This window comes from Haloarcula pellucida (assembly GCF_014647235.1).
Classification (GTDB): domain Archaea; phylum Halobacteriota; class Halobacteria; order Halobacteriales; family Haloarculaceae; genus Haloarcula; species Haloarcula pellucida.
This window is the reverse complement of sequence record NZ_BMOU01000002.1, coordinates 555,664-613,021: the sequence shown is the minus strand read 5'-3', so window position 1 is coordinate 613,021 and position 57,358 is coordinate 555,664. Positions and strand designations below refer to the sequence as shown.

At 65.8% G+C, this 57,358-nt stretch carries 51 protein-coding genes, 1 tRNA gene and 2 pseudogenes (2 of these 54 running past the window's edge); 31 read left to right on the top strand and 23 right to left on the bottom strand.

Annotation, left to right across the window (positions count from 1 at the left end; genetic code table 11):
* Positions 1-120, bottom strand: partial view of a hypothetical protein gene (locus IEY28_RS09785; protein WP_188996796.1) — the 5' end (the start) only. 321 nt of this gene lie to the left of the window's left edge; only the first 120 of its 441 coding nucleotides appear in the window; its start codon is at positions 118-120; its stop codon lies off the left edge, out of view.
* A gap of 253 nt (positions 121-373) precedes the next feature.
* On the opposite strand from IEY28_RS09785, the pseudogene IEY28_RS20935 reads away from it, so the two are divergent.
* Positions 374-500: pseudogene (locus IEY28_RS20935) on the top strand (zinc ribbon domain-containing protein); the annotation flags it as partial.
* A gap of 76 nt (positions 501-576) precedes the next feature.
* Here IEY28_RS20935 and IEY28_RS09780 read toward each other — a convergent pair.
* Positions 577-1,542, bottom strand: coding sequence for a beta-ribofuranosylaminobenzene 5'-phosphate synthase family protein (locus IEY28_RS09780; protein WP_188996794.1), 966 nt, complete (start codon positions 1,540-1,542; stop codon positions 577-579).
* 122 nt (positions 1,543-1,664) lie between these two features.
* Here IEY28_RS09780 and ilvD point away from each other — a divergent pair, with 122 nt between their 5' ends.
* A complete protein-coding gene (gene ilvD / locus IEY28_RS09775; RefSeq protein ID WP_188996792.1) occupies positions 1,665-3,404 on the top strand; it encodes a dihydroxy-acid dehydratase in 1,740 nt (579 codons plus the stop codon).
* 172 nt (positions 3,405-3,576) lie between these two features.
* Here ilvD and IEY28_RS09770 read toward each other — a convergent pair whose 3' ends face one another.
* Positions 3,577-4,503 (bottom strand): mechanosensitive ion channel family protein, encoded by a 927-nt coding sequence (locus IEY28_RS09770; protein ID WP_188996790.1) that lies wholly within the window; start codon positions 4,501-4,503, stop codon positions 3,577-3,579.
* 218 nt (positions 4,504-4,721) lie between these two features.
* On the opposite strand from IEY28_RS09770, the gene IEY28_RS09765 reads away from it, so the two are divergent.
* Positions 4,722-4,964: a hypothetical protein gene (locus IEY28_RS09765; RefSeq protein ID WP_166971990.1), complete on the top strand. Its 243-nt coding sequence runs from the start codon at positions 4,722-4,724 to the stop codon at positions 4,962-4,964.
* Positions 4,965-5,425: 461 nt separating this feature from the next.
* Positions 5,426-5,755, top strand: coding sequence for a DUF7344 domain-containing protein (locus IEY28_RS09760; protein WP_188996789.1), 330 nt, complete (start codon positions 5,426-5,428; stop codon positions 5,753-5,755).
* 66 nt (positions 5,756-5,821) lie between these two features.
* On the opposite strand, the gene IEY28_RS09755 is transcribed toward IEY28_RS09760, so the two are convergent.
* From IEY28_RS09755 to IEY28_RS09725, 7 genes and pseudogenes are all read right to left on the bottom strand, one after another.
* Positions 5,822-5,892, bottom strand: a tRNA-Pro gene (locus IEY28_RS09755).
* A 71-nt stretch (positions 5,893-5,963) separates the two neighbouring features.
* Complete coding sequence (locus tag IEY28_RS09750; protein ID WP_220639392.1) at positions 5,964-7,154, bottom strand: carboxylate--amine ligase; 1,191 nt, start codon at positions 7,152-7,154, stop codon at positions 5,964-5,966.
* A 102-nt stretch (positions 7,155-7,256) separates the two neighbouring features.
* Positions 7,257-8,147, bottom strand: a complete 891-nt coding sequence (locus tag IEY28_RS09745; protein WP_188996785.1) for an RNA-guided pseudouridylation complex pseudouridine synthase subunit Cbf5 — start codon at positions 8,145-8,147, stop codon at positions 7,257-7,259.
* A gap of 4 nt (positions 8,148-8,151) precedes the next feature.
* Entirely contained in the window at positions 8,152-8,730 is a 579-nt protein-coding gene (cmk, locus tag IEY28_RS09740) for a (d)CMP kinase (protein WP_166971999.1), read from the bottom strand.
* A gap of 1,326 nt (positions 8,731-10,056) precedes the next feature.
* Positions 10,057-10,349, bottom strand: a pseudogene (locus IEY28_RS09735) (IS5/IS1182 family transposase); the annotation flags it as partial.
* A 260-nt stretch (positions 10,350-10,609) separates the two neighbouring features.
* Entirely contained in the window at positions 10,610-11,503 is an 894-nt protein-coding gene (locus IEY28_RS09730; RefSeq protein WP_188996783.1) for a DUF106 domain-containing protein, read from the bottom strand.
* Positions 11,504-11,537: 34 nt separating this feature from the next.
* A complete protein-coding gene (locus IEY28_RS09725; RefSeq protein WP_188996781.1) occupies positions 11,538-12,188 on the bottom strand; it encodes an adenylate kinase in 651 nt (216 codons plus the stop codon).
* 140 nt (positions 12,189-12,328) lie between these two features.
* Between IEY28_RS09725 and IEY28_RS09720 the strand changes: the two genes are divergently transcribed.
* Positions 12,329-12,781, top strand: a complete 453-nt coding sequence (locus tag IEY28_RS09720) for a peroxiredoxin (RefSeq protein ID WP_188996779.1) — start codon at positions 12,329-12,331, stop codon at positions 12,779-12,781.
* A gap of 9 nt (positions 12,782-12,790) precedes the next feature.
* Here IEY28_RS09720 and IEY28_RS09715 read toward each other — a convergent pair whose 3' ends face one another.
* Positions 12,791-13,762 carry a C-terminal binding protein gene (locus tag IEY28_RS09715; RefSeq protein ID WP_188996777.1) on the bottom strand — a complete coding sequence of 324 codons (972 nt, stop codon included), beginning with the start codon at positions 13,760-13,762 and terminating at the stop codon, positions 12,791-12,793.
* A 53-nt stretch (positions 13,763-13,815) separates the two neighbouring features.
* Entirely contained in the window at positions 13,816-14,640 is an 825-nt protein-coding gene (locus IEY28_RS09710; RefSeq protein WP_188996775.1) for an NAD-dependent epimerase/dehydratase family protein, read from the bottom strand.
* A gap of 117 nt (positions 14,641-14,757) precedes the next feature.
* Here IEY28_RS09710 and IEY28_RS09705 point away from each other — a divergent pair, with 117 nt between their 5' ends.
* On the top strand, positions 14,758-14,970 hold the full coding sequence (locus IEY28_RS09705) for a hypothetical protein (RefSeq protein WP_166972009.1): 213 nt from the start codon (positions 14,758-14,760) through the stop codon (positions 14,968-14,970).
* A 1-nt stretch (position 14,971) separates the two neighbouring features.
* On the opposite strand, the gene IEY28_RS09700 is transcribed toward IEY28_RS09705, so the two are convergent.
* Positions 14,972-15,847: a homoserine kinase gene (locus tag IEY28_RS09700; RefSeq protein WP_188996773.1), complete on the bottom strand. Its 876-nt coding sequence runs from the start codon at positions 15,845-15,847 to the stop codon at positions 14,972-14,974.
* Positions 15,848-15,977: 130 nt separating this feature from the next.
* Between IEY28_RS09700 and IEY28_RS09695 the strand changes: the two genes are divergently transcribed.
* A complete protein-coding gene (locus IEY28_RS09695; protein WP_188996771.1) occupies positions 15,978-18,212 on the top strand; it encodes a sensor histidine kinase in 2,235 nt (744 codons plus the stop codon).
* A gap of 11 nt (positions 18,213-18,223) precedes the next feature.
* Positions 18,224-19,573: an NAD(P)/FAD-dependent oxidoreductase gene (locus IEY28_RS09690; protein ID WP_188996769.1), complete on the top strand. Its 1,350-nt coding sequence runs from the start codon at positions 18,224-18,226 to the stop codon at positions 19,571-19,573.
* A 127-nt stretch (positions 19,574-19,700) separates the two neighbouring features.
* Here the strand turns inward: IEY28_RS09690 and IEY28_RS09685 are convergent, their stop codons facing one another.
* Positions 19,701-20,291, bottom strand: a complete 591-nt coding sequence (locus IEY28_RS09685; RefSeq protein WP_188996767.1) for a DUF6149 family protein — start codon at positions 20,289-20,291, stop codon at positions 19,701-19,703.
* A 129-nt stretch (positions 20,292-20,420) separates the two neighbouring features.
* Between IEY28_RS09685 and IEY28_RS09680 the strand changes: the two genes are divergently transcribed.
* The 8 genes from IEY28_RS09680 (at position 20,421) to IEY28_RS09645 (ending at position 29,283) form a co-directional block, all read left to right on the top strand.
* Positions 20,421-21,671: an NAD(P)/FAD-dependent oxidoreductase gene (locus IEY28_RS09680; RefSeq protein ID WP_188996765.1), complete on the top strand. Its 1,251-nt coding sequence runs from the start codon at positions 20,421-20,423 to the stop codon at positions 21,669-21,671.
* A 148-nt stretch (positions 21,672-21,819) separates the two neighbouring features.
* Entirely contained in the window at positions 21,820-22,236 is a 417-nt protein-coding gene (locus IEY28_RS09675) for a DUF7124 domain-containing protein (protein WP_188996763.1), read from the top strand.
* 70 nt (positions 22,237-22,306) lie between these two features.
* The gene (locus tag IEY28_RS09670; protein WP_188996761.1) at positions 22,307-23,134 is read left to right on the top strand and encodes a DUF7847 domain-containing protein; all 828 of its coding nucleotides are present in this window, start codon (positions 22,307-22,309) and stop codon (positions 23,132-23,134) included.
* Between the two features lie 51 nt (positions 23,135-23,185).
* Positions 23,186-23,722, top strand: a complete 537-nt coding sequence (locus IEY28_RS09665; protein WP_166972025.1) for a DUF5815 family protein — start codon at positions 23,186-23,188, stop codon at positions 23,720-23,722.
* 37 nt (positions 23,723-23,759) lie between these two features.
* A complete protein-coding gene (locus IEY28_RS09660) occupies positions 23,760-24,524 on the top strand; it encodes a hypothetical protein (protein ID WP_188996759.1) in 765 nt (254 codons plus the stop codon).
* Positions 24,525-24,620: 96 nt separating this feature from the next.
* A complete protein-coding gene (locus tag IEY28_RS09655; RefSeq protein WP_166972029.1) occupies positions 24,621-24,839 on the top strand; it encodes a hypothetical protein in 219 nt (72 codons plus the stop codon).
* Positions 24,840-24,971: 132 nt separating this feature from the next.
* Positions 24,972-28,220, top strand: a complete 3,249-nt coding sequence (gene carB, locus IEY28_RS09650; RefSeq protein WP_188996757.1) for a carbamoyl-phosphate synthase large subunit — start codon at positions 24,972-24,974, stop codon at positions 28,218-28,220.
* Between the two features lie 136 nt (positions 28,221-28,356).
* Positions 28,357-29,283, top strand: coding sequence for a 2-dehydropantoate 2-reductase (locus IEY28_RS09645; protein WP_188996755.1), 927 nt, complete (start codon positions 28,357-28,359; stop codon positions 29,281-29,283).
* A 180-nt stretch (positions 29,284-29,463) separates the two neighbouring features.
* On the opposite strand, the gene carA is transcribed toward IEY28_RS09645, so the two are convergent.
* Complete coding sequence (gene carA / locus IEY28_RS09640; RefSeq protein ID WP_188996753.1) at positions 29,464-30,510, bottom strand: glutamine-hydrolyzing carbamoyl-phosphate synthase small subunit; 1,047 nt, start codon at positions 30,508-30,510, stop codon at positions 29,464-29,466.
* Between the two features lie 102 nt (positions 30,511-30,612).
* Here carA and IEY28_RS09635 point away from each other — a divergent pair, with 102 nt between their 5' ends.
* A complete protein-coding gene (locus IEY28_RS09635) occupies positions 30,613-31,026 on the top strand; it encodes an Lrp/AsnC family transcriptional regulator (protein WP_166972037.1) in 414 nt (137 codons plus the stop codon).
* Between the two features lie 93 nt (positions 31,027-31,119).
* Here IEY28_RS09635 and IEY28_RS09630 read toward each other — a convergent pair whose 3' ends face one another.
* Positions 31,120-31,818, bottom strand: a complete 699-nt coding sequence (locus tag IEY28_RS09630; protein WP_188996751.1) for a cupin domain-containing protein — start codon at positions 31,816-31,818, stop codon at positions 31,120-31,122.
* Positions 31,819-32,105: 287 nt separating this feature from the next.
* Between IEY28_RS09630 and IEY28_RS09625 the strand changes: the two genes are divergently transcribed.
* Both IEY28_RS09625 and IEY28_RS09620 read left to right on the top strand, forming a co-directional pair.
* Positions 32,106-32,306, top strand: coding sequence for a hypothetical protein (locus tag IEY28_RS09625; protein WP_220639393.1), 201 nt, complete (start codon positions 32,106-32,108; stop codon positions 32,304-32,306).
* A 62-nt stretch (positions 32,307-32,368) separates the two neighbouring features.
* Positions 32,369-33,232, top strand: coding sequence for a mechanosensitive ion channel family protein (locus IEY28_RS09620; protein WP_188996749.1), 864 nt, complete (start codon positions 32,369-32,371; stop codon positions 33,230-33,232).
* A gap of 1 nt (position 33,233) precedes the next feature.
* Here IEY28_RS09620 and IEY28_RS09615 read toward each other — a convergent pair whose 3' ends face one another.
* From IEY28_RS09615 to btuC, 3 genes are read right to left on the bottom strand one after another with little or no spacing between them, the layout of a single operon-like run.
* Positions 33,234-35,570, bottom strand: a complete 2,337-nt coding sequence (locus IEY28_RS09615) for a DEAD/DEAH box helicase (protein WP_188996747.1) — start codon at positions 35,568-35,570, stop codon at positions 33,234-33,236.
* Positions 35,571-35,589: 19 nt separating this feature from the next.
* On the bottom strand, positions 35,590-36,813 hold the full coding sequence (locus tag IEY28_RS09610; RefSeq protein ID WP_188996903.1) for a heme ABC transporter ATP-binding protein: 1,224 nt from the start codon (positions 36,811-36,813) through the stop codon (positions 35,590-35,592).
* Positions 36,814-36,851: 38 nt separating this feature from the next.
* Positions 36,852-37,922, bottom strand: coding sequence for a vitamin B12 ABC transporter permease BtuC (gene btuC / locus IEY28_RS09605; protein ID WP_188996745.1), 1,071 nt, complete (start codon positions 37,920-37,922; stop codon positions 36,852-36,854).
* A gap of 59 nt (positions 37,923-37,981) precedes the next feature.
* Here btuC and IEY28_RS09600 point away from each other — a divergent pair, with 59 nt between their 5' ends.
* The 11 genes from IEY28_RS09600 to IEY28_RS09550 all read left to right on the top strand — a co-directional run bounded on the left by IEY28_RS09600 (position 37,982) and on the right by IEY28_RS09550 (position 50,147).
* Positions 37,982-39,076 carry a PGF-CTERM-anchored ABC transporter substrate-binding protein gene (locus IEY28_RS09600; protein WP_188996743.1) on the top strand — a complete coding sequence of 365 codons (1,095 nt, stop codon included), beginning with the start codon at positions 37,982-37,984 and terminating at the stop codon, positions 39,074-39,076.
* Positions 39,077-39,326: 250 nt separating this feature from the next.
* Positions 39,327-41,270 carry an ABC transporter substrate-binding protein gene (locus tag IEY28_RS09595; protein WP_188996741.1) on the top strand — a complete coding sequence of 648 codons (1,944 nt, stop codon included), beginning with the start codon at positions 39,327-39,329 and terminating at the stop codon, positions 41,268-41,270.
* Between the two features lie 12 nt (positions 41,271-41,282).
* Positions 41,283-42,242: an ABC transporter permease gene (locus IEY28_RS09590; protein WP_166972047.1), complete on the top strand. Its 960-nt coding sequence runs from the start codon at positions 41,283-41,285 to the stop codon at positions 42,240-42,242.
* 2 nt (positions 42,243-42,244) lie between these two features.
* Entirely contained in the window at positions 42,245-43,285 is a 1,041-nt protein-coding gene (locus IEY28_RS09585; RefSeq protein ID WP_188996739.1) for an ABC transporter permease, read from the top strand.
* Entirely contained in the window at positions 43,282-44,346 is a 1,065-nt protein-coding gene (locus IEY28_RS09580) for an ABC transporter ATP-binding protein (RefSeq protein WP_188996737.1), read from the top strand. The genes IEY28_RS09585 and IEY28_RS09580 overlap by 4 nt, the downstream gene beginning before the upstream one ends.
* On the top strand, positions 44,336-45,670 hold the full coding sequence (locus tag IEY28_RS09575; RefSeq protein ID WP_188996735.1) for an ABC transporter ATP-binding protein: 1,335 nt from the start codon (positions 44,336-44,338) through the stop codon (positions 45,668-45,670). Before IEY28_RS09580 ends, IEY28_RS09575 begins: the two co-directional genes overlap by 11 nt.
* Positions 45,671-45,711: 41 nt before the next feature.
* Positions 45,712-46,248 carry a DUF7974 family protein gene (locus tag IEY28_RS09570; RefSeq protein ID WP_188996733.1) on the top strand — a complete coding sequence of 179 codons (537 nt, stop codon included), beginning with the start codon at positions 45,712-45,714 and terminating at the stop codon, positions 46,246-46,248.
* Between the two features lie 70 nt (positions 46,249-46,318).
* Complete coding sequence (locus IEY28_RS09565; protein WP_188996731.1) at positions 46,319-47,167, top strand: DUF8054 domain-containing protein; 849 nt, start codon at positions 46,319-46,321, stop codon at positions 47,165-47,167.
* Between the two features lie 39 nt (positions 47,168-47,206).
* Positions 47,207-47,953 (top strand): 5-formyltetrahydrofolate cyclo-ligase, encoded by a 747-nt coding sequence (locus tag IEY28_RS09560; protein ID WP_188996729.1) that lies wholly within the window; start codon positions 47,207-47,209, stop codon positions 47,951-47,953.
* 47 nt (positions 47,954-48,000) lie between these two features.
* Positions 48,001-49,917: a hybrid sensor histidine kinase/response regulator gene (locus IEY28_RS09555; RefSeq protein ID WP_188996727.1), complete on the top strand. Its 1,917-nt coding sequence runs from the start codon at positions 48,001-48,003 to the stop codon at positions 49,915-49,917.
* Between the two features lie 53 nt (positions 49,918-49,970).
* Positions 49,971-50,147, top strand: coding sequence for a hypothetical protein (locus IEY28_RS09550; RefSeq protein WP_188996725.1), 177 nt, complete (start codon positions 49,971-49,973; stop codon positions 50,145-50,147).
* On the opposite strand, the gene IEY28_RS09545 is transcribed toward IEY28_RS09550, so the two are convergent.
* From IEY28_RS09545 to IEY28_RS09535, 3 genes are all read right to left on the bottom strand, one after another.
* Entirely contained in the window at positions 50,144-51,550 is a 1,407-nt protein-coding gene (locus IEY28_RS09545; protein WP_188996723.1) for a dihydrolipoyl dehydrogenase family protein, read from the bottom strand. The two genes, IEY28_RS09550 and IEY28_RS09545, sit on opposite strands and share 4 nt — an antisense overlap.
* A 73-nt stretch (positions 51,551-51,623) precedes the next feature.
* The gene (locus IEY28_RS09540) at positions 51,624-54,143 is read right to left on the bottom strand and encodes an efflux RND transporter permease subunit (RefSeq protein ID WP_188996721.1); all 2,520 of its coding nucleotides are present in this window, start codon (positions 54,141-54,143) and stop codon (positions 51,624-51,626) included.
* Position 54,144: 1 nt separating this feature from the next.
* Entirely contained in the window at positions 54,145-56,070 is a 1,926-nt protein-coding gene (locus IEY28_RS09535; RefSeq protein ID WP_188996719.1) for a COG1361 S-layer family protein, read from the bottom strand.
* A gap of 205 nt (positions 56,071-56,275) precedes the next feature.
* Here IEY28_RS09535 and IEY28_RS09530 point away from each other — a divergent pair, with 205 nt between their 5' ends.
* Positions 56,276-56,908, top strand: a complete 633-nt coding sequence (locus tag IEY28_RS09530) for a TetR/AcrR family transcriptional regulator (protein WP_188996717.1) — start codon at positions 56,276-56,278, stop codon at positions 56,906-56,908.
* A 128-nt stretch (positions 56,909-57,036) separates the two neighbouring features.
* On the opposite strand, the gene IEY28_RS09525 is transcribed toward IEY28_RS09530, so the two are convergent.
* Positions 57,037-57,358 carry the 3' portion of a HalX domain-containing protein gene (locus IEY28_RS09525; RefSeq protein WP_166972074.1) on the bottom strand. It continues 257 nt past the right edge of the window, so only the last 322 of its 579 coding nucleotides appear in the window; its start codon lies beyond the right edge, outside the window — the gene reads right to left on this strand; it ends in the stop codon at positions 57,037-57,039.

Below are 57,358 nucleotides of genomic sequence, written 5' to 3'. Positions count from 1 at the left end.
GACTGTCTCTTCACTTGTGTTATCACCTAAATCATCATCACTGTCGTTGGAACTGAAGCAACCGGCAAGCGACAGTGGGACCATGGAACAGAGCGTTAGCGCTAACTTTCGGCGTTTCATTACAGTACAGTATTTAGTAGAAATATATGATTTCTGTGGAATGACTGTTCGTGTTCTGCTCTGTTTGAAAGTTTGGCTTTGTAGTTTGGGCACACGACAGTCGATTTCATGGATGAGACGCTCTTCGGAAGTAGATCGTTGGTCGGGGAGAGTTGTCGCTGTTTGAGTGTAGCGGGCAAGAGTGGCGCTGTCGAGTCATCCAAATGTAATGTTCCCGTTTGAGTTGCTGAGTTCGGAGGCGAGCGCCGCGAACCTGCTTGCATACAAGGCTGAGGAACACGGTATCCCCTTGACCGTGTGAGTGAGACACGAGCAAGACGAGTTCGTGCTGTGGTCGGAAGCGTGACGCAAACCGTGTGCGGCCAAACCGCAGGTTTTGCACCGAGCGAACAGGCGGGTCGCGTACCTCACTATCCCAACGCTCAGAAATCCTCGCCCGTCAGGGAGGAGAAAATGTCACTCGTCCAGTGTTGCGCCCGTATTCCGTGGAGCGACCACGTGGACGTCGCCGCCGACGCCAGCGGCGTCGAGGGCGGTCCGGCCCGCTTCTCGGGCCGCGTCGACGCCGTCGGTGTCGGTCAGGCCCCACACCGTCGGCCCCCACGATGACTGGCCAGCGCCGGTCACGGCCGGTTCGTCCGAGAGACGCTCGACGATGGTGCCCGCTGGCGGTCGGTAGACGCCGCCTTGCTCGTCGGCGTACCACGCGCCGTTGAGTCGCCCGAGTCGGGCCGCGGCCTGTCCGAACTGCCGGCGGTCACGGGTCCCGATGGCCGGGAGGAGTCGCCGGGTGAGGAGTGTGGCTATCTCGTCTGCGATGCCGGGGTCGGCCCGTTCGACGGCCTGTCGCATGCTCTGGTCCTCCTCGCTCCCGTGCTGGCCGGGGTCGGTGTCGGGGACGACGAGGACGAACCGCCAGTGGGCGGGCACGTCGTGGCGGGCCAGAATCGGCGGCACCTCCCAGTCGCCCTCGGCCGGCGGTTCGGCGGTGAACCGCTCGGTCGGGTGGCCGCCGTCGACGACGAACCCGCCCCGTTCGAACGTGGCGACGCCGATACCGCTCCGGCCACCCCGACCCAGTCTCGGCGCGTACGTACGGGCGTCTGCCGTCGTGTCGTGGGCGCGAGCGACGGCGACGAGGGTGGCGAGCGCGAGTTGCGTGCCGCTCCCGAGGCCGACGTGTCGCGGGAACCGCTCTTCGATCTGAACGCACACACCCGAGACACCCAGCGCGTCGACGGCCCGTCGGACGTACGGTTCGGCGGCCGCGTCGTTGCAGTCGACCACGTCCGCCGGGTGGGCCTCGACGACCAGTCGTGGCTCGTCGAGCGCCAGTCCGACCCCGCCGTACAGTCGTTCGTGTGCGAGCGAGAGGTTCTGGAAGCCGAAGTGGAGTCGCGCCGCCGTGGTGACCGTCGCCATGTCGCGGGGTTGGAGACGCCACGGAAAGAAGCTACTGCCAGCGGCCGGATTCACCACGGGGACGTGAGGAACGCTATCATTAGTACAAGGCGCTTAAGATGCCCCGTTGCCATGCTCGAAGTATGAGCCAGCAGGAACACGACGACGCGGCAGAGCCCGGGGAGAAGGACCCGGACCTCCGGAGTAACGAAGTCACCGAGGGCATCGAGAAAGCCCCCCACCGGGCGATGTTCCGCGCGATGGGCTACGACGACGAGGACCTCGCTTCGCCGATGGTCGGCGTCGCCAACCCCGCCGCCGACATCACGCCGTGTAACGTCCACTTAGACGACGTCGCCGACGCCGCCTACGAAGGTATCGACGACGCCGGCGGGATGCCCATCGAGTTCGGGACCATCACCATCTCCGACGCCATCTCGATGGGGACCGAAGGGATGAAGGCCTCGCTCATCTCCCGGGAGGTCATCGCCGACTCCGTCGAACTCGTCTCGTTCGGCGAGCGCATGGACGGCCTCGTCACCATCGGTGGCTGTGATAAGAACATGCCCGGGATGATGATGGCCTCCATCCGCACGGACCTCCCGAGCGTCTTCCTCTACGGCGGTTCTATCATGCCCGGCGAGCACGGCGGCCGTGAGATAACCATCCAGAACGTCTTCGAGGGCGTCGGTGCCGTCGCCGACGGCGACATGTCCGAGGACGAACTCGACGAGATGGAGCGCAACGCCTGTCCCGGGGCCGGGTCCTGTGGCGGGATGTTCACCGCGAACACGATGGCCTCCATCTCCGAAGCACTCGGGTTCGCACCGCTGGGCAGTGCCTCCCCGCCGGCCGAACACGAGTCGCGCTACGACGTGGCCCGCGAGAGCGGCGAACTCGTCCTCGACGTCGTCGAGAACGACCGACGCCCCTCCGACTTCCTCACCATCGAGAGCTTCGAGAACGCCATCGCGCTACAGGTGGCCGTCGGCGGGTCGACCAACGCCGTCCTCCACCTGCTGGCGCTGGCCGCCGAGGCCGGCGTCGACCTCGACATCGAGCGGTTCAACGAGATCAGCGCCCGCACCCCCAAGATTGCGGATCTCCAGCCCGGCGGCGAGCGCGTGATGAACGACCTCCACGAGGTCGGCGGCGTTCCCGTGGTGCTGAAGGCCCTGCTCGATGCCGACCTCCTCCACGGCGACGCGCTGACGGTGACCGGCAACACGATGGCCGAGGAACTCGAAGCCGTCGACCCGCCGCGCATCGACGAACTGGACGTCGACTACCTCTACCCCGTCGACGACCCCATCCACGAGCGCGGGGCCATCCGCATCCTCTCGGGCAACCTCGCGCCCGACGGCGCGGTCATCAAGATTACCGGCGAGGACCACCTCCACCACGAGGGGCCGGTCCGCGTCTTCGAGGAGGAGTCGAGCGCCATGCAGTACGTACAGGAGGGGAACATCGAGACCGGTGACGCCATCGTCATCCGCAACGAGGGGCCCCGCGGCGGCCCCGGTATGCGCGAGATGCTGGGCGTCACCTCCGCCGTCGCCGGACAGGGCCACTCCGATGACGTGGCGCTACTGACCGACGGGCGCTTCTCCGGCGCGACGCGTGGCTTCTCGATCGGTCACGTCGCCCCCGAAGCCTTCGTCGGCGGCCCCATCGCCGCCCTCGAAGACGGCGACACCATCACCATCGACATCGACGACCACGAACTGTCGATCGACCTCTCCGACGAGGAAATCGAACAGCGACTTGCCGACCGCGACGACCCCGAACCGACCTACACGAACGGCGTGCTGGCGAAGTACCACCGCGACTTCGGCTCTGCGGCCAACGGCGCCGTGACGAACCCCGGCGCGAAGTGGGACTGAGTCGGCGAGCGAAACCGAGCCTCGTTTTTCCGGCGCTTCGTCGGGCGTCGACAGCGTGACCGACGCGGTCACGAACGCGGTGCTCTCGGTCGGTCTATCGAGAAGACTGCAAGAACGGTGGTCGGCGCCGGTCGAATCGACGGCCGAACCGGCCGTCCTCGAAGGCAGCGCCTTACTCCGCGGCTTCGTCGGTGCCGAGGTACTGCTCGACGTAGTCCTGCCCGCCGTAGCCCACCGAGAGGCCAAAGGCCAGCGCGAACGCCAGTCCAACAGGGAGCACGACCGCGAGCAACAGCAGTCCCAGAAGGGTCGCGTCGACGCCCGCGACGTCCAGTGCGATGACGACGGTGAACAGGTAGACGACGGCCTGCACACCGCCGGTGACGAGGGACTCGAACGGCGAGTCCGCGACTTCGTCGACGCCGCGGACCACGGTCCCGACGTAGTCGGCGACGATGGCCCCCAGCAGGAGCAACACCAGCGCACCGAGCAGTGTCGGGACGTAACTGACGGCGGCACCGAGTACCCCGGCGACCGACCCGATTGCCAGCGTGGCCGCGACGACGTACAGCGTCACGAGATAGACGTAGTACTCGACGGCGATGCCGGCGAGTCGACCGACGGTTCCCCCATCGGCGTCGACGACGCGGCCGAAGTGCGTCGTCGGGAACGAGTCGCCGAGGGCTGTCCGGTCGACGAGTCCCGGCACCAGCGACCGGACGATGCGCCCCACACCGAACCCGACGACCAGTAACACGGCCGCCGCGACGACGTTCGGCACGTAGCCGATGACGATGTCGAGCAGTTCCTGCAGTTCAGAGAGATTCAGGACGCGAATCGCGGCCACGACGGCCACCACCAGCACCAGATACCGAACCAACTGCCCGGCGGCGGTGGCGACGCCGTCCTCGTCCGCGACCACTGCGCTCGCCGGTGTGTCACCGGCCTTTCCGTCGACGTCGTTTTCGAGGGCCCACTCGAAGACGAACGTGTCGAGACGGTCGGCGACGACGTATCCCACGCCGAGGACGAGCAGCGCCAGCAACACCGTCGGCAAGACCTGCGCGGCGAAGTTCACGATTCCGAGTACGATACTCACGAACAGACCGATGATCGCATCTATCGGTCCGATTCCAGTCTGCAACAGCAGGGATCTTACCCCCGTACCAGAGATCATCTGTGGTAACCCCAGCGTCTCAATCAGGCCGGGGTTATAAATGAGTTCTGACATCTGCTTGGTGGAATCAAACGTGTGAGCACCGGACGACCCGCCCGCGAGTCACAACACACGAATGGGTGGAGGTACAATCCCGTCTCGTGTCCGAGACGTACGTCTGTTCGAACTGCCAAACGACGGTCGAGCGCCCGTTCGAAATCCGGTCCATCATCCGGACCTGTGACGAGTGCGGCCGGAACGGCCGCTTTCTCCATCGCTCGCTCGTCGACTCCCTGAACTCGCTTCCCGACGACGAACTTCCCGAAGACTGGGAGTCGATGCGCTTAGACGAGCGGTTCGAGGACGCGATACAGCGCGGCCTCATCGAAATCACGCGGCGATAGCTCGGCTCCCACGTCCCGATTCGGCCGCCGTCGACACACACGAACTGACAGCTGCCGCTCGCAGACTACAGCGGGCGAGTGCCGCACGACGTTTTCGGGCTACCGACGACGACTTGCCTGTCAGGTACCTCGGCAACGACGCGTCTCTCGTCGGGGACTGACGCCGCTCCGGAGTTCGGCGTCGAACACGACCCCCGAGATCGGCATCGTCGACCCGTACCGCTGCCGTATTGCTCTCCGAGCGTATCGGCCAGATGGAGCCCCGCTCCAGCCTCGAACTGCGACGGCTTCGCCCTCGAACGGACTGCGTCGGGCGCGACATCGGATTCCCGATGTCCCACTCGAATGAAACCGCAGCAGGCGGAGAGGTGAGATATGCGGGTCCTATAACAGAGTACAATCGTGTTACTAGTTAACGGTCGGAGCGTTTATCACCGTGGTTGTAAAATCACGCCATCCAGATGTCGCTTCAGGACTGCTATCCGAACAAGGCCCCCGCGATAAACGACCTCTTAGACACCTTGAGCCATCACGTTCGGCGCGAAATAATCCACTATTTCGAGGACTGTCTCGAAGAGGATACTGCGGAAGTAGCCGAACTGGTGACCTATATCGAGAATCGAGTTCCAGACCAATGCCGCAAGCAGGTACGGGTACAACTCCATCACACCCATCTACCGAAACTCACCAGCAGAGGCTGGGTCGACTACGATAGAGAAACTGAACAGATTCGGTATCACGGCCACGAAAACGCCGAATTCTTCGCCGGAGAGATATACGACATGTTCTGATTCCGATCCGAGCTACGGAGAAACAACGCTGAGCGTACAGATGTTGGCGTCTGAGTAAATTTGGAGTGGGACCGCCGAGATTCGAACTCAGGTCCTACCGACCCCATCGGCAGAGGATACCGCTACCCCACGGTCCCGCACTCGGGAGGAGGAGGGTGTTTTAATTAAGGGCTTCGCTTCGGCGGCGCCGTGGTGGGGTGTGGCGCGGTCACGGAAGGTGGGACCGGATGGCCAGACGGACGTCGCGGACGAACGGCCACGGGTCCGACGGCGAGAAGTAGTCACAGTCGGGGTGGCGGCGGAACGACGCGATGAGGTTCCGGATCGCCGTCGATGGACTGGGCGGGTCGACCAGTGGGCAGTCGTGTGTCCAGAGGCTGTAGAGATAGGACACCTCACCACGGAGGAGGTGCGTCCCGACGCCCGTCTCGTAGTCGGTGGTCTCGGGCACCGGGTCGTCGCCGGCGAGGCGCCAGAGCACCCACGGATAGTCGACCCCGGCGCGAATGTCACAGGACAGCGAGGCCCAGAGCCGCGGGTTGACCTCCATCAGGAGGTACTCGTCGCCGTCTGCCGGGCGACGGAACTCCACTTCCGCAGGGCCGTGCCAGTCGAGTGCGTCCAGCAGCGCGCGTCCGGACCGTTCGAGACGCGGGTCGAAGATGGACTCCCGGTAGACGCTGGCGCCGCCGGTGTACTTGTAGCCGCGGTGCTGGCGAATCTGGCTCGTCAGCACCGGGTCGCCGTGATCGTACAGCGCCCGGAAGGAGTACTCCGTTCCCCCGACGTACGACTGTGTGACCGGCACGTGTTCCATTCGCTCGACGAGCGCCTGTCGGTCGGGTGTCTGGCCCGGTTCGAGGTACACCGTCGACGGCGGCTTGTGCAGGTCGCGTGAGGGGATAGCTCGGTCGTACGCGTCCGTCAGCAGCGCGTACCGCGACTTGACGATACGCTCGCCGGACCAGTCCGTGACCGCGTCCAGCGGTTCGGTCGTCGGGATTGGGGCGTCGGTCGCCGCCGCCGTCGCGAACAGCGACAACCGGTCGTGTGTCTCCCGGACCGTCTCGAAGTCCGGCCAGAACGGTGTCACGTGGTCGGCGAACGCGTCGCGGTGGCTCGCGAGGACGAAGATGTCCTGTTCGCGCCCGGGGAGGATAGTTCGGACGTCGGGCCGACGAGCCAGCGAGAGGAGCGCCGCCGCGTAGTCGTCGGGGTCTGTCGGCTCCGGAAGCGGGACGAACTCGTCGCAGTGGCGCGAGCGGGCACTCGGTGGCGCGGTGAGGTCCGACGCGACGATCGTATCGACCCCGCGCCGACCCAGCGAGCGGACGGCGGCGATACTTCCCGGTGATCCGTTGGCGATGACGACTGCTGCGTGCCCCGTCGATACTCCCATCGGCATCTAGGCGGGGACCACGCAGTAGGTAACTCGGAAATTACCGGCACCGCCGGCCGCCATTCGCGTGGTAAGACCGGCTTATCGGTCAGATTCGAGGCGTCAGACGAGGACGCGTTCGAGTTCGACGACGGTCCCGGCGTCGGTCTCGGGGTCCCCGACCAGCGTGCCGAGACAGACGGCCGCGCCGTCCGGCGTGTAGCAGGCGACGAGGGTCCCTTCCTCCGGCGTGGCACCTCCGACCTCGGCGGGACCGACGCCGATGACACCGGGGGCGTACACCGGCGCGCCGTCGGCCACCGCACGGGCAGCGCTGGGGGCGATCGTCACCGCTGGAAGCGCGACGAGAGCGCGTTCCGCTGGCTGGACCACTTCGCGGAGCGGCGGCGTCTCGCCAGCCTCGGCGACGGCGAGGGCGTCGACGAGGTCGTGCATCGTCACGAGGTCGGCGTCGTCGAAGGTGCCTGTGGCGGTCCGGCGCAGGTCGCCCATGTGTGCGCCCGTCCCGAGCGCCAGTCCGATGTCGTGACACAGTTTGCGGATGTAGGTCCCCGAGGCACAGCGCACGCGAAGGAGCGCCCGGCGGTCCTCGCGTTCGAGAACGTCGAGGTCGTGAATCCGTCGGGTCCGCAGTTGCCGCTTGACGGCGCTCTTGCGCGGTGGTTTCTGGTAGATGTCGCCCTCGAACTCGGCGACGACGGTCCCGAAGTCCGCGGGAGCGCGGTCGTGGAGTTCCAACACGGCGACGTACTCCTTGATAGCCTCGTCGAAGACGCGGGCCGCGCGGGCGGCGTCGCCGAGCAGAATCGGGAGACAGCCCGTGACCTTCGGGTCGAGCGTGCCGCCGTGGGCCACCCGGTCCTGTCCGGTGGCGTCCCGGACCCACGCGGCGACCTGATGGGCGGAGGGGCCGGGGGGCTTATCGAGGTTGACGACGCCAAAGGAGAGCAGGGCGTCGACGTCGCGGTCGTCGGGTGGGCCACGGAGCGTCATCGAATCAGAACTCGTACCGGATGTCCTCGATGGGTGCTTTCCCCTCGTCGCCCTCCGGACGGTAGGAGTCGATGGCGTGAAGCGAGACGCTCAAGACGCCCTGCGGGTCCCAGCGGGCGGTGTTGACCGAGAGGTCGTAGATAGAGAGGTCGTCGAAGTCGATGTCGTAGTAGTCGCTGTAGCGCTGGGCCTCGCTCTCGCCGCGCTCTCTGGTCTCCGTGCGGGCTTGCTCGAAGGGCTTGTTCTCGCGCTGGGCGATGCGGTCGGCACGGACGTCGAGTGGCGCGGTGAGCCAGAGTTTGATGTCGGCGTATTCCCCGGCCATCCAGCCAGCGAGGCGAGATTCCAACACGAGGTCGTCCCGCTCGGCGGCGATGTCCCGGAGTCGTCGGTCGAGGTCGCGGTCTATCTGGTCGTCCTCCTCGGCGGCCTTGTTCAGTTCCAGCGGCGTCATCCCGCGTTCCTCGGCCAGCGAGCGGAAGATGTCGCCGCCGCTGACGTGGTCGTAGGAGAGGGCGTCGGCGAGACTCTTCGCGAGCGTGCTCTTCCCGCTGCCAGCGGGACCAGAGACGGTGATCAACATAGCTACTCTCCGAAGGTGGCGATAAAAGGAGTTGTGTCTTCGAGCTACCCGTGTCACGTCGAAAGCGGTCGCAACGCTCGTCGAGACAGTTGCGTTCTGAAGCGCTACCACACCAGTCGCGAGGCGTGAGGACGCCGTCGGGCGCGACGCCTGGGCAGAATGCGTTGCGTTATGCAATACTGCAACTGGGTTTCATGGTTCTGTTGTTCATATTGTTCGCGCAATTATTCAAAGAGGATAGTGTGTGGATCGGTGGCGTTTCTGAGATCTCTAGTCTAGGAATTGCACTCTCGAGTGATCTCTGTAGAAGACCTGCAATTAGAAATGCAATATCTAGTTCCGTTTGGCTACCGTGACTGGTTAGAAATATCGGCGGATTTGGCTCCGTTGGAATCCTATTGATTCGACACCTTTCCCGATGGTTTTGCCGTTAGTTACGATTGCTCAAGGTACTCTTGTTGCTTCAATTCGGAGTCCATTCGGCCCGGCTAAAATCATCAGTCGTTGACGGTCGTTATCGAGAGTCCACGTGTCAGTTGTGACAGACTCCGCAGTCCTCGCTTTGACTCGATACTCCCCTGGAGTTGTAAAGACTGTATCGAGGAACAACCCACGCTCAGACTCAACGGACTCTGTATATTCCGTTCCTGCGATACCGGTAGAGGAATTCACTACCGTGACGGTGATGTCGAACTTGGAATTCCTCTCTCCGAGATTGTAAATCAAAAGTGGGACTGGCTGGAACTCTCGCGATGATGTAGTATCGGACTGCACTGATTCAGCCCGCTTGCCTCGTTGTTCCACACGGGTGTGCCCCGTCGGACTGATTCGATACAGCACCGTATGGGGAGCGCCATCGGAGACTGAACCGTCGTCGTATGTTGTTGCGGCACACTGAACGAAAACATACTGCTTTTCTGGTGTACTGACTACTGAACGGCTATTACAACCAATCTCGATTCGATCAGGTGACGTATTATTTAGGATTCGGTTGTGTAACTGCGTCTTTTCAAGTTTTTCAGCGTACCTGAGAGCAGATGAATCGTTAATTGCGGGTGGCGGAGACGGTGCTTCACGAAGGTGTGGTTGGTTTGACGAGATTTCTACTCCAAGAAGAATTCCTGTCGTACCCACAATCACAACGACAATCGCAAGAAAACCATAGAGGAGACCTTTTTCCATAAATCAGTGTGTGACCCTTAGATAGTAATATCAATTGATTGGTTAAAGACTCATTTAGCCAAAAGACGGTGATTCGCCTATATTGAACGTTCAAAGTGCTTAGTCAAGGTTGTGAGTGAGACAGCCGACAACGAGTTCACGGAACTACTTCCACCAGTGTCGTGAGCGGACGAATGTGCCATATTTCCGTTTAAGACGGGAGTTCACCGTCTCGTTCTGACTACGTTGGCCGTAGAGGCCGGCGTCCAACCGAGCGTTCCACGCCTTGTGGAGTGACGAAAACTCTCGGTGCTTGATGAGCGAACGAACATCATATTCGCGGGCTAACGCACGAATCTTCTGGTCGCCGTCACATGGAAATTGACGATAGCATTCGCTCTCGTGTCCACGAGAAGTGTAACTTTCAACTGCTGAATCGTCAGTTTCGTTCTCTGAGTGAGCCTCATAATAATTACTGCACCAACGTTACCGAGGACTAAGAACCCGATAGCACAGGCACACCCTGGACAGCACCAGCGATCGGTCGCAGTCGTCGCCCAGAGTCCGCCGGTCTCGGCCGGGAGAACGTCCCGGTCGCTTCGTAGTGTGCCGTCGGCGGAGTCCCTGAACGCCGTTTCGCGCGGCTGAACCAACGTGTGCTGGATACGGAGTCGGTGTAGCGCCGAGGCGACGGAGAACCGACCCCGTCGCGAACGGGTTAGCTACCGGTCGGCGTCGTCTCGACGTTCAGCGCCTTCCGGATGATCTGGGTGAACGACAGCGAGCACAGGAAGTACCAGAGGATCCACGCCTGCAGCGGCCCGGCGGCGCCCTCTTGCCACGAGCCGACGTCACCGAGTATCGGGAACGTGACGACCGGTGCCTCCAGGGACATCCCGGCGCCGAACACCATCCAGTAGAGCCACAGGAAGATGGGGATGTTGATGAGCATGATCCAGACCATCGGGCGGAACTGCTGTTTGAACATGCCCATCTGGTCGGTCATCAGTTCCATCTGTTCCTCTTCGAGGCGGTCCAGCGCCTCGTCGTCGCCGCGTTCCTTCGCGGCCTCGCGGCGCTCTTTGAGGTCCTGCATCTTCTCTTGATGGTCGCCCATCCCGGACATGTCCATCAACTGGTCCTGCAGAATCGAGGACGTAGAGCCCGTGAACACGGCCAGTACGAGGATGACGACGTAGAACGGGACGGTTTCCGCGAGCGGTCCCAGCGCGATGTCGATGACGCCGCCGATGGCGTCACGGACGGAGGTGAGCGAGTACCCGGCGAAGAGGCCGAGCGTCGCGAGGCCGGCCAGTTTGTCCCACGTGGACCAACTGCCGTCGTCGTCGTCCTCTGCGGGGGCGGCGTCGGCCTCTTCGAGCGCTTCGTGGACGCCTTCCGGGTCGTCGACGACGAACCCCTCGCCGTCGGCGTCGACGAGGAGGCCGGACTCGATGAGTCGTCCCCACTCGCCGCTGGTGATGTCGTCGCTGACGTCACTCCACGTGACGGTCCCTTTCTCCTCGGCGACGGAGAGGACCGCTGCGAGTGCGTCGGTCATTGCTTCGCCCTCGTCGGCGAGTCGTTCTACCTTCGGCGCGGTGCGTGCCATTGTACTGTGTTCAGCAGTGACGACTTATCAACGTTTATTCTGCGTGTTCGTCGACCGCGTTCTCGATGTCGTCCCAGACCTCGTCGGGGGTCTGCTCGCCGTCGATGGCGACGAAGCCCTCGTGGTCCTCGTAGTGGGCGATGACCGGCGCGGTGTTCTCGTCGAAGACGTCCAGTCGGTTGCGCACCGACTCCTCGTTGTCGTCCTCGCGCTGGATCAGGTCGCCGCCACACTCGTCACAGACGCCCTCCGCTTCGGGCGGGCTGAACTCGACGTGGTAGTTCGCGCCACAGTCGTCACACACGCGGCGGCCGGTCAGGCGGTCGACGAGTTCCTCGCGGGAGACGTCGAGCGAGAGAATCACGTCGAGATCGGTCATGCCTTCGAGTTCCTCGGCCTGCTCCAGATTTCGGGGGTAGCCGTCCAGCACGAACCCGTCGGCTTGGGAGAGCGCCTCGTCGACGATGGCGTTGACGACGGCGTCGGGGACGAGGTCACCGGCCTCCATGTACTCCCGCGGCGTGTCGTACTCGGTGTCCATGTCGCTGATGTCCATGTCCTTGTTCGCCCGCAGGGCGTCGCCCGTCGTGATGTGCTCGACACCGTAGGTGTCGGCGAGGTTGACGCTCTGTGTGCCTTTGCCGGCGCCCGGCGGTCCGAGAATCAGGATTCGTGGGTTCGACATGGACGCGGGTTCACCCGCGCTCGTTAAATGGTTGTCCAAACGCGCCCGGCCCGGGACCGACTGGGCAGTCGCTCGTGGCCCTCGCGTGGCGGACTGCCCCGACCCAAATCCGTAAAACTGCGGCCGCCCAGGAACCGGATATGCTCGAAGCAGGCGACCCAGCACCCGACGTGAGCGCTCCGAACCAGTCCGGCGAGACGGTGACGCCGAAGTTCGACGACCCGACGGTCGTGTACTTCTACCCCGAGGACTTCACCGGCGGGTGTACCATCGAAGCACGGGAGTTTCAGGACGTGCTCCCGCAGTTCCGCGAAGTCGACGTCACGGTCTATGGCGTCTCGATGGACGGTGTCCAGACACACGACGAGTTCGCCGAAGAGGAAGGGCTCCGCTATGACCTGCTGGCCGACCCCGACGGGACCGTCGCGGAGGCGTTCGGCCTCGACGTCAGTTCGGGGTGGACCGACCGACGGACGTTCGTGCTGTCCAACGGCGAGGTCAAGGCTGTCTACGACCCGGACATGGCCGACCCGTCGGGCCACGCGGAGGAAGTGCTGAACGACACGCGAAACGAGTACGTACAGAGCGGGTAACCCGCCGACTCATATCCACGCCGTCTCGGGGTCTATCGGATTCGTCGGGTCCTCGCCCCGCAAGACGGCAGCGACGTCGCTCGCGACGCCGCGCGAGAGATCGGTCCGACTCTCTTCGGAGTACCAGCCGACGTGGGGCGTACAGATTACGTCGTCCCGGCCCGCGAGCGGGTCGTCCGGGCCCGGTGGTTCCTCGGCCCGCACGTCTAGCCCCGCTTTCGCGACGGACCCGTCGTTTAGGGCCGACACGAGGGCGTCCTCGTCGACGACCGGGCCGCGGGCGGTGTTGACGACGATGGCCGCTTCGAGCCGTTCGAACTCCGCGGTCGAGAACATATGGCGGGTCTCCTCGAACAGGGGGGCGTGGATCGAGAGGTAGTCGAGACGGTCCAGCATCGCGTCGAACGGTACCTTCTCGACGCCGTAGTCCCGCATCGTCGCCGCGTCGACGTTCGGGTCGTAGGCGACGACATCCAGTTGGTAGGCGCGGAGTTTCGACGCCAGACGACGGGCGATGGCACCGAATCCGGCGAGGCCGAGTGTTCGACCCCGCATCCGGTGGAGCGGGCGGCCGGTCCGCCAGTCCCACGTCCCCTCGGAGATCTCGCGGTCGTAGTGGGGTATCGCTCGCACGCAGGCCAGCAACAGCGAGAGCGCGTGCGTCGACACCTCGTCGAGACAGTAGTCGGGGACGTTGACGACGGTGATCCCGTTCTCGGCGGCCGCGTCGACGTCGATGTTGTCGACGCCGATGCCGGCCCGCCCGACGACCTGCAGCGTGTCGGTACCCGAGAGCGCCGTAGCCGTGACCGGCGTCGCCGCGTCCACGATGATACCGTGGGCGCCCTGTACGGCCTCGGTGACGGCGGCGTCGGTCTTCTCGTCCAGCAGTTCGATGGTCGCGCCCGCGGCCTCTAGAATCTCCGACTGCGTCGTCGGGTCGACCGTCTTGTTGTCACAGAGGACGATAGTGTAGTCCATATCGACTGTCGCACGGGCCACCACAAAGAGTGTGTGTGCCCGGTCGCTGCTACTCAGGCCGGTGGCTCGTCCCACGCCTCGCCGTTGTCCTGTGGGTCGTAGCCGATGGTCTCGCGGGCATACTCTAGGTCGTCCAGCCAGCGTCGGTCGTTGCCGCTGACGCCGTAGAAGTGGTCCCACTCGACCGAGTCGTCGTCCAGACAGCACGCGACCATAGTGGCGAGGTCGCGCCGTGACTGCCAGAGCCCTTTCATCCGAGCGACCTGCTCCTCGTAGGCGTCGCTCCCGCGGTCCCAGCGGCCCGTCTCGACGCCCCGTTCGGCGTCGCCGTACGGGTGGTCGAACTCGGGGTCTCTGACCGCGCCGATGCGGAGACCGTAGAACCGGATACCGTGGGCTTCGGCGGCCAGACGGCCAAGATCCTCGCCGTAGCTCTTGGTGAGTCCGTACCGGGAGTCCGGTCGGTGGGGTTCGTCGTGGCCCGCGCGGATACCCGTGTCGTGGTACACCTCGGGCGCGTTTCGGACCTCGACCATCCCGACGGCGTGGTTCGAGGAGGCGAAGACGAGGCTGTCGAGGCCGGCGTCGACGGCCGCGTCGGTGACGTTGTGGATGCCTTCGAGGTTGTCTGCGAGCGGTTCGGACCACGCCAGCGAGCGGTCATCGGGGCCGCCGGTGCCGGGCGTCAGCGCGAGGTGGACGACGGCGTCCTGCCCGTCGAAGTGGGGTCGGACGGCGTCGTAGTCGCGCACGTCGGCGACGGCGTCTGTCCCCTCACCCGATTCGATGTCGAGACGGGTGAACTCGTAGCGGTCGCCGAGGTGGTCGGTGATGGCCGTCCCGACGGTGCCGTTCGCGCCCGTGAGGAGAACGTTCATACCACACGTCCGTCCGACGGCGACTTAGTTGCTCACCCGAAACGATCGGCGACGACACCACCCACCCCAACTGTTGGCCAAAAGACATATACACCCAGTCGCCAGCCATACATGACAATGAGTCACAAACTCAGCGAGCGACTCAAGTCGCTGGTCGGCGGGCCGGGACGGGACGCGGGGCGGTCGACAGATTCGCCGGAGGACGCGTCGTCGCTCCGGACGTGCCCGGAGTGTGAGAAGACGTTCATCGTCAGCGAGATGGAACGCTGTCCCGACTGCGGGACGGCCGTCGAAGAGACGCCGACCGAACGCGACCTCGGCCTGTTGTAGCTCAGAATATCTGCGCGCCACGACCGATGCGGGTCTGGTACGCCCGCGCGTCGATGCCCCGGTCGCCGAAGGTGTCGAGCATCGCGCTGGCGATGGCCCGCTGGTCGGCGTCCTCGCAGGCGGCGATGACCGTCGGGCCGGCCCCGGAGATGGTGACGCCCGTCGCGCCGGCGTCGAGTGCGGCCTCGCGGACCGACTCGTAGCCGTCGATGAGTTTCGCCCGGGCGGGCGTGACGACGGTGTCGTGCATCCCCTCGCCGACGAGTTCCGGGTCGTCCCGGTGCATCCCGGTCGTCAGCGTCGCGGCGTTACCGACGGTCTCGACCAGTTGATCGACGCGGGCGCTCTCCGGGACGACGCGCCGAGCGTCGCGGGTGGAGACGACGATGTCGGGGAGACAGGCGACCAGCGGTATCGAGGCGTCGACCTGCCGCACGCCCGACTCCGTGGCGATGGTAAAGCCGCCCATGATGGAGGGCGCGACGTTGTCGTCGTGGGCGTCGCCGGAGACGACGGCCTCGCCCTTCGCGGCGATGGGGACCAGTTCCTCCCGGGAGTAGCCGCGGTCGTACAGTTCGTTGAGGCCGACGGCCGCGGCGGCGGCGCTCGCGGCCGACGACCCCAGTCCCGACGCCGGACGGACGCCCTTGTCTATCTCGATGTGTGCGGGGGCCTCCAGCGCCTCGGCGACGGCGCCGACGGTGTTCTTCTCCGGGTCCTCGGGGATGAACTGGCTCCCGGCACCGGTCACGTCGATAGTCGTCCGGTCGGCCTTCGAGAGGCGGACGACGTCGGCGGGCCGTTCCAGCGCGACGCCGAAGACGTCGAAGCCACTGCCGAGATTCGCGCTCGTGGCCGGTGCCCGGACGGTGAGCATGCCTGCGAATTTTTCCAGTGTGGTCAAAAAGGTAGCGGACCGCCACAGCGACCCGTCGTTCGACTCTCACGATTGAGAACGCGGCCCAAAACAATAAATCCCGGAATGCGGTGGTACCGGTAGATAGGGGATGGCAGTCGAGGTCGGAATCGCCGTGGCGGTGGGGAGCGTAGTCGGGGGAGTCATCAGTGCAGGGCTCGCCGGTGCCGCCTGGCGCAATCGCTCGGTCGCCGGGGCCGTCCCGTTCGGGTGGTTGATGGCCGCCGCCGCTGGCTGGTGTTTCCTCGGTGCGGCGTGGGTCGTCACGACCGACTCGGCCGTCGCGATGGCCCTGTTTCTCGCGATACGAGCCGCCTCCGGCCTGATAGTCGGTCTCTGGGTCGTGTTCGCGCTGGTATATACGGGTCGGCGGACGTGGCTCACACCTGCCTGGATGGGGGCGATATTGCTCGTCCCGTCTACGTACGCCGTGCTGGCGCTGACGAACCCGCTTCACGGCCTCGTCGTCGCCGACGTGACGCTCTCGACCGTCGACGGACAGACGTTCTTCGTCGGCCAGACCGGGCCGGTGTACACTGCACAGACCGCCGTCTCTCTCTCGCTCATCGCCGTGGGGTACGGACTCCTCGGGGAGTTCCTCCTCCGGACGCGAAACCTTCACCGCAAACAGACGTTCGTAGTCCTCGTCGCCGGTCTGGTCACCGCCGGAGTCCACATCCTGTTCGTCTTCGGGGTGACGCCACATCCGGGGCTCAACGTCGCACCGCTCACCTTCGCGTTCAACGGCTTCCTCGTCGGCATCGCCCTGTTTCGCTATGACTTCCTCTCCGTCGCACCCCTCGCCGGCGACCTGGTGGTCGACGAACTTCCCGACCCCGTCCTCGTCTTGGACCGCCACGAGACGATTATCGACTACAACCCGGCCGCCGCAACGGTGATAGCCGACGGCGAGGACATCGAGGGGGCCGACGTGGACGACGTCGCACCGGGGCTCCTCGAGAAAATCAATCAGGGCGGCGTCCTCACGGTTGGGCAGCGTACCGCCTATTTCGACCCACAGACGCGCACCATCACTGACCAGCGCGGGACGGTCCGGGGACGGCTCGTCCTGTTGCGTGACGTGACGGGACAGCAACGCCGGCAAGACCGACTCGAAGCGCTCCAGACGGCGACGAGACACTTCATCGAGGCCAACCAGCCCGAGACCGTCGCTCGTCTGACCGTCGAATTCGCGACGCGCGTCCTCGATCAGAACGCCGCCGGTGTCTTCCTCTGTAACGACGAGGGCCACCTCGAACCGACCGCCGTCAGCGATCAGGTGGAAGACTACGTCGACGAGGAGTTGCTGTACGTCGACCCCGAAGAGATGCCCGACGACAACCTCTGGCAGACCTACGAGACTGGTGAGCGCCGAATCGTCTCCTTCGAGGGCAGTGGAGTCGGCAAACTGAAGACGGCGCTCATGGTCCCGATCGGCGATCACGGTGTCGTCGCCATCGGCTCCGAGGAGCAGACGTACGCGCCGGAGGACAAGCAGTACGCCGAGATACTCGCTCGGACGACACAGGTCGCACTCGATCAGGTCGCCCGGGAGCGGGAACTCCGCGAGAGTCGCACCGCCGTCCAGCGACGAACAGAACAGATAGAGTTCTTCAACGGCGTTCTCAGACACTCGCTGCGAAACGGGCTGCTGGTAATCCGTGGCCGCTCGGAACACCTCCACGACCACGTCCCCGCGGACCAGCAGCGACACCTCGACAGCATCACGGCGTGGTGTGAGAAACTCGCAGCGACCAGCGAGACGATTCGAGACATCAACGAGACGGTGACCGCGAGCGAGAGCGAGCGACTGGAAGTGATCGAACTGGGGGAGATACTCCGGCGCGTGGCACAGACAGTCAGCAACGAGTGGCCAGCCGCGACGATCGGCGTCGACGTCAACGACGAGCGAGTGCTGGCGAACGAACTCGCCGAAGAGGTACTGTTGAGTGTCGTCGAGAACGCCGTCGAACACAACGAAGGCGTCCCGCACGTCACCATCACGACACAGAAGGCGGGCGACTGGGTCCAGCTCCGTATCGCCGACGACGGGCCGGGCATCTCCGACGACCTGAAGGCGACGATGTTCGAGCGCACGCTCACTCCGAACCAGACGGGCGGCGGGTTCGGTCTCTACTTCGTCTCCGTGATGATGGGCCTCTACGGGGGGAAAGTCTGGTTCGAGGACAACGACCCGACCGGGACCGTCGCTATCCTCGAGTTCCAGCGGACGAGCGAGCGAGCCGAAACGGAGTCGCCGCGGGCCGATACGGAGACCACGAACGGCCCGGTCGCCGAAGCACAAAGTAAATCCCACGACGACTGATACTCTCGCGTATGATCGGCGTCGTCGGCGGCGGCATCGCGGGACTCTCTGCGGCGTACCGCCTCCAGCAACGCGGCCACGAGGTCCGCGTGTTCGAGGCGAGCGACGACCTCGGCGGTCTGGCGGCGGTGTACGAGACGGCGGGAGACCCCATCGAAAAGTTCTATCACCACCTCTCGAAGTCCGAGGAGACCATCGTCGAACTCGCCGAGGAACTGGGGCTGGGCGAGGACGTCGAGTGGCGCATCGGCAAGAACGCCTACTACGTCGACGGCGTCGTCCACCCGATGGACAAGCCGTGGGAGATTCTCTCCTTCCCCCACTGGAGCCTCTACGATAAGTTCCGTCTGGGGATGCTCACGCTCGATATCGACGTGCGCGGCGGCGTCCCCTCCTTCGACACCTACGAGCGGCTAGAGGACTTCGAGGACGTCCCCGTCGAGCAGTTCGCCCGGGAACACACCACGCAGAACGTCTACGAGACGTTCTTCGAACCGCTGCTTGACGCGAAGTTCGGCGACCGGAAAGACGACGTGAGCGCGGCGTGGCTACTGGGTCGCATCAAGTTCCGCGGGGAGCGAGATATCTTGAAAGGCGAGGTGCTGGGCTATCTCGACGGCGGGTTCGGTCGTCTGCTGGACGCCCTCGTCGAGGCCGTCGGCCGCGAGAACATCGAGACGGGTACGCGCGTGACGGACATCGACACCGCCGACGGGGCGGTAACCGGACTGACCGCCGAGCGCGACGGCGAGACGACGACCCACGACGTGGACAGCGTCGTCGTCGCGACGATGCCGAACGTCCTCGAAGACCTCACCGGCTACCCCTGTGACATCGACTTCCAAGGGACGGTGTGTTCGGTCGTCAGCATGGACGAGTCCCTGATGGACACCTACTGGCTCAACATCGCCGACGAGGCCCCCTTCGGCGCGCTCATCGAGCACACCAACTTCGTCCCGGCCGAGCGCTACGGCGGCGAACACCTGCTGTACGTCGCCCGCTACATCCAGTCCCCCGAGGAGGACGTCTGGCAACAGGACGACGACGAGGTCCGTGAGACGTGGCTCTCGGGCATCGAGAACCTCTTCCCCGAGTTCGACCGCGAGTCGGTCAACTGGGTCCGTACCGCTCGGAACCCCCGCACTGCGCCAATCTACGAGCGCGGCTACGTCGACATGGTCGTCCCCTACGACCTCGGCGACGCGGTGGCCGAGGGCGTCTACTACGCCGGGATGGCCTCGAAGGCGCAGTACCCGGAGCGCTCGCTCAACGGCGGCGTCGTCGCGGGCTACGAGTGTGCCGACCGCATCGACGGCCGCGCGGACGCCGCGACCGACCGCGCGACGCCGACCACCGACTGAGGCCCCCACTTCTTGTCCGTCCGGGCAGCCACGTGTTCGCCGTCGCGGGGTACCACGACGGGGCGCTGGTCGCGGTGCTGGCGGCGTTCGATCTGCGACAGAAGTTGACCGACCGACGCGAGGGGCCTCAGTCCGCGGTCTCGTCGTCCACGCCGGGGGCCTCGGCGGGGTCGACCTCTTCGGGTTCGTCCTGCCCGCCGACGACCACCTCCCCGTCGGCCGTCTCGACGTAGACGTCGTCGGCGAACCCGCCCACAGCGTGTGGGTGGTCCGGGTCCTCGAGTTTCTCGGGCGTCGAGGGGGCCTCCGTGATGCCGTCGGCCGGTCTGAACTTCCCGAGTGGGTCGTCGATGGTGATGTCGTAGCGTTCGAAGAACTCGTCGTATCGCTCGTAGTGCACTTCGAGTTCGTCGCTGGGGAACTCCATCATCTCCGTCCAGCCGTGGTTGTAGAAATCGAAGTTGGCCTGAACGTGGGTTATCTCGCGGGCCTCGGCCTCCGGATAGCCCGCCTCCAGGGCCGCGACGTAGGTGTTCATCGTCGCGTCGAAGAAGTCGTCTAAGTGGGGCCGGCGTTCGTCGGCCCGGGCCGGGTCGGCCTTCTCGGCGAACACGTTCGTGTGGAGGTCGACCAACCGGTCGTTGACTTTGTCACCGACCACTGGGAGCGTCAGCGCCTGTTTGGCCGCGAAGTGTTTGACGTTCTGACGGAGTTTCATCACCCGTGCTTGGGGCGCGAACGCCTTCAATGCCCCGACTACCCCCGGATTTCGGCCAGTTCGGGCGAGGTATCACGGTCGATACGGAGATAGCAATCCACATTAAGCCCGATTTCCTACCCACCGAACATGAGCACGTCGCACGTGATAATCGGAGACGGTATCGCGGGAGCGTCCGCGGCCGAGACGATCCGCGAGGAAGACCCAGACGCAGACGTCACCGTCATCACCGACGAGGGCGAAGCCCTGTACAACCGCATCCTCATCAAGGAGTTCGCGAAGGGGAAACTCCCCGAGGCGCCCATCTCCATCCACGAGCCCGAGTGGTACGACGAGCGGGACATCGACCTCCAGCTAAACACCCACGTGACCGACATCGACCCCGACGCCCACGAGGTCAACACCCACAGCGGGACGACCTACGAGTACGACAAGCTCCTCGTGGCCACGGGCGGCACCCCCGCACAGGTCCCCGTCGAGAACAGCGACGCCGACGGCATCCACCACTTCTGGACGTTCCAGGACGCCCGCGGCATCGCCGAACACGCCGAAGAGGCCGATCAGGGCATCATCGTCGGCGCCGGCCTGCTCGGCATCGACCTCGCCGCCGTCTGTGCCGCACAGGGCATCGACGCGAAGTACCTCATGCGGGGCAACCGCTGGTGGCGCTACGCGCTCTCGGAGGACGGCGCGGAGATTATCCACGAGGCCCTGCGAGAGAACGGCGTCGAACCCGTCTTCGACTCCGGCGTCGACCACTTCACCGTCGACGACGACGGCCACGTCACCGGTGCCGTCGACCCGAACGGCGAGGAGTACGAGGGCGAGTGGGCCGGCGTCGCCATCGGACTGGACTTCAACACGGAGTTCCTCGGCGGTTCCGGCGTCGAACTCGACGACGGTATCGTCGTCGACGAGTACATGCAGACCAACGTCGAGGACGTCTACGCCGCGGGTGACATCACCCAGTTCTACGACACCATCCTCGACGCGCAGGCCCAGAACGGCGCGTGGGGCTCCGCGAAAGAGCAGGGCTCGGTCGCCGGCACGAACATGGTCGCCGACGACGAGGCCGACGCCTTCCGCTGGGTCTCCTCGTACTCCATCACCCACTTCGACTTCCCGTTCCTCTCCTTCGGTCACCCGGCCCGCGGCGACGACGAGGCCGAACGGAAGTACTCCGACAGCGAGTGGCGCCGACTGGCCTTCGAGGACGGGCAGTTGGTCGGCGGCGTGCTCATCGGGGACCTCTCCCAGCAGTCGAAGTTCAAGAAGCTCATCCGCGAGGAGCGACAGGTCGCAGACAAGAAGGAACTGCTGCTAGAGAAGGACGTCGACCTCGAAGAAGTGAAAGCCCAGACCGCCGCGCCCGCAGAGTAACGCGGCTTCGACTCCGGTTTCCGCGATACCGACTCCGCGTATCCGGTCGTCGCTCCCCCGACACCGGCCTATCGTCTGCCGGTCCGGGCGGACGTCGGCGGGACACGAGAACGACGCCCTTTTTTCCGCGCACGGCGGAGTACGGCGTATGGACGGCGGCAGCGGCGACATGACCCTCGCGTTCGACCTAGACGCCCTGAAAGAACTGGCGTACCCGGATAGCGTCTTCAACGACGCCCGCCAGTGGTCCGAGTACGTCGGCGTCATCTCTGATCAACCCACGTACGTCGTGACCAACTTCACGCGAAAGCATCGCATCCGACAGGACTTCTTCTCCGGGCCGCGGGGCCGCGAGGAGAGTCTCGTCAACGTCAAAGAGCAGTTCGACACCGACCGCCACGTCTTCGTCGGCACCGACGAAGCGGCCGCCGAACTCGCCGAGACGGCCGAGTGGGAGTTCCTGCCAGTCGAACAGGCCGCCGAGGCCGCCGACTGGGAACTCGGCGAACCCGAAGCCCCCGCCGCGACGACCAACGAGGACGACGAGCGCGACGACTGGCCCTGAACCGGCGGCACGGGCGCTTCGACGAAGACAGTATTTTTATTTACGTTCCGAGAGTCGAACTGAACCGACAATGTCCCTCGACATCGGTGCCGCCCTCCGAACTGGATTCGACGACCTGACGAGCGAATCCGGTGTGCTCGTCGTCGCCGTGTTAGTCGTTCTCAATCTGGTGAGCCTCGTCGCCAATGAGAGTTTCGCCAGAGAGATGATGCAATTCGTGTTCGAGAACGGCGGGTACACCCCCGAACAGCAGCAGATGATGGCCTCGTTCACGGGGAACTATCCGCTGGCGATAGACGTGGGCCTCGGCGTCGCCGTCGCCCTCGCACTACTGCTCGTCCTCGTCGGCGAGTTCGTCCGGTTCTGGGCGATCAGGACCTTCGCCGGGCCGAGCGAGACGGCCGTCGAGTCGCCGGCCGAGCGAGTCAGCCACGTGCTGGTCCTCGGCGGTGGGATCGCCGTCCTGCTGTTCGTCTTCGGGTCGGTGGCGCCGTTGGCTGGACAGTTAGTCGGCCCGCTAGTAGGGAGCGTCGGCTCGTTAGTCGGTTCGGTCGGCTCGCTCGTCTTGCTCACCGTCTTCGTCTACCTCCGGCAGGAGATAGCGCTGAACGACGGGGGCTACGGGACGACGGTGAAGAACAGTTTCGCCCGGTTCATGGACGACCCCGCGAGCATCATCGTCCTGCTGGTGGTACTCGGCCTGTTCGGTCTCGTCGCGGCTATCCCGACGGTTTTGACGTTCCTCGGCATCGCCCCGGGCGTCGCCGGGATTTCGGGTCGGGTCGTCCTGAACGTCGTCGCGACGGTCATCAGGGCCGTCTTCCAGACGCTGGGCATCGCCGCCGTGACCGCTGCGTATCTACAGGTTCGGTCGAGCGCGGATCCGTCCGGACTCTGAGCAGCCCGCCGTATCGCGGGCTTTAACCCCGCGAGTGTCCTATCGCTGGCAATGGCAGAACCGCGTGTGCCCGGCGGACGCGAGTCCGAACTCGAACTCGCCTGTGGGGAGGTCATCGACACCCACGACGACCTGCACATGGGGATTCGCGAGTACGACTGCGCGTGTGGCGCGACTCACGCCGTCGTACTGGACGCGCACCCGCTCGCCCGCTTCGTCCCGGAATTTCTCGAAGAGGTTCTCACGGAGACGATCGAACCGGCCGACGACCACGACGAGTTCACGACGGCCCACCTCATGGGCGTCGTCATCGAGGAGTTCCCCGAGAAAGTCGCCGTCGCCGACGCCGCCGAGGACGGCGCCGTCGGGTTCTCACTGGCGTGGGTCACCGACTTCGACTCCCGCCGGCTCCACGAGATCGTCGTCGAGTTGCTCGTCGAACTGATGGAACACGCCGTCAGCCACGCCGAGGACGACGCCGTGATGGAGGAGTTCGAGGCCCAGATGCTGGAGTTCGACGTCGAGGCGTTCGTCGACCAGTACCGCGCCCAGCGGAACTTCGACGACCGACACGACACCGCTATCTGAGCGCTACTGTTTCCCGCGAGCAGACCGACTCTCCCGTATGGGCTGGCGTGCGATCGTCGTCGCCGCCGCGTTCGTCGTGGCCGGCTGTAGCGGCTTCACTGCCACTGACGGCCCGGAGGCGGTCACACCAGCACCGGTGCCAGAGCAACCGACGGGACCGGCTGCCGTGCCCGGCCTAACGACCGATGGCATCGCCAGTCCCGACGCCCTCGCGCGCGCACATCGTCGGTCGCTGTACGATCGGTCGTACACGCTGACCGTCCGGTGGACGGTGGGTGCCCGCGAAGGCGTCACGCGGCTGGCGGTCGAAGACGAGCGCCGGTACCGCTACCGCAGCGAGCAGATGGGCGGGGGGTACAGCGACCGGATGTTCGTCGACGGCGCCACCCGTTACAACCGATACCGCCGCCCGCTCGGCGTCAAGTTCGTCCGGGGTCAGTCAGCGCCGGCGCGCGACCGGTTCGGCCACGTCACCGCCCGACTCGTGCGGAGTTTCCTCCCGGCGGGGCCTGCTGCCATCGAGCCCCACCCCGACGGCTACGAGCTCGTCGTCCGGCGGGCCCCGGATGGCTTCGACCGGGTCGACCGGTACGTCGTCCGCGCCGTCGTCGCGCCCTCGGGGTTCGTCCGGTCGTTCGTCGTCAGCTATCGCAACACGGAGCGGAACGCGACCGCCTACCACCGATTCCGGTACGCAGACGTCGGGGAGACGGCGGTCGAACGGCCGTCGTGGGTTCGCGAGCGGTGGCCCGAGGCGACGCGACGTGGGACGGCGACGACGACACCGTATGACAGTGGCTGACAGCGACGGGTCCCCGCCGTCCCGCGGTTTCCCCTAAACAGCCGTCTGACGGCTGTCTGACGGTGTTATATGGTGTTTGGGGTTTTGTACGTACGTATGGCCATCCGCCACGGCGAGTTCGAGCGCATCATCTCGGTGCTCGACGACGCCGACGCCGACGGCCCGCTGACGGCCCGCGAGATTCTCGACCTGTTGGAGGAACACGACGAAGACTTCGGCAGCGCCCACCGCGTCGCGACAGTACTGGGCCGCCGGGCACAGACCGGCGACGTCGAGGTAATCGAGGACCAACCCTACCGCTACCGGGTCGACTAACGCGGCAACTGAACCGGGGAGGAGTGTGAACCACCCCCGTGTGAGGATGTCGCATTACGATATTCGAAATCGGGCTTCGAGACTCGTACCTTTTCGCCGGGCTTATTACGATGTGTGGGTTCGATTCGGGTAATGACAGAGGACGAAGACCGCACGATCCTGCTCATCGGGAGTGGCCCCATCAAGATCGGACAGGCAGCCGAGTTCGACTACTCCGGTGCGCAGGCCTGTCGGGCCCTCCAGGAAGAGGGTGCACGCGTGGTACTGGTCAACTCCAACCCGGCGACCATCATGACCGACCCGGAGATGGCCGACAAGGTGTACCTCGAACCCATCAACACCGAGGCCATCAGCGAGATCATCCGGAAGGAGGACCCCGACGGCGTCATCGCCGGCCTCGGCGGCCAGACCGGCCTGAACGTCACGGCCGAACTCGCCGAGGAGGGTGTCCTAGAGGAGTACGACGTCGACGTGATGGGCACGCCGCTGGACACCATCTACGCGACGGAGGACCGCGACCTGTTCCGCCAGCGCATGGAGTCGATTGGCGAACCGGTCCCCCGGTCGACGACCATCTCGCTCGACGAGGACGAGTCGGTCACCGACTTCGACGAAGACGCACTCGAACAGCGCGTACAGGACGCCGTCGACGAGGTCGGCGGTCTCCCCGTCATCGCGCGCACGACGTACACGCTGGGTGGCTCCGGGTCCGGCGTCGTCGACGAGTTCGACGAACTCATCGAACGCGTCCGCAAGGGCCTGCGCCTCTCCCGCAACGGCGAGGTCCTGATCACGGAGTCCATCTCCGGATGGGTCGAACTGGAGTACGAGGTGATGCGCGACGCCGACGACTCGTGTATCATCATCTGCAACATGGAGAACATCGACCCGATGGGGATCCACACCGGGGAGTCCACCGTCGTCACGCCCTCGCAGGTCATCCCCGACGAGGGTCACCAGCAGATGCGCGACTCCGCGCTGAAGGTCATCCGCGAACTCGGCATCGAGGGCGGGTGTAACATCCAGCACGCGTGGCGCGACGACGGCACGCCCGGCGGCGAGTACCGCGTCGTCGAGGTCAACCCGCGCGTCTCTCGCTCCTCCGCGCTGGCCTCGAAGGCGACCGGCTACCCCATCGCCCGCGTCACCGCGAAGGTCGCACTCGGCAAGCGCCTCCACGAGATAGACAACGAGATCACCGGCGAGACGACCGCCGCCTTCGAACCGGCCATCGACTACGTCGTCACGAAGGTGCCCCGCTGGCCCATCGACAAGTTCCGCGACACCGAGTTCGAACTGTCGACGGCCATGAAGTCCACGGGCGAGGCGATGTCCATCGGCCGCACCTTCCCCGAGAGCCTCCTCAAAGCGCTGCGCTCTTCGGAGTACAACCCCGCCGTCGACTTCCACGAGGTCGACGACGACGAACTGGAGTCGGAGTACCTCGAACGCCCCAGCCCCGACCGCCCGTACGCCATCTTCGAGGCGTTCACACGCGGCTACACGGTCGAGGAAATCGTCGAGTTGACCGACATCCACGAGTGGTACGTCGAGCGCTTCCAGACGGTCGCCGACGCCGCCGAGGCCGCCCAGCAGGGCGACTACGAGACGGCCGCACAGGCCGGCTTCACCGATCAGGAGATCACCGCGCTCGCCGGCGGCGAGTTCAACGACACCCACGTCTCGTGGCTCCCCGCCAGCCTCGACGCCGACGACGGCGACGAGACCGAAGTCGAGGCCGCGACCGACGGGAGCGGCGTCCAGATAGAGACCGTCGAGGACGAGACGACCCACCGCGACTACAAACTCGTCGACACCTGCGCCGGCGAGTTCGAGGCGACGACGCCGTACTACTACTCGACGCGCGATCCCGTCTCGGGCATCGACCGCAACGAACTCCAGATCGACCCCGACGTCGAGAGCGTCGTCGTGGTCGGCGGCGGCCCCATCCGCATCGGACAGGGCGTCGAGTTCGACTACTGTTCGGTCCACGCGGTCCGTGCCCTGCGCGAGATGGGCATCGACGCCCACGTCGTCAACAACAACCCCGAGACGGTCTCGACGGACTACGACACCTCCGACGGCCTGTTCTTCGAACCCGTCACCGCAGAAGAGGTCGCCGACGTGGTCGAGTCCACCGGCGCAGACGGCGTGATGGTCCAGTTCGGCGGCCAGACCTCCGTCGACATCGGCGAACCGCTCGAAGCGGAACTCGACCGCCGCGGGCTGGACTGTGATATTCTCGGGACCTCGGTCGAGGCGATGGACCTCGCCGAGGACCGCGACCGCTTCAACAAACTGATGGACGAACTCGGCATCGCACAGGCCGAGGGTGGCACCGCCACCAGCAAGGAGGAGGCGCTGGAACTGGCCCACGACATCGGCTACCCCGTCCTCGTGCGCCCCTCGTACGTGCTGGGTGGCCGCGCGATGGACGTCGTCTACAACGACGACGACCTCGAAACGTACATCGAGGAAGCCGTCCGCGTCTCTCCCGACAAGCCCATCCTCGTCGACGAGTTCCTCGCCGACGCGGTGGAACTGGACGTCGACGCCGTCGCCGACGGCGAGGACGTCCTCATCGGCGGCGTGATGGAACACGTCGAGACCGCCGGGGTCCACTCCGGCGACTCGGCGTGTATGATTCCGCCCCGCTCACAGGAGATCAAAGACGTCATGCCGCGCATCCGCGAGGTCACCGAGGACATCGCCGACGCGCTGGATACGGTCGGCCTGCTGAACGTCCAACTCGCGGTGCGTGACGGCGAGGTGTACGTGCTGGAGGCGAACCCGCGCTCCTCGCGTACCGTCCCCTTCATCTCGAAGACCACCGGCGTCCCCATCGCCAAAATCGCCGCGCAGGTGATGGCCGGCAGCACGCTCGACGAACTCGACATCGACGAGCAGATTCCCGAGCAGGTCTCCGTGAAGGAGGTCGTCCTGCCGTTCGACCGCCTGCCGGGTTCGGACCCGCGTCTCGGCCCGGAGATGAAGTCGACGGGCGAGGTCATGGGCACCGCCGGGTCGTTCGGCAAGGCCTATCAGAAGGCCCAGATGAGCGTCGATAAGCCGATTCCGCTCTCGGGCACGGCCATCGTCGACCTGCCTATCCTCGGCTTCGAGGAGCACTTCGATACGTACGACCTCGACGACTTCGAGGACACCGAGGCCGTCGTCGAGGCCATCCAGAACGGCGACATCGACCTCGTGGTCTCCCGTGACCGCGACGTGCTGGAGGCCTGCGTCGAGGAGACGGTCACCTACTTCTCGACCATCGAGAGCGGCGAAGCGGCGCTGGAAGCGATCAACTCCGACGACCAGCCCCTCGCGGTGCAGGCCATCGACGAGCGCCCGAAGACCACGCGCGACTGGGGTAAGTAACGCGACTGTCTCTCTGACGCCTTTCTCCCCGATATCTTTTCGCGGCTCCGTTCTCACGAGGCACCGATAGCAAGGACGACCGCCAGCGTCTCGACCGTCCAAACAGCTACGGTTCGTCCCACCGTCAGCGTCGACCATGCGATTTGCAGTGTTCGGCGCCGGCGGCGTCGGTGGCTACCTCGGTGCGAGACTCGCCGACGCCGGCCACGACGTGCACCTGATAGCCCGCGGCGACCACCTAGACGCGTTGCGGACCGACGGACTCACCGTCGAGAGCGTCGCCGGCGACACCGCAGTCGAACTGCCTGCGACTGACGACCCCGCCGACATCGGACCGGTCGATTACGTGCTGTTCTGCGTGAAGGCCCACGACACGCGCGAGGCGGCGGCCGACCTCGGACCGCTGCTGGGGGACGACACCGCCGTCGTCTCGTTCCAGAACGGCGTCGACAACGAACGATGGCTCGCCGAAGAGGTCGGCGAGTCCCACGTCGTCGGCGGCGTGGCCTACATCTTCTCGACCATCGCCGAACCGGGCGTCGTCGAACACACCGGCGGGCCGGCCCGCTTCGTCTACGGCGAACTCGACGGCGAGCGCACCGACCGTATCGCGGCGCTGGACGACGCCCTCCGCTCGTGTGCCGGCGTCGAGGCCGTCCTCGCGGACGATATCGACGTCGAACTGTGGCGGAAGTTCGCGTTCATCTGTGCCCACTCCGGGATGACCGCGGCGACGCGCCTCCCGGTCGGTGACGTCCGCGACGCCGAGGACTCGTGGCGGATGTACCGCCGGGTCGTCGAGGAGGTGTGTGCGGTCGCGCGAGCGAACGACGTGGCGCTCCCCGACGACACTGCCGCGGAGTGGGTCGAGTTCGCACAGGAGTTAGACGCCGACTCGTACTCCTCGCTGCACTACGACCTGACCCACGAGAAGGCGATGGAACTCGACGCGCTCAACGCCGCCGTCGTCCGCCACGCCGACGGGACGGACGTGGCGGTACCGATGAACGAGGCCGTCACGGCCGTCCTCCGGCCGTGGGCCGAGCGGTTCGCGGACGGGTGAGTCCGTTCGCGATTAACGAGGCCTCTCACTCGCTCCGAACCGCGCTACGCCTCGCGGGTCACTGCGTTCCCCGCTCGCGATTAACGAGGCCTCTCACTCCGTTCGAGTCCTCGCTACTCCTCGCGGTTCCCTTCGGTCACCGCTCGGCCGGTTAGTTGCGCTTCGCTTCGCTCAGCGCAACTAGTCCTCTGCCATCGCCAGCACGTCGTCGAAGAAGCCGAGCGAGTCGTGCGGGCCGGGGTTGGCCTCGGGGTGGTACTGACGGGTGATGATGTTCAGGTCGTCGTTCTCCAGTCCCTCGGGGGTGTCGTCGTTGACGTTGACTTGGGTCACGTCGAGTTTGTCGCCGGGTTCGGCGACGGTGTAGCCGTGGTTCTGAGTCGTCATCACGACCTGATTCGTGCGCAGATCACGGACCGGCTGGTTGACCCCGCGGTGGCCGAACTCCATCTTCTCGGTCTCGCCGCCGAGCGCGTTGGCGACGACCTGCTGGCCGAGGCAGATGCCGGCGAGGGGGACGTCGCCGACGTACGTCTCGACGAGTTCGCCGGCCTGTTCGAAGTTCTCGGGGTCGCCGGGGCCGTTCGAGATGAACAGGAGGTCCGGGGAAACGGCGGCCACGTCGTCCTCGCTGGCGTCGTACGGGAAGACGTGGACGGCGGCGTCGCGTTCGACCAGCGACTCGATGATGGAGCCTTTCGCACCGCAGTCGACGAGCGCGACGGTTTCACCGTCGCCGTCCTCGTTGTACGTCTCGACGCTGTCGACGGACACCTGTGCGCCGATGTCCGTGTGGTCGGACATGTGCTTGCACTGGTGGAGTTCGTCCAGCGCGTCCTGCTCCGTCGCGTCGGGGCCGGCGGCGATACCGCACTTCATGGCCCCCTCGTCGCGGATCTCGGTGACGATGTCGCGGGTGTCGAGGTGGTCGACGGCGGGCACATTTTCAGATTCCAGCCACTCGGCGACGTCGTCGGTCATCTCGCGGGCGACGGCCGCACGCGGGTGGACGCGGTCGGACTCGAAGCGCTCCTCCCGGACGCCGTAGTTCCCGATGAGCGGATACGAGAAGGTGAGGACCTGTTCCTCGTAGGACGGGTCGGTCAGACTCTCCTCGTAGCCGGTGTAGGCGGTCGTAAACACCACTTCGCCGCGTGCTGTCCCCGGCGCGCGTGCGCGGGCCTCGATGACGCGGTCACCCTCCAGCGCTACGTATGCGTCTGTCATTACGAGATGCGTACAGGATTCCAGTTCATAAGGGTTGCTTTCGAAGCCGAGTTACGATTTTCGTAATCCTAAAGTCCGGTGGGTGGGAAGCGTCCAATCTCGATGGACGAACTGGACAGGGAGATACTCTCGATACTCCGGAAAGACGCCCGCACGCCCTACACGGAGATCGCCGACGACGTGGGCACCTCCGAGGGGACCGTGCGTAACCGGGTCGAGCGACTGGTCGAAGACGGCGTCATCGAGCGCTTCACCGTCGCGACGCGCACCGGGAACGTCAAGTCGATGATAGAGGTCGGCGTCGACGTCGACGTGGACACGGCGGCGGTGACCGACCGCATCGCCGAGTGGCCCTCCGTCGACTTCGTCTGGCAGGTCTCCGGCGAGGAAGACATCGTCGTCGTCGTCGACGCCACCGACACCGGCGAGGTCAACGACCTCATCACGCGAGCGCGGGAGTTGGACGAGGTCGTGAGCACGAAGACGCGGTTAATTCTGGACGAGCGCGTCGGATGAGCGACGCGCGGTCGCAACGCGACCGCGATTGGTGAGCAATGGAGCCACGAATCGACAGCGAGGTCACCACGGCCCTGTTGATGAAACCGACATCTACAGGTCGGGTTGCTCGACGCGGCGCTCCCAGAACTCGTCTCGCATGTACTTGTCGTCGGTCGCCTCTCGACCCATCAGCGTGGCGACCCGCCCGACGGTCGCCCACGCGAGTCGCTGGACCGCGAACGGTACCGCAGTGATGCGCGTCCCGTCGCTGATGTACTCCGACAACAGGAGTCCCTGTATGGCGTCGGGTTCGCTGAACGATCCGTCGCTGCTGAACTTCCCCTCGTGGTCCATCCCAAAGGCGGTCAGCTGGGTCACGATGGTCTTGGTCCACGGCACCTCTGCGTAGAACGCGACGTGTTCGTCGGTGTCGTTCCGGAAGTAGTGTTCCTCGCCGGGTTCGACGGTGATGTCCTCGCCGCGGCCGAGTCGGTGGGGTTCCTCGTCCACGACAAACGTCACTTCGCCGGTCAGCGCGCGGAAGTACTCCGAGTCGTGGCGGTGGACGTGGGGCGGGAGTTCGGTCGCGTCGGGACCGAGCCACACGACCATCGCAGGGTCCGACGAGTTGTCGCGCTCGGGAAATTGCGTAATCGCCGACCACGTGTCGGAGGCCGGGCTGGACGCGAGCGGATACGGCGAGTCCGCCAGCATCTCGGCCGCGGGCCCGTCGGGGTCGAGTTCGAGCGCCGGACCGTCGAGGGGGTCGCCGTTCTCGTCGACCGGGCGACCGGTTGTGATTGTTACCATGGGAAACGTCTGTGAAGGCAAAGGGATAGCACCTGCGGACTGGTTTTAGAGCATCGGCGATTTCCCGCTTCACACTCCTCGTTCTGACGGTCGAAACCGACGCGATCCAGTGATTCACCAGAGCCCCGCAAACGGAAGACGGCCCGGAACGGGGATGCCGGGTGACTGATTGGAGACGAGCGATCGATACGGAGACGGCGTCGGAGAGCCAGTCTCAGTTCGCCGGATATTTTCTCCATTTTCGAGTGGAACACAAGTGCTTTATTCGGACCGGAAGTAGACGACGTATGCCCTTCCCAGTCGCGTTCATGGTCGGTTTTACCGAACTCGTGAGGATGCTCGTGCTACTCGTGATGTACGTCGGTCTGCCGACGTTGCTCATCGTCGTCGTGTACAACTACCTCGACGGGAAGCGGGGCTACGAGGAGCGCATCGCCGGCCTCGAACAGCGGGTCGCGGAACTCGAACAGGAACAGTCCACGGAGTGACGGTCCGAGCGGATGGTCTCCAGTCGGACGAATTTCATGTGTCCGGCGGTGCTACCCCCGCTATGCAGTTCTCTGGCACTTTCCCCGGCGACATCACCGAAACGTACGTCCAACTCGCGAACGACGGCGCGGAGTTTCTGGCCGTGGCGGTCCTGTTGTACACCATTGGCCGTCTCGTCGTCGTTCCGGGCGTTCGCTGGGGGTTAGAGCGCTCGCAGTTCAACCGGACCGTCGTGAGTGCGCTGGTGAGCGCGACCCACCTGCTCGTGGTGGTCGTCACCGTCGTCGTCGCGGCCAGCCTCGCGGGGTTCAGGGGGAGCCTCGCCGGGTCGACGCTCATCGCCGCCGGCATCACCGTCGCCGTCGGGTTGGCCGCCCAAGACGTGCTGGGGAACTTCGTCTCCGGCGCGTTCATCGTCACGGACCCCGACCTGAACGTCGGCGACACCATCGAGTGGGACGGCAAGCAGGGGACCGTCGTCGACATCGACCTCCGGGTGACTCGCGTGCGGACGCCGGACAACGAGCGTATCCTCGTCCCGAACACGACGCTTGCGACGACGGCGGTGACGAACCACACGTCGACGGACCCCGTCGGCGTCTCCTACGAGTTCGGCGTCGACTACGACGCGGACCTAGACGAGGTGGAAGCCATCATCCGCAACGTCGCCCGCGACTTGGACCACGTCCGCGAGAAACCGGCGCCGAGCGTCGCCGTCTCGGAGTTGACGAGCAGTTCCGTCCTATTGATTGGGCGCGTGTGGCTCCCCGTCGAGCGGAAGAACCGCGCGCTGTCGGTCAAGTCCGCGTTCGTCCGCGGCGTCCACGAGGCCTGCCGGGCGGAGGGGATCGATCTCAGCGAGACGCCGCACACGGAGCTTTCCGGCGAGGTGACGGTCCACGACTCGGGCGCCCCGGCGGAGTGAGTCAGCCGCCTGTATTGCCAGTGAGACCGCCGAGCAGGTGGATGGCACCGTGTTTGTCCAGCGGGTCGTTGGCGTTGCCACAGTGCGGTGACTGCACGCAGGCCGGACAGCCGTCGGCACAGTCACAGGACCGAAGCATCGACAGCGTGGTCTCCATCAGGGGGAGCACGTCGTCGTACGCCGCCCGGTTGAGTCCGATGCCACCCGGATAGCCGTCGTAGATGAAGATGGTCGGCTCGCCCGTATGGGGGTGATGCGGCGTCGACAGGCCGCCGACGTCGCCGCGGTCACAGAGGTACGCGAACGGGAACATCGAAATCATCGCGTGCTCGGCCGCGTGGATAGCGCCGGGGAAGTCCGCGGTGTCGCTGTCGCCGTAGTCGCCCGCGAGGACGTCGCGTTCGAGGTCTTCGGGGATGGTGTAGTACAGCGCCTTCGTCTCCAACGCCGTCTCCGGCAGGTCGAGCGGGCGCTGGCCGAGCACCTCGCCCGAGGACCCGTCGCGCCGTTCGTAGCCCGTTATCTGCTTGCGCATCGTCACCGAGGCGAACCGGACGGGGACGTCCTCGCGGGTCGGGAGCGGCCGCTCTTGCAGGTCGGCCTCGACGGTGATGGTCTTGTCGTGCAGGACGCGGGTGTAGTAGTTCGCCCACGTCCGGTCGAGTTCGGCGACCCCCGTCGAGAGGTCGAGGTCCGTCACCTCGTAGCGCCGCCCCTGGTGGTGGTAGATGGCGCCGGGATGGGCGTCCCGCAGGGCGTCCTCGAACGGGAGTTTGGCGATGGTGTCGCCCTTCGCGATTAGTTTCACCTCGCGGTCGTCGACGGTGCGCAGGCTCATGTCGTGGTGCGGGCGACCGTTCGAGGTCCAGCGCACTCCCTTATCCGTCGTCCGGCGGTCGAGGTCCCCCGCCGATTCGAGGGTCGCGACCACGTCGGGGAACGTCTCGCCGAAGTGCCGGTCGTCGTCGGGCGAGAGCCAGTTCTCGCCGGCGGCGGCCAGCACGTGGTTCGGGAGCAACTGCTCGTTCTCGGGGTTGGTGACCGCCTGCTCGGCGTCTTTCTCGAACAGCGTCGCCGGGTTGCGGAGGACGTACTGGTCGAGTTGGTCTTCGCCGCCGACGAGGACGACCAGCGCCGGGTCGGTACCGCGACCGGCGCGGCCGGCCTGCTGGAACGCCCGCATCCGCGTACCGGGGTAGCCGTCCAGCAAGACGGCGTCGAGGCCGCCCACGTCGACGCCCAGTTCTAGCGCGCTGGTCGACCAGACGCCGCGCAGGTCCCCGGACTGCAACCGGGTTTCGAGGTCCCGCCGCTTCTCGTCCGTGAGCGCCGCCTGATACGCCCCGACGGCGTCGGCGAGGTCGTGGTGCCCTCTGTCCCGCAACGCGTCCGCGCTGTCGCTGGCGTACCGCTCGGCGGTCTGTCTGGACCCCGCGAACACCACCGTCTGGAGGCCGCGTTCGACCAAGTCGACGAACAGGTTCTTCGTCTCGACGTGACTGGACTTCCGGCGGCCGCTCCCCCACCCATCACCCCCGTCGTACTCGGGCGGGTTCCACAGGAGCCAGTGGCGCGGGCCGCTGGCACTCGTGTCCTCGTCGACGAGCGCGAACGAGTCGGACGGTCGGCCGGTGACGGTGGCGGCGTGGTCGACGGGGTTGCCGATGGTCGCCGAACAGCAGACCCACTCGGGGTCGCTGTCGAACCGCTCGGCGATGCGCTGGAGCCGACGCATGACGAGCGAGACGTGACTGCCGAACACCCCCCGGTAGCCGTGGACCTCGTCGACGACCACGGTCTCCAGTCGCTGGAAGAACCAGTCCCACAGGCGGTGAGCGTGGGGCAGGATGCCGTAGTGGAGCATGTCCGGCGTCGTCAGGAGGACGGTCGGCTGGCGCTCCCGGATGGCCTCCTTCTCGGATTTTGACTGCCGGCCGGTGTACTGGGCGACGGAGACGCCGGAGGCGAAGCCGAGTCCCCGTGCCAGTTCCGAGAGGGTCTCGGTCTGGTCGTTGATGAGCGCCACCTGCGGGGCGACGTACAGCGTCGTCGCCCGCCGATCGAGCGCCCGCTCGAAGGCGGGGACAGTGTAGGCCAGACTCTTCCCGCTGGCCGTCTCCGTCGCGAGGACGACGTTCTCGCCGTCGCGAACCGACTCGACGGCGGCGGTCTGGTGGGCGTAGAGGTCCGTGATCCCCTCGCCGGCCAGCACGTCCGCGAGGCGCGCGTTCAGCGCACAGTCGGCGACGGTGGCGTCCCGGCCCGGCACCCTCCGCTCGTCGACTATCTGGCCCTCGTAGTAGGGTCGGTCGCGGAGCCACGCGATAGTGTCGTCCACGGGCGGGCTAGGGAACGGGTCAGTATCGGTCTTGCTGTTCCCCGGACGGGACCGCACGCTCGTCGCGGTCCTCCGCTGGCGGGAGGTCTGCGACGGCCTCGGGGAGTGACTCGACGGTGGTGACGGTGGTCCGCTCGGACTCGATGCGGGGGACGCCCTCGCCGGCGACGGCGACGAGGCGCGAGGCGGCGGCGACCACCGACTGGTTCGCGTCGCCCACGTCGCCCGCGACGACCACGGCGTCGGCCTCGCGGGCCAGTTCCGTCGCTCGCTCCCGTGCGTTGCTGTCGACGCCGGCAAAGGGCGGGACGGTGACGACCGGACAGTCGAGTTCGCGGGCGCGTTCGGCGGCGGCGTCACCCGCCGGCACGACGCCGACGGTGACGGAACTGCCGGCGGCGACGAGGCGGGCGACGGCGGCGGCGGCCTGCCCGCCGGTGCCGACGACGTGGACCGCGGCGTCGAGAGGGTCGCGGTCGGGGAGCGGCGTCACCAGCGGCGCGTCGGTGCCGGGCTGGCGGGTCACGAGCGCCTCGGCGTCGAACGCGTCCCCGAGCGTCTCCGACGTGAGTACGTCGCGCGGATCGCCGGCCGCACGGACCTCGCCGTCGGAGAGCACGACCAGTTCGTCGCAGTACCGGGCGGCCAGATTGAGGTCGTGGATGGCCGCGACGGCCGTCTTCCCCTCGGCGGCGAGGTCGGCGACCAGTTCGAGCGTGCGAACGGCGTGGTTGACGTCCAGATTGGCGGTCGGTTCGTCAAGCAGTAAGACCGGCGTCTCCTGTGCGAGCGCGCGGGCCAGCAGGACTCGCTGGCGCTCGCCGCCGGAGAGCGACGTGACGGGGCGGTCGGCGAACTGCGCCACCTCCGCGCGCTCCATCGCCGCCTGCACGGCGTCGTAGTCGTCCTCGTCGGCGCGGTCGAACCGGCCCAGATGCGGCGTCCGGCCCATCTCGACGGTCTGTTCGACGGTGAAGTCGAACGAGAGCGTCGTCGCCTGCGGCGTACTGGCCACGCGCCTGCTCACTTCCTTCGTCGAGAGGTCGTCGATGGGTTCGCCGGCGACCCGCACCGTCCCGCGGTCGGGCGACAGCGTCGCCCTGAGCGTCCGCAGGACCGTCGTCTTGCCCGCGCCGTTGGGGCCGACCAGACCGACGACGGAGCCACACTCGGCGGTGAGGTCCACGCCGGAGAGAATCTGCGTGCCGCCCAGCGAGACGGCGATGTCGTTGGCTTCGAGCATCGGTATCGCCTCGCCCGCGTGGCCGTCGTCGTGGTCGCTCACAGTTCGTGTACCTCCCGCTGGCGGAGGAGATAGAGGAAGAACGGGGCGCCGAGGGCGGCGGTGACGATGCCGACGGGCACCTCCGCGCTCCCCGAGCGAGCGAGGGTGTCGGTCGCCACGAGGAACGACGACCCCGCAAGCGCTGCCGTCGGCAGGAGGACCCGGTGGTCCGGGCCGACGACCAGTCGCATCACGTGTGGGACGATGAGGCCGACGAAGCCGATGATGCCGGCGACGGCGACGCCCGCCGCCGTGACGAGCGAGGAGAACGCCAGCAGGATTCGCTTGGTCCGCTCGACGTCGATGCCGAGGCTCTGGGCGTCTTCCTCGCCCAGCAACATGACGTTCAGGTCGCGGGCGTACACGAGGAGGACGACGAACGGGACGGCGACGAGGAGGAGACTCGTCCAGACCTCCGGCCACGCCGCGCCCTTGAGGTGCCCCATCAGCCAGAACAGCGCCCGACGGATGCTCTCACCGCTCTGGAGGAGGAGAAAGGAGACGACGGCGCCCAGAAAGGTCTGGACGGCGACCCCCGCCAGCAGGAGGGTCGCGACCGGCGTCCGGCCGTTCTGTGTCGCGATGAGGTAGACGCCGAAGGCCGCGAGTAGCGCCCCGGAGAAGGCGGCGGCGCGCAGGCCGAGGCCGAACGGCAGAGCCACCGGCGCGACGATGAAGCCGACGGCACCGACGGCCGCGCCCGAGGAGACGCCGATAATCGAGGGGTCGGCCATCGGGTTGCGGAAGATACCCTGCATGATGGTCCCTGCGGCCGCGAGCGAGAACCCGACGATCGCCCCCAGCAGGATACGTGGCAGGCGGACCTGCAACACGATTTGGCGCTGGATGTCCTCGACCGGGAACCGGAACAGTGGCTGTGTCGTCACGGCCGGCGTCGCGCCCGAGAGGTCGACGGCCGTCGGGAGGACGACGGCGTTGAGCAACACCTTCGCGACGGCGTCGGGCGGAATCCACACCGGGCCGATGCCGGCGCTTACGGTGATCACAGCACCCAATAGACCCGCGAGCGCCAGCGACCAGAAGAGGGTCCGTCCCGACGGCTGCATGATTGAAACGGCACTTGCAGTAGGTAAATATTTATTGTTCCTGTACCCCCACACAGACGATGCGACGATTCGCTACCGCAGTGTTGGGAGTTCTGCTGGTCTTCTCTGTCGTCGGCGCGACGCCGGGGGCCGCGACGAGTACACAGGCGTCGGCACAGACGTGTTCGTTCCCGGTGACGATGACCGACGCCACGGGAACCGAGATAACCCTCGAAGAGCGCCCCGAGCGCGTGACGACGACGAACCCCTCGGCGGCACAGACGATGTGGGAGATCGGCGGCCGCGAGCAGGTCGTCGGTCTCACGAAGTTCGCGTCGTATCTGGAGGGGGCCGAGAGCCGGACGAACGTCTCCGCCGGATTCGGCGTCAGCGTCGAGAAGGTGGTCGGCACGAACCCCGACCTCGTCATCGCCCCCAACGCCAGCGCGGGCGACGTGGCGGGCCTTCGGGAGGCCGGACTGACCGTGTATCACCTGCCGGCTTCGACCTCCGTCGAGGACATCCGCCAGAAGACGACGACCATCGGCCGCCTGACCGGGAACTGTCAGGGCGCGGCCGAGGCCAACGCGTGGATGACGCGGAACGTCGACGCCGTGCGGGACACGACGGCCGGCATCGACGACCGCAAGACGGTCCTCTATCCCCTCGGGGGCGGGTACGTCGCCGCCAACGGGACGTTCATCGACACCCTGCTGGACGTGGCCGGTGCCGACAACGTCGCCGCGCGTAACAACACCGGGTACCCGGAACTGAGCAACGAGGTCCTCCTCCAGTTGGACCCGGAGGTACTGGTCGTCACCGAGCAAACGGCGGGCCTCGTCGACGAGGAACCGTACGCGAGTACGACCGCCGGGGAGACGAACGCGACCGTCCGGCTTCGGGTCCGTGACCTCAACCAGCCGGCCCCCCGGAGCGTCGTCAACACGGTCCACGACGCCACGCGACAGCTCTACCCGGAGCGCTACGACGAGGAGAGCTACGTCCCGCGCTCGGCCGTCGAGAACGAGACGAGCGAACAGCAGACGACCCAGACGGCCACCGCCACGGCGTCGGACGGCACGACGACGACCGGCGGAAACGGCCCCGGGTTCACCGCCGTCGGTGCGCTGGTCAGTGCGCTCGCTGTGGCGGCACTGGTCGGCAGACGCCGGTAAGCAGCCCCGTCGGGGGACGCCGACTGTCGGACGAGTTGGCGTTGTCCTGTCACTATCGAACGTCGACCGACACGGATAGTTCGGTCGCCGTTATCACCCAAGATATTCGGCATGTCGCGTGATTGTACAGTGTAAATTTGCGCAAAATTTTTTGTTTAGGGAGATATCCATCATCATAGACCATTTGTGATATCGCATGACTGACAACGAAAACCAGGGTCTGTCCAGCGTCTTATCGCGGCGAAACCTCATGCAAACGGTCGCCGGCCTCGGCGTCGCCTCCGTCGCCGGGTGTTCGGGTCTCGACAGCGGCGGTGGCGGCGGGACTGTCGACCCCGTACAGGACCGAGTGAGTGTAGACCCCGCCGACATCAAGCGTGGCGGGACGTTCAGAGCGGGGCTCGGGTCGGCAGTCGACACGTTCGACCCGCCCGAGAGTACCTCTGCGACGTCCTCGGTCCACCACAACCTCCTGTACGAGGGCATGACGACGACCGGTGCCAGCGGCGAAATCTATCCGTGGCTCGCGGAGTCCTACGAACAGGAGGAGGTTCAGGACATCAAGCGGACGGCCTACACCGACTACATGACGGAGGTGCAGTACGCCGAGACCGACGACGGGACGGTCTTCATCGATACGGACGAGCAGATCGTCATCCAGCACCCGGACAACCCCAGCGACCCGTCGGCGGGCGACACCGCGCGCGTGCTGACCGTCGCGGAAGTCGGCGACGCCATCGCCGACGGCACCTACGGGATGCAGTACCGGTTCCAGTTACACGAGGGGATCACGTTCCACAACGGCGAGGAACTGACCGCCGACAACGTCGTGGCCTCCTACGAGCGCCTCCGCGGGTCCGCCCTGTCCGGACAGGTGTTCGACTCCCTGCTGGACGTCCAGCGCGACGGCGACTACACGGTCGACCTGTACGTACAGATTCCCGACGCCGCCGCCATCCGCGAACTCAGCGACTTCAGCATCTACCCGACGGAGATAACCGGCAAGCCCGGCCAATCACAGAACGTCCCGCTGGGCCAGATGGACCCGCGTGAGAGCCACGAGCCGATGGGCACCGGACCGTTCACGCTCACGGACTACGAGAACGAGAGCTACGCGACGTACTCGAAGTTCGAGGACTACTGGTTCGACACGGCGATGAAAGACTGGTTCGAGGGACCGAGCGACTTCCCCAACGGCCCGGTGGTCGACGAGGTGGACATCGCCGTCACCAGCGACCCGTCGAAACGGGCCGGGTCGCTACAGGAGGGGGAAATCGACATGACCCGGGGCCTCTCCTCCAGTGCGCAGACCAACTTCCAGAACTCCGAGGACTTCCGGACCGCACCGACCGACGGGGCCGGCTTCACGTTCATGCAGTTCCCCGTGACCCAGACGCCGTGGGACAACGCCAAACTCCGGCGCGCGGTGAACAAACTCGTCCCGCGAGAGAGCATCGCGAGCAACATCTTTCAGGGGTGGGAGAACCCCGCGTGGGTCCCACTCCCGCCGCTCGCCGCCGGGAAGGGAACGGCTGACTACGAGCAACTGGTCGAGGACCTGCAGTCGTACAACACCTACGACCCCGAGGCCGCCGCCGAGATGCTGGACGAAGTCGGCGAGGAGGCGGGCATCGAGTATCCCATCGAGGTCACCCTGGAGACCAACTCCGACAACAAGGACCGGGTTCGCACAGTCGAACTCATCGTCCAGTCGCTGAACCAGGAGATAAACGGGACGAAGTACTTCGAGGCCTCCATCAACACGACGGAGTTCCTCACCTTCATCAGCCAACTGCTCAGCAAGAACTACTACAAGAAGGGAAACATCGCGTTCATCGGCCTCTCCGGCGGCTTCGGCCCGCACGGGTACGCGAAGTCCATCCACCACCCCGACAACTTCGCGCAGTGCTGTAACTTCCAGAACGTCGATATCGACCGACTCAACCAGAAGCTCCGGAACGCGCGCTACGGCGTCGACGTGGCGACGGACCCGGAACTGCGTCAGGAGCGGTACGAAGAGGTCTGGGAGATAATCTTAGAAGAGAACGCCAACTCCTACGGGACTCACAGCACCACCGTCGGCGTGGTTTCGAACGCCGTCAAGGGGTTCAACAGCTATCCCAGCGTACAGAACATCGTCGGGTACGGGCTGTACAACCCGGCCGACGAACAGATTACGTATCTGGACCGGTGAGATTCACCCAGCATGAGCCTCCGTCGATTTATACTCAAGCGGGTGCTGTTGGTGTTCCCCATCCTGTTGGGGGTCTCGATAGTCACTTTCTCGCTGGTGAAGCTCACCCCCGGAAACCCGGTACAGGTGGCCATCGGACTGAACCCCGACATGGGGCCACAGGAGATTGCCCGCCTCAAGCAGCGATACGGCCTGACCCAGCCGGCGTGGAAGCAGTACCTCAACTGGCTGGGCGATATCGTCCTGCACGGCGACTTCGGGTCGACCTACGGCGCTCGCGAGCGAGCGGTCAGCGACATCATCGCCAACAGACTCCCCGAGACCGTCGTGCTGGGGCTGTTCGGCTGGGTGTTCGCACTCGCCATCGCCATCCCGACCGGAATCTACGCCGCCGTCCGGAAGGACGAACTGGGCGACCACGTCAGCCGGTTCGTCGCGCTGGCGGGCATCTCGCTGCCGAACTTCTGGCTCGGACTGATGCTCATTCTCGTCTTCGCGCTGGTGTTGAACCTCTTCCCGGTGAGCGCACCGCGAAAGCCCCTGTGGCACCCGGCGACGCTGTGGTACCTCCTGTTGCCCGGTATCACCATCGGGACGGCCTCGGCGTCGAACCTGATGCGCATCATGCGCTCCTCGATGGCCGAGGAGATGAACAAGGAGTACGTCACCGCCGCCAGAGCGAAGGGACTGCCCGAGCGAACCGTCGTCCTGAAGCACGTCCTCCGGAACTCGCTCATCTCGGTGACGACCGTCGCCGCGTTCCTGACCGCGGCCATCGTCTCCGGGTCCGTCGTCGTCGAGCAGGTGTTCGGCTGGCCGGGACTGGGACGTGAACTCATCGCCGCCGTCAGGAACCGACAGGTCGATCTGATACTCGGCATCACGCTGTTTACCGGCGTCGCCATCATCCTGGCGAACCTGCTCGCCGACATCCTGTACGCGGTGCTGGACCCGCGGATACGATACGACTGACTATGTCTACGAAACGAGGACGCATCCGGATAACTGGATTCGACACGGACCGAGTCACCGACCGCGAACGCCTCTCCGACTGGCGCGAGGCGACGACGACTGGCGGGACCGACGGCCGATGGAAGCGCGCGTGGCGGCGGTTCAGGGAGAACAGAGCGGCGATGCTCGGCGTCTACACCGTCGCCATCATGTCGCTGCTGGCGCTGTTCTCACAGAAGGTCGTCGTCGCCGGCGTCCCGGTCCAGCCGTTCGCCATCGCGCCCTACGAACCCGGCGAGATTCTCTACCTGCAGAACCCGAGCCTCGAACGGTTCAATCCGCCGACGCTCGCCCACCCGATGGGCCTCGACGCCAACGGCCGAGACATCTTCTCGCGACTGCTCGTCGGCGGGCGAATCAGCATCTCAATCGGCTTCGTCGTCGTCTGCATCACGGCGACCATCGGGATGGCCTACGGCGCTATCGCGGGCTACTACGGTGGCTGGGTCGACGAGGTGATGATGCGGTTCGTCGACGTCATCTTCGCGTTCCCGGGTCTGGTGCTGGCGCTGGTCATCGTGGCGCTGCTGGGCGGCGGCTACTGGCCGCTCGTCGTCGCCTTTACCGTCCCCGGGTGGGCGAGTTACGCCCGCCTCATCAGGGGCGAGGTGCTGTCGGTCAAGGAAAACGAGTACGTGCTGGCCGCACAGGCGCTGGGCGCACGTGACCGGTCGGTCATCTTTCGACACATCGTCCCGAACGCGATGGCGCCGCTCATCGTGCAGGCGTCGCTCTCTATCGGGACCGTCGTCATCGGCGTCGCGGCACTGGGCTTTCTCGGACTGGGCTTCCCGCCCGGCACGCCCGAGTGGGGGACGATGCTCAACCAGACTCGCTCGACCATCATCACGGGGCCGGGCGGGACCATCCCGTGGTGGGTGACCGTCTTCCCCGGCGGTGCCATCTTCCTGTTCGTGATGGCGATGAACATGATCGGTGACGGCATCAACGACGCGCTCGACGCACAGGAGATAAGCGCCGCCGGCGCCGGAGGTGCCGAATGACGCTCCTCGAAGTGAACGACCTCACGGTGAGCTTCTACACCGAGGAGGGGGTCGTCACCGCCGTCGACGACCTCTCGTACCGCATCGAGAGCGGGGAGACGTTCGGCGTCGTCGGCGAGAGCGGAGCCGGCAAGTCCGTCACCGCCCTCTCGCTGATGCGTCTCATCGAGGAACCCGGCCGCATCGAGAGCGGGGAGATTCTGTTCAGGGGCGAAGACATCCTGAAGATGAGCGAGTCCGAGGTTCGGTCGGTCCGTGGCAACGAAATCGCGATGATATTCCAGGACGCCCAGACCGCGCTCAACCCCGTCTATTCGGTGGGCGAGCAGATTTCGGAGGCGATTCGCCACCACCTCGGCTACGACGACGACGCGGCGCGGGACCGGACCGTCCAGTTGCTCGACCGGGTGGGCATCCCGGACGCCGAGAGCCGGTACGGCGACTACCCACACGAGTTCTCCGGCGGGATGCAACAGCGGGCCGTCATCGCGATGGCGCTGTCCTGTGACCCGGCCCTGCTCATCGCCGACGAACCGACGACGGCGCTGGACGTGACCACCGAGGCGAAGATCCTGGACCAGATTCAGGACCTCGCCGACGAGTTCGACACCGCCGTCCAGCTCATCACGCACGACCTCGGCGTCGTCGCGAAGATCTGCGAACGAGTCATGGTGATGTACGCGGGTCGGCCCGTCGAGAAAGCGAGCGTCGAGGACCTCTACTACGATCCGAAACACCCCTACACAGTCGGGCTGATGAGTTCGATTCCGCGCATCGGCGACGAGCGCGACCGCCTCCAGACGATTCCGGGGACGATGCCGGACCTCGTGGACGTGCCGCCGGGGTGTGCGTTCCACCCCCGGTGTCCGTACGCCGAGGAGTGCTGCGCCCGGAAACGACCGCCACTGGTCGACCCGGAGACGGGCGACGCGTCGACAGCGGCCGACGACCGGGCCGCGGCCTGTCTGGAGTACACCGGCGACCTAGAGAACGGCCTCGACTTCGAGGTCACCGTCGAGGGCGAGGACCCGCTCGTAGAGGAGGAACAGGATGCCCGGTGAGGAGCCCATCCTCCGCGTGGAGGGTCTCGAGAAGTACTACGACTCGAGCAGCGGGTTCGTCGACGCCCTGCTGGGGAACGCCCAGCAAGTGAAGGCCGTCGACGGCGTCGACCTCGAACTCCGCGAGGGCGAGACGCTGGGGGTCGTCGGCGAGAGCGGGTGCGGGAAGACGACGCTCGGCCGCGCGCTCCTGCGACTGACCGAACCCACCGACGGGTCGGTGTACTACCGGGGCGACGACCTGACCGAACTGGGGTCCAGCGACCTCCGCGACCTGCGAAAGGACCTGCAGTACATCTTTCAGGACCCCTTCTCCAGTCTGAACCCCCGGCTGACCGTCGGCGACATCGTCGGCGAACCGCTGGACATCCACGGCATCGCCGAGGGCGAGACCCGCGAGCAGCGCATCTACGACCTGCTGGAGACGGTCGGGCTGAACCCCAGCCACACCAACCGCTACCCCCACGAGTTCTCGGGGGGCCAGCGCCAGCGTATCGGCATCGCCCGAGCGCTGGCCGTCGACCCGGAGGTCATCGTCTGTGACGAACCGGTGTCGGCGCTGGACGTCTCCGTGCAGGCCCAGATTCTGAACCTGCTGGAGGACCTACAGGACGAGTACGGCCTCTCGTACATCTTCATCGCCCACGACCTCTCCGTCGTCGAGCACATCTCCGACCGCATCGCGGTGATGTACCTCGGAGAGTTCGCCGAAGTCGGGACGACCGAGGAGGTGTTCGACCCGCCCTATCACCCCTACACGGAGGCGCTGCTGTCGGCGGTGCCGGAACCGGACCCGCTGTGGGAGGGCGACCAGATTTTCCTCCCCGGGGCGGTGCCGTCGCCGCTGAACCCGCCCAGCGGGTGTCGGTTCCACACTCGCTGTCCGAAGGTCATCCAGCCGCCGGCGTACGACCTCGAACAGCCGGCGTGGCGCGCGGTGATGGACCTGAAACTGCGGGCCGCCGAGGCCGACGGCGTCGACTCGCTGACCGCGGTCACCGAGGACGAACGCGCCGACCCCGAGTCAGCGTCCAGAGACGTCCTCGGCGGACTGGTCCGCGAGGAGTTCGGCCTGCCGGACCGACTCTCCGACCCCGACGCCGAGGACGCCCTCTCGGCGGCCATCGACCGCCTCCACGGCGGTGACGTCGAAGGCGCGTCGGCGCAGTTGGACGAGGCGTTCGTCTCGCCCTGTGAGGCCGACGAACCCAGAGCGGCCCGGACCGGCGACACCCACCGCATCGCCTGCCACCTCCACGACGACGAGTACGCCGACGGCCCGACTGACGTGACGGAGGGCGGCGACGCCGTCGCCGACGACTGACCACCCCAACGCTTTACAGATCTCACGGGCTACGACCACCAATGCGCCGCATCTACGAGTCGGACGCGCTCGAACGGGACGACGACGCGTTCACGCCGCGCAGACGGGAGGAGACGCCCAAGCCGGCGGCGATGCGGTCGGTGCCCGGCGAGTCGCTGAGTCGGTACCTCGTCCCGGCGTGGCTTGCCCACCGTGCGATACGCGTCGCCGTCGAGACGCCGCAGTCGTCGTATCCGACCGGGACCACCGTCCCGGTGACGGTGACCCTTCGGAACGCGTTCCCGTTCCCCGTCAGCGTCCGTACCCGGACGCCGCGCCTGTGGACGTGGCACGTCGACGGCGCGCCCGAGGCCTCCCGAGTCCCCGAGTCGCTCCCCGAGGAGGAGCGCGTCTTCACGTTCGACCGGGGCGAGCGCAAGGAGTTCCGCCGGCGCTGGACGGGTCTGTTCAAAGTGAGCGAGACGGAGTGGGAGCCAGCGGAGCCCGGCGAGTACACCCTCGGCGCGTACGTCGACGTCGACGACGCCGCGGGGAAGGGACTGGCCGCCGAGACGACGGTGCGAATCGAACCGGAGTAGCCACCGGGCGGCCCGAACTGGGGCGCGCACACGGCATACGCTTTTCACTATCGAGACGGTATCACGGACCATGCCTCCCGGCGGGTCGTCGCTGCTCGGACGGATACGCGACCCCGAACACACTGGCGAGCGTCGGTGCTGGCCGTGTACCGTCGCCAACGTCGCCATCGCAGCCGTCCTGAGCGGGCTCTCGACGCTCGTCGCCGTCGAACTCGCCGCGGTCGTCGCCGTCGTCTCGCTCGCGGCTATCGCCCTTCGGGGCTACCTCGTTCCGGGGACGCCGGGACTGACACAGCAGTACCTCCCCGAGCGTGTCCTGCGAGCGTTCGGAAACGCACCGGGCTACACGGACCCCGACGACTTCGAGGTGGTCCAGCGGGTCGAACACTACCGCCAGAACGCCGTCGACGCCGACGCGTTCCTCGCCGACGAGGGAATTGTGGCCGAGACTGACGACGGCCGCGAACTCACCGAGGCGTTCGCCGCCGCGCTCGGAGAACGACTGACTGCTCGACCCACCGACGCCGACCTGACCGGGCCGCTGGCGAACGTCTTCGGGACCGACGCCGAGGACGTGACCGTCGAGCGCGACCCACATCCCGCAGTGACCGTCGGCCACCGTGTCCGCGAGTGGCCCTCGTGGAGCGCGCTCCGCGTCGACGTGGCCGCACACGAAGCGCTCGCTGAGTGGACCGAGCGCTGGGCGGACCTGCCCCGCGAACAGCGCGTCGAGATGCTGGAGACGGTCCGCGCACACCGGACGGTCTGTCCGGCCTGTGGCGGCCCAGTCGAACGCGCCAGCGACGTCCAGACCTCCTGCTGTGGGGTTCACGAGGTGCTCGCGGTGGCTTGTACGGACTGTGAGGAACGCCTCGCCGAACTGAACCCCAGAACGCACGCCGGGACTATCGTGAGTTAGGACGGACCACTTTTGCGAGTCGGCGGTCGAAGGCCGGATATGGACAAGCAGGCGATTCGCGAGGCGGTGTGGGACGCGCTCGAAGAGAGCGGCGTCGCCCGGTTCCCGTTCCCGCCCCACGACCGGATTCCGAACTACGAGGGGGCCGAACGGGCGGCAGAGCGCGCGACCGAGACGGCCGTCTGGGCGGACGCAGAGACGGTGAAAGCCAACCCCGACTCGCCGCAACTGCCGCTCCGCCGCGCGGCGCTGCGGGCCGGAAAGACCGTCTACATGGCTGTGCCGCGCTTGCGAGAGGAGCGGTGTTTCTACGAACTCGACCCCGACGAGTTAGACGACATCGAGGCCGCGCCGGCGGTGTCGAACGTCGCCGACCACGCCCGACAGGTGGGTCCCGAGGCCGTCGGCGACGTCGACCTCGTGGTGTCCGGGTCGGTGGCGGTCACCGAAGACGGCGCTCGCATCGGGAAAGGCGAGGGCTTTAGCGATCTGGAGTACGCGGTCCTGCGGGAACTGGGACTCGTCTCCGAGACGACGCCGGTACTGACGACCGTCCACGAACTGCAGGTGGTCGACGGGCCCGACGGGGCCGTCGCCGACGTCGAGGTGCCCGTCGACGCCCACGACGTGCCGATGGACTACGTCGTGACGCCCGAGCGGACCGTCGAGACAGCGACGCCGTACGGCCGACCGAAGGGTGTCGACTGGGGGGCGCTCTCGCCCCAGCGAGTGGCCGAGATGCCGGTGCTGGCCGCGCGTGCGCCGGAAGGCCGATCAACTGAGTGAAAAATCGTCACCCACATCGATTTAGGGCATTACGTCTAAGGGACGCTATGAACGACGCCGAGGCCGAGAACGACTCACTCGGATACGGCCACGGCACCCGGCGTGTGGTCTACGTCGACGCCGACGCGGACGCCGCGGCAGCAGTCGGGAGCGCGTTGACTGCCTCCAGCGACGGTATCGAAGTCCTGACGGCAGGGAGCGTCACCGAGGCGTTCGAACTCGTCGTCGAACACGCCGTCGAGTGTCTCGTCACGGAGTACACGCTCCCGGACGGTACCGGGGTAGACCTGCTGAGGAGTCTCCGGGACCGATACCCGGATATGCCGGTCGTGGTGTTCACCGGCGACGGGAGCGAGGCTATCGCCAGCGACGCCATCGCCGCCGGTGCGACGGAGTACGTTCGCAAGGATCCACTGGACGAACAGCTAGCCACGCTGACCGACCGGGTTCACACGGCGATGACCGAACAGTCCGACCGTGAAGCCATCCTCGGACGGATGACCGACGCGTTCTTCGCGCTAGACGAGAACTGGCGGTTCACCTACCTCAACGAGCGCGGCCGAGAGATACTCCGCGAGGCCGCAGACGTGACAGACGCCACCTCGAGACTGGTGGGCCGTCGAATCTGGGACGTCATTCCGGAAATCGTCGATACGGAGTTTTACGACGTCTACCACCGCGCGATGGAGAGCCAGAAACCCGAATCGCTCGAAGCGTACTACGACCCCCTCGACACGTGGTTCGACGTCAGAGCGTACCCCTCCGAGACCGGCCTCTCCGTGTACTTCCGAGACGTGACCACTCGACGGAAGCGGGAGGACTCGCTCGCCGAACGGGAGGAGATTCTCACGGAGATGTACCGCGTCATCGCCGAGAAAGAGACCCCGTTCGGGGAGAAGGTCGAACACCTCCTCGAAGTCGGCCGGGACGCCCTCGGAACGGAGTTCGGCGCACTCTCGCGTGTCGAGGGGTCCGACTACGTCTTCGAGGCCGTCATCGACCCCACCGGACGGACACAGACGGGCGACGTGGTTCCGCTCGGGTCGACTAACTGTGAGCGGGCCATCGTCGAACGGGAGACGCTCGTCATAGAGGACATCGCCGCCGACGCCCCCGAGTTGGCCGAGCGCTCCGGTTTCACCGAGATGGGCATCGCCTGTTACGTCGGGATGCCCGTCGTCGTCGACGACGAGGTGTACGGGACGTTCTGCTTCTACGACCGCAATCCCAGACACGAGGCGTTCGCCGACTGGGAAGTCACGCTCGTTGAGTTGATGGGTAACTGGATAAGCTACGAACTGGAGCGCGAACGGCGCGAGCGCGAACTCACCCGGGAGCGCAACCGACTGGACGACTTCGCAAGCGTCGTCTCACACGACCTGCGCAACCCCCTCACCGTCGCCACCGGCCACCTCGAACTCCTCACCGAAGCGTACGACGGTGACCCCGACCACGTCGTCGGAATGGAGCGAGCGCTGACCCGGATGGACACGCTCATCGACGACGTACTCGCCCTCGCTCGCTCGGGCAATCAGGTCGTCGAGCCGAGCGACGTGGAACTGGGACCTCTCTGTGAGCAGGCGTGGGCCGTCATCGAAAACGACGGAGCGACCCTCACCGTCCCCGACCAGTCGGTGACCGTCTCGGGCGACGACAGTCGTCTCCGCCAACTGTTCGAGAACCTCTTTCGAAACAGTGTCGAACACGGCGACCCCGGCGTCACCGTCCGCGTCGGCACCCTGTCGAACAGTAGCGGCCTCTACGTCGCCGACGACGGCCCCGGCATCCCCGTCGACGAGCGCGAGTCCGCGTTCGAGAGCGGCTACACCACCAGCGGCGACGGGACGGGGCTCGGGCTCAGAATCGTCGAGGAGATAGCGGAGGCCCACGGCGCACGCGTCACGATAACCGAAAGCGAGAGCGGTGGGGCGCGGTTCGAAATCCACGGCCTCGACGTCGAGTGAGGCCGGCAGGCGGCGGACACACGCTTATGGACGTGTAGGTTCAAATACATAACATGGCACACCAGCCAGAGCGACCACAGGAGTACGTCTGCGAGCAGTGTCACGCCGTCTTCGCGGGCACCGTCCACGGCGACCCGCCGGACCACAGTTACACGCCGCCGGACGAGTGTGCGGCCTGTGGTGGATCCGGGTTCGTCGAGATACAGAACTATCCGTCGATGCGGGACTAGTCGTCCAGTTCGGCCACGCAGTCCCGGATGAGGCCGTCGAGGTTCTCGGGCAGGGTCGGATGGTACGCCCGGTCGGGCAGGTCACGCACGTCCAGTCCCATCTCGACGACGATCTGCATCGTCTTCGCGAAACTGTCGGCGTGGTAGTGCAGCCCCTGCCATCCGAGGACGGTGCCGTCTTCGGCGTCGACGACGAGTTTCGAGAGCCCCTCGGGGACGTCCTTCGACTTGAACACGCCGTCGTCGCTGGCCTGCCGAGTCGCCGTCACGATGTCGTACCCCTCCTCGCGGGCCGTCTCCTCGTTGTGGCCCACGCGGGCGAAGGGGTAGATGCCCAGTCCCGAGAAGATGACGTGGTGGTGGACGTTCTCGTAGGCCTGTGGCTCCGCCCCGGCCTCCTGTCGCAGGATGTTCTCTGCGGCGGTAAAGCCCTGCTCTTTGGCGACGTGGAGGATCGGTTCTTTCTCGTTTACGTCGCCGACGGCGTAGACGTGATCTGCGTCTTCCGTCTGCATCGTCTCGCGTACCCAGTCGCCCTCGGCAGAGACGGACGTGTTTTCGAGGCCCAAGCCTTCGAGCGTCGGGCGGCGGCCGGTAAAGAGGAATAGCTGGTCGGCCTCGTAGGTGTCCTCCGTGCCGTCCTCGAACTCGACGTGCAGGCGGACACCGCCGTCTGCCGTCTCCTCCAACTCACACTCGTAGCAGTTCGTCGGAATCGTGATGTCCCAGTTGTCCTCGTAGATCTGCCGGGCCTCGTCGCCGAAGGCGGGGTCGGCCTCGTCGATGGGCCGGTCGTCGTGTTCGATGACGGTAAGTTCCATCCCGCCGGCCTCGGCGAGGTAGGGGACCATCTCCATGCCGATGTAGCCAAAGCCCATCACGATGCCCGAGTCCGGGAACTCCGTGGCGTGGAGGACGTCCTTGCTCGTCATGAACTCCACCTCGTCGATACCGGGGAGGTCCGGGACGTTCACCGAGGACCCGGTGGCGACGACGACGTAGTCGGCCTCGTACTCCTCGCCGCCGGCCCGGACGGTGTGGTCGTCGACGAACGTGGCCGTGTCGTGGACGAACTCGACGCCGTCGCGTTCGGCCATCGAGTGGATGGAGTCGCGGCGGTGGCCGGCCCACCCGCGGGTGTGGTCGTTCTTTTGCTCGACGACGGCTTCGAGGTCGACCTCCGGCACGTCGCCGACCAGTCGGTGGTCGTGCCGGGCCTGAAACCGGTGAGCGCCTGCGGAGAGCACCTCTTTCGAGGGCATACACCCTTCGAGGATACAGAGGCCGCCGCCGGGGTCGCCGTTGTCGATGAGCGTGAGTTCGATTCCGTCCGCTTCGACGAGTTCGCCGGCGACGGCCGCGCCGGCGCTCCCGTACGCGCCGATGATGACGACGTGGGTCATATCGGTAGGCTAGCGGTGGTTCCGGATAAAGGCTTCAGTGGCGTGTCGCCGAGAGACAAAACCGACAGACGCGTCAGTCGTCGCCCTCGGTCGGTTTCACTGGCTGCTGGGGGCTCCCGAGGTCGAACAGACGCCGGAGCGGTTGGTCGTAGTTGGTGACGCTGTCCCAGACAACCAGCACCGACGGGAGCAGGAACACCGACGTGAGGAACGCGTAGACGATGGAGATGCCGGTGAGGATGCCGAACTGTCCCAGCGCCGGGAAGATAGCCAGGGCCAGCACGCCGATGCCGGACGTGGTCGTGAGCATGCTCCCCAGTAGCGCGCCGCCGGTCCCGCGGACCGTCGCCTCCAGTGCCTGCTGGAGGGGTTTCTGGTGTATCTCGTCGGCGAACCGGTGTGTGACGTGGACGGAGTAGTCCACCCCGAGACCGATGGTGATAGCGAGGATGGTCGCGGTGATGGCGTTGAACGGGATGCCCAGATACCGCATCGTCCCGGCGATGAGACAGACGGTGACGACGATGGGCACGAGGTTCGCCACGCCCAGCGAGGGCCGGCCCTCGAAGAGGCGATAGACGAGGACGAGATAGATGCCGGTCCCGGCGAGTGCCACCGCGAGCGAGGTGATCGCCGATTCGAGGATGAGGTTGGAGACGGCCTGAAAGACGACGATACTCCCGGTAGCGACGGCGGTATAGCGGAATTCGTTCGCCAGCGCCTGCGTGTCGTCAGTCACGTCACCGTTGTCCGCGTCGGCCTCGACAGTGTAGACGATGCGGGCGTTCCGGTAGTCGTCACCGAGGTACTGGAGCGTCCGATCGCGCGAGGAGGAGTCGAGCAGGTACTCGTATACCGTCCCGAGGTTGTCGTCGGGGACGCCGTTGTCGTTGGCGTCGTTGCGCTCGACGAGACGGCGGAACTCGGGGTCCCGCGCAGCGCGGTCCTGGATGACGGTGACGATGGACGTCGCCTTCGCCCGGCCGTCTTCCCGGACGAAGGAATCCGGCGGGTCCTCGCTAGCGCGGTAGATGGACTCCAGCGCCCCGTCCTGTCGCATCGGCCGCTCTAAGTACACCGTCGTCTGTCCGCTCTGTGTCGATCCGAAGTTGTCTTCGAGGAAGTTTATCTGCTCGGTGACGGTGTAGGTGCCCGGCTTGAACGGTTCGGGCAACTGCATGAGGTAGTCGGGGTTCTCCTCTGGCGGGAGGAAGTCCGTCTGGTCGAACGTCGTCGAGATGTCCGTCGCGTACGCGCCGGACCCGGCGCTCAGCAGGAGCATCAGCGCGAGGAACACCAGCGGCGCGCGATTGGCCACGGTGATACCGCCCTCCAAAATTCGCGCCAGTGCACCGCCTTCCTCACCGAGCGGATGGGTGCTGAACGTCGGGATGGGGTACCGCTCGCGCAGCCGGTCGATCTCCACCTTCGCGGCGGGGAGGAAGATACCGAACAGGAGGAACGTGAACGTGATACCGATGGCCGCGACGGCGCCAAAGTCCCGAATCGGTGGGAGCGCGCTCGTGAGGTTCGCCGCGAAGCCGATGATGGTCGTCCCGGTGACGATGAAGAACGCGACGATGAGTTGGTCGGTCGTGATGCGCATCGCCTTCTCGAGAGAGGCCCCCGCCTGGCGCTCCTCCCTGTAGCGGTTGATCGCGTGGATACCGAAGTCGATACCCACCGCTAACAACAGCGGTGGGACGGCGATGAGCATCTGTGAGAACGGGATGCCCGCGAGCCCCATGAACCCGAACGTCCAGATGATGGCCATCAGCAGGGTGACCATCCCCAGAACCAAGTCCGCGAGGTCGCGGTAGGCGACGATGAGGAAGAAGATGATGAACAGCACGGCCGCCGGGACCACGAGCAACAGCGAGTCGACCAACACGCGGGCGTTCTCGTCGGCGATGATACCGCTCCCGAAGACGGTGATACTGCCGTGGGCCGCCGACTGGACGACGTAGTCGGCGCGCTGCTGGATACCCGTCAGCGGACTGGAACCGCCCTGGCCGGACCCAGAGGAGATGCCAGCGGGTACCTCGTGGGTCGCGAGGCCGATGGTCGCCGAGGCCGAGGCGGACCCACGGTTGAAATCGTTACTGACCAGCGACGTGAATCGAGGGTTCTCGTCGGCCGCGGTCCGGACCGCCGCGTCGATTTCGCTCTCGGTGGCCGACTCGACGGCTCGAATCTGTGCCTCGGTCGAGGTGGCCGTCGGGTCCAGCTTGGTGGCGACGATACTGGCCGCGCTGGAGGTGCTCTGCACCCTGAGGTCCGGCTTCTGTTCCAGCCGATGCTGGGACCTGAGCATCCGCAACAGCCCGTCCTTCGAGAGGACGTTGTCGCCGCGCTGGATGAGCTGTGTCGACCCGGTGTCAGGCGAGAACGCGGGCGAGAACTCCTGATTGACCTGCTCGAAGGCCTCCTCTGCCGGGAGGCCCGTCGTGAACTGCGAGGTCCCGGCGTTGGTCGAGATGTTGCCCAGTCCGGCGGTAAAGATCAGCGTCGCGACGAGGAAGACGGCGACGACCCGACGGGAGTCCTCGACGATGCGGTCGTCTATCCAGTCGATGTACCGCTGATACTCCATCTTATCTGAACCTGAAGTAGCCGCCGATAGCCAGTACGGCCACGAGCGCGACGCCGCCGATAGTCGCGAGCGGCGACCCACCGCCGCCCTGCGACGTGACGCCGATGGCGACGCGGTAGGTGTCCGAGACCGGTGTGTCACCGTCGGGTTCCTCGTACCGGAAGTCGAGCGAGACGGGGTAATCTTTCTGCATCGCCCCGCCGCTCGCGCTGATACCGAAGCGCAGCGTCGTCGACTCGCCGGGTTCGAGGCGGTCGATGTACGCCTCGTCGTCCGTGACGGAGATGGGCGAATCGGCGAACAGTTTCGCCGAGATGTCGGTCAGCGGCACGTCTTCCGCGTTAGTCACGGTGAGTTCGAGGGTCGCCGTACCGCCAGCGTCGACCGTCGTGTTGGCGGACTCGATGTCGAACTCGTCCTCGCTGGCCGCGACGTCGGTCCGGACCTCCATCGTATCGCTCTCACGGCGGTCACCGTTGTCGTCCCGGTACACCGCGGTGAAGTCGAACTGTCGCGGGCCGGCGTCGGCGTTCTCTGAGGCGTCGACGCCGAAATCCACCGTCGCTGACTCGCCGGGTTCGAGGTTCCCGACGGCGTACTGGGTCTCCTGTGGCGAGAGGTTGCTGTGATCGCTGTTCCAGTTCAGGACGACGTTCCTGACCGCACGCGGACCGTCGTTGGTCAGCGTGGCTTCGAGGCGACCGTCTTCACCGGCCTGCAGAGTAGCGGTCACGTTCGAGAGGGAGAACCGCTGCTCCGGTTGGGGCTGGAGGCCCAGCGAGAGGCCCTCGTCGACGCCCGCGTCACCCTCCGGGTCCTCGTACTGGACCGACGTGGAGAGGGCATACGAGCGCGTCTCGGCGTCGGGACTGGCCGTCGCGTCGACGACCACGGTCCGGGTCTCGCCGGGTGCCCACGTTCCGACGTACTGCGTCGTCGAACTCGACTTACCGAAGGTGATGTCGGAGCTCTGTGAGGTGACCGTGACCGTCGCGTCGCGGACCGTCACCGGACCGTCGTTTCGGAGGGCCACCGCGTAGGAACCGGTGTTGTCGACCGCGACGGCGTTCGACGTGTTCACGACCGAGAACGTCTGTTCTGGCTGCGGCGCGATACCGACCGACGAGCCGACGGACTGCTTTCGGGCGCCGTCCGCGTCGTCGAACGTGGCCGAGAGGTCGAACTGATAGGGTTCCGATTCGGCGTTCTCGGAGGCGCTCACGCGGTACCGGAAGGTCCGCTGTTCGCCGGTCTCCCAGACGTCGACGTACCGCGAACTCTCCGTGCCGCCACCGACGCCGAGGTCGCCACTCCGACTGGCGAGCGTCACGGCGGCGTCACGCGCGACCTCGTTGCCCGTGTTCTCTACGGTGACGGCGACCGTGCCGGTCGACCCGACGCGGGCGTTGGACTCGACGTTCGTCACGTCGAAGGTCGCGTCGTCGGTGACGTGAACCGTGACCATCGCGGTTCGCGTGACTTCGTTCTCGTCGCGGCTCCCGTCGCTCTCGGAGATATAGCTCGTGTGTTCGTACGCCAGTTGCACCGGTATCTGGTACTTGCCGGGGTTTGCGTCCTCGTCGATACTGACGTCGAACGAGACCGTCTTCGAGGGCCCCTGTGGGAGCGTCCCGAGCGACTGCCGGGAGGTCGTGACGGATACCGGCGCACCGCCCGATTTCACGTCGACCGTCAGTCCGCGAGCAGTCGTCACCTCGCTGTTCAGGCTCGGGTTGCTCGCAGATCCGGAGTCGAGGTCGCCGCTGTTGACGAGGACCACGTCGAGCGTGGTCTCCTCGCCCGGCGAGACGGTGTTGTCAGCGAACGTCACGTCGATGTCGGGACTCCCGCTCACCGCGGCGGCGGCGGTACCGGCGGATAGCAAGAGCGCGACGACGATCAGCGTCAGTGGTGTTCGGAATCTCATTGCGTGGGGACAGTGATAGAGGGGAGTTCGTCAGCCGATACGGGGATCGTTGGGACGGGCAAGTCCGTGTTCGGGCCTTTAGGGTCGTCGAACCCGAACCACCTATCGGTCATCTCGTATCGAACGAACGTTCGGTCAAATATCAACGTTCCGGTTACCGACTGGTACGAAGCACTTTAGTCTACCAAACGAATATTCGGTCGGGATGACCGACGCGCTTCCGTTCGCGGGCGAACCCGAGGACTCGCACGAGGCGATAATGCGTGCGACGTTCTGTGCACTGCAAGAACACGGCTACGCAGGACTCTCTATCCAGCGTATCGCCGACAAGGCAGACCTCAGCAAGTCGACGTTCTACCACCACTTCGACGGGAAAGAGGATCTACTGCTCTCGTTCCTCGAGTTCACCCTCGAAGAGTTCGACCGCGTCTTTCAGCTAGAGTCGTCCGGTGACCCGGCGACAGACCTCCAGACGTTCTTCGGCCTCCTCCTCGGGGACTTTCCCACGGTCGACGGGATGCCAGAACAAGAGGACATACTGGCGACGTACGTCGAATTGCGGGCACAGGCAGTCCGTAACCCGGACTTTCGGGCGAAGTTCACGGAGACGGACCAGAAGTTCACCGACCGTATCGCCACCCTCATCGAGGAGGGTCGCGAGGACGGTGCGTTCAGAGACGTCGACGCCGAACGCACCGCACAGTTCCTGTTGACCACGCTAGAGGGAATCACGCTCCAGAACGCGACGCGAGACGACAACCCGCTCCCGCAGATGCGCGAGGCCATGGAGTCCTACATCGAAAACGAACTGCTGGTCGAGGACCACACCGAGTCGTAGCCATCCGGTCTCGTCGACGTCACGGCAGACCAGCGACGTCGACGCCTCCCCGACCGAGGCACCGTGTACGCCTGTTGCTCGCAATCATCGCTCTCAAGCTACTTCGCGACGGACTGAGCCCCTTCTGATTACCCGGAGTTTCGGCCGATATCGCGGTACGTCTCGACGATGTCGTCGAAGTCGTCGAGTTCGGTCCGAAGCTGCCACTCCAGTTCGTCGGCACGCGCTTTGAGCGCGGTGTACTCGCTGCTGTCTTCGAGCTGTGACACCGACTTCTCGGCCTCCAGCACGGCTATCTTCGACGTTATCTCGAAGAACTCGTCCAGTCGCTCGTCCTCACCAGGTGAGTCGAGATGCTGATCGAGCGTCGACAGTAAGGTCTCCCGGTCGACCGGTTTCCTGAGGTAGTCGTCGAACGCCATCTCGAGGATGTTCAGATCCGGATCCACG

Coding starts and splice junctions, on each gene's coding strand:
- IEY28_RS09780 (WP_188996794.1), bottom strand. CDS start 1,542: ATGGCGACGGTCACCACGGCGGCGCGACTCCACTTCGGCTTCCAGAAC.
- ilvD (WP_188996792.1), top strand. CDS start 1,665: ATGAGCCAGCAGGAACACGACGACGCGGCAGAGCCCGGGGAGAAGGAC.
- IEY28_RS09760 (WP_188996789.1), top strand. CDS start 5,426: ATGTCGCTTCAGGACTGCTATCCGAACAAGGCCCCCGCGATAAACGAC.
- IEY28_RS09750 (WP_220639392.1), bottom strand. CDS start 7,154: ATGGGAGTATCGACGGGGCACGCAGCAGTCGTCATCGCCAACGGATCA.
- IEY28_RS09745 (WP_188996785.1), bottom strand. CDS start 8,147: ATGACGCTCCGTGGCCCACCCGACGACCGCGACGTCGACGCCCTGCTC.
- cmk (WP_166971999.1), bottom strand. CDS start 8,730: ATGTTGATCACCGTCTCTGGTCCCGCTGGCAGCGGGAAGAGCACGCTC.
- IEY28_RS09730 (WP_188996783.1), bottom strand. CDS start 11,503: ATGGCACGCACCGCGCCGAAGGTAGAACGACTCGCCGACGAGGGCGAA.
- IEY28_RS09725 (WP_188996781.1), bottom strand. CDS start 12,188: ATGTCGAACCCACGAATCCTGATTCTCGGACCGCCGGGCGCCGGCAAA.
- IEY28_RS09720 (WP_188996779.1), top strand. CDS start 12,329: ATGCTCGAAGCAGGCGACCCAGCACCCGACGTGAGCGCTCCGAACCAG.
- IEY28_RS09715 (WP_188996777.1), bottom strand. CDS start 13,762: ATGGACTACACTATCGTCCTCTGTGACAACAAGACGGTCGACCCGACG.
- IEY28_RS09710 (WP_188996775.1), bottom strand. CDS start 14,640: ATGAACGTTCTCCTCACGGGCGCGAACGGCACCGTCGGGACGGCCATC.
- IEY28_RS09705 (WP_166972009.1), top strand. CDS start 14,758: ATGAGTCACAAACTCAGCGAGCGACTCAAGTCGCTGGTCGGCGGGCCG.
- IEY28_RS09700 (WP_188996773.1), bottom strand. CDS start 15,847: ATGCTCACCGTCCGGGCACCGGCCACGAGCGCGAATCTCGGCAGTGGC.
- IEY28_RS09695 (WP_188996771.1), top strand. CDS start 15,978: ATGGCAGTCGAGGTCGGAATCGCCGTGGCGGTGGGGAGCGTAGTCGGG.
- IEY28_RS09690 (WP_188996769.1), top strand. CDS start 18,224: ATGATCGGCGTCGTCGGCGGCGGCATCGCGGGACTCTCTGCGGCGTAC.
- IEY28_RS09685 (WP_188996767.1), bottom strand. CDS start 20,291: ATGAAACTCCGTCAGAACGTCAAACACTTCGCGGCCAAACAGGCGCTG.
- IEY28_RS09680 (WP_188996765.1), top strand. CDS start 20,421: ATGAGCACGTCGCACGTGATAATCGGAGACGGTATCGCGGGAGCGTCC.
- IEY28_RS09675 (WP_188996763.1), top strand. CDS start 21,820: ATGGACGGCGGCAGCGGCGACATGACCCTCGCGTTCGACCTAGACGCC.
- IEY28_RS09670 (WP_188996761.1), top strand. CDS start 22,307: ATGTCCCTCGACATCGGTGCCGCCCTCCGAACTGGATTCGACGACCTG.
- IEY28_RS09665 (WP_166972025.1), top strand. CDS start 23,186: ATGGCAGAACCGCGTGTGCCCGGCGGACGCGAGTCCGAACTCGAACTC.
- IEY28_RS09660 (WP_188996759.1), top strand. CDS start 23,760: ATGGGCTGGCGTGCGATCGTCGTCGCCGCCGCGTTCGTCGTGGCCGGC.
- IEY28_RS09655 (WP_166972029.1), top strand. CDS start 24,621: ATGGCCATCCGCCACGGCGAGTTCGAGCGCATCATCTCGGTGCTCGAC.
- carB (WP_188996757.1), top strand. CDS start 24,972: ATGACAGAGGACGAAGACCGCACGATCCTGCTCATCGGGAGTGGCCCC.
- IEY28_RS09645 (WP_188996755.1), top strand. CDS start 28,357: ATGCGATTTGCAGTGTTCGGCGCCGGCGGCGTCGGTGGCTACCTCGGT.
- carA (WP_188996753.1), bottom strand. CDS start 30,510: ATGACAGACGCATACGTAGCGCTGGAGGGTGACCGCGTCATCGAGGCC.
- IEY28_RS09635 (WP_166972037.1), top strand. CDS start 30,613: ATGGACGAACTGGACAGGGAGATACTCTCGATACTCCGGAAAGACGCC.
- IEY28_RS09630 (WP_188996751.1), bottom strand. CDS start 31,818: ATGGTAACAATCACAACCGGTCGCCCGGTCGACGAGAACGGCGACCCC.
- IEY28_RS09625 (WP_220639393.1), top strand. CDS start 32,106: ATGCCCTTCCCAGTCGCGTTCATGGTCGGTTTTACCGAACTCGTGAGG.
- IEY28_RS09620 (WP_188996749.1), top strand. CDS start 32,369: ATGCAGTTCTCTGGCACTTTCCCCGGCGACATCACCGAAACGTACGTC.
- IEY28_RS09610 (WP_188996903.1), bottom strand. CDS start 36,813: ATGCTCGAAGCCAACGACATCGCCGTCTCGCTGGGCGGCACGCAGATT.
- btuC (WP_188996745.1), bottom strand. CDS start 37,922: ATGCAGCCGTCGGGACGGACCCTCTTCTGGTCGCTGGCGCTCGCGGGT.
- IEY28_RS09600 (WP_188996743.1), top strand. CDS start 37,982: ATGCGACGATTCGCTACCGCAGTGTTGGGAGTTCTGCTGGTCTTCTCT.
- IEY28_RS09595 (WP_188996741.1), top strand. CDS start 39,327: ATGCAAACGGTCGCCGGCCTCGGCGTCGCCTCCGTCGCCGGGTGTTCG.
- IEY28_RS09590 (WP_166972047.1), top strand. CDS start 41,283: ATGAGCCTCCGTCGATTTATACTCAAGCGGGTGCTGTTGGTGTTCCCC.
- IEY28_RS09585 (WP_188996739.1), top strand. CDS start 42,245: ATGTCTACGAAACGAGGACGCATCCGGATAACTGGATTCGACACGGAC.
- IEY28_RS09580 (WP_188996737.1), top strand. CDS start 43,282: ATGACGCTCCTCGAAGTGAACGACCTCACGGTGAGCTTCTACACCGAG.
- IEY28_RS09575 (WP_188996735.1), top strand. CDS start 44,336: ATGCCCGGTGAGGAGCCCATCCTCCGCGTGGAGGGTCTCGAGAAGTAC.
- IEY28_RS09570 (WP_188996733.1), top strand. CDS start 45,712: ATGCGCCGCATCTACGAGTCGGACGCGCTCGAACGGGACGACGACGCG.
- IEY28_RS09565 (WP_188996731.1), top strand. CDS start 46,319: ATGCCTCCCGGCGGGTCGTCGCTGCTCGGACGGATACGCGACCCCGAA.
- IEY28_RS09560 (WP_188996729.1), top strand. CDS start 47,207: ATGGACAAGCAGGCGATTCGCGAGGCGGTGTGGGACGCGCTCGAAGAG.
- IEY28_RS09555 (WP_188996727.1), top strand. CDS start 48,001: ATGAACGACGCCGAGGCCGAGAACGACTCACTCGGATACGGCCACGGC.
- IEY28_RS09550 (WP_188996725.1), top strand. CDS start 49,971: ATGGCACACCAGCCAGAGCGACCACAGGAGTACGTCTGCGAGCAGTGT.
- IEY28_RS09545 (WP_188996723.1), bottom strand. CDS start 51,550: ATGACCCACGTCGTCATCATCGGCGCGTACGGGAGCGCCGGCGCGGCC.
- IEY28_RS09540 (WP_188996721.1), bottom strand. CDS start 54,143: ATGGAGTATCAGCGGTACATCGACTGGATAGACGACCGCATCGTCGAG.
- IEY28_RS09535 (WP_188996719.1), bottom strand. CDS start 56,070: ATGAGATTCCGAACACCACTGACGCTGATCGTCGTCGCGCTCTTGCTA.
- IEY28_RS09530 (WP_188996717.1), top strand. CDS start 56,276: ATGACCGACGCGCTTCCGTTCGCGGGCGAACCCGAGGACTCGCACGAG.